Source organism: Streptomyces sp. NPDC059454 (genome assembly GCF_042749965.1).
Taxonomy (GTDB): domain Bacteria; phylum Actinomycetota; class Actinomycetes; order Streptomycetales; family Streptomycetaceae; genus Streptomyces.
The window spans coordinates 1-57671 of sequence record NZ_JBHYVC010000035.1; the positions used below are offsets into that span (position 1 = coordinate 1).

Annotated in this window: 45 protein-coding genes and 6 pseudogenes (1 of these 51 running past the window's edge); 26 read left to right on the plus strand and 25 right to left on the minus strand. The window is 70.3% G+C overall.

Going from position 1 to position 57671, the window contains the following annotated elements; genetic code table 11:
* The 5 genes and pseudogenes from ACFXAE_RS22815 to ACFXAE_RS22835 form a co-directional block, all read right to left on the minus strand.
* Positions 1-345: transposase (locus ACFXAE_RS22815; protein ID WP_384717845.1), on the minus strand; the 345-nt coding region annotated here is incomplete at its 3' end.
* Between the two features lie 49 nt (positions 346-394).
* Positions 395-643 (minus strand): annotated as a pseudogene (locus tag ACFXAE_RS22820) (transposase family protein); the annotation flags it as partial.
* A gap of 319 nt (positions 644-962) precedes the next feature.
* The gene (locus tag ACFXAE_RS22825) at positions 963-1448 is read right to left on the minus strand and encodes a hypothetical protein (protein ID WP_384717847.1); all 486 of its coding nucleotides are present in this window, start codon (positions 1446-1448) and stop codon (positions 963-965) included.
* 191 nt (positions 1449-1639) lie between these two features.
* Positions 1640-1798, minus strand: a complete 159-nt coding sequence (locus ACFXAE_RS22830) for a hypothetical protein (protein ID WP_384717849.1) — start codon at positions 1796-1798, stop codon at positions 1640-1642.
* A gap of 96 nt (positions 1799-1894) precedes the next feature.
* Positions 1895-3184: pseudogene (locus ACFXAE_RS22835) on the minus strand (IS256 family transposase).
* 83 nt (positions 3185-3267) lie between these two features.
* On the opposite strand from ACFXAE_RS22835, the gene ACFXAE_RS22840 reads away from it, so the two are divergent.
* The 3 genes from ACFXAE_RS22840 (at position 3268) to ACFXAE_RS22850 (ending at position 5008) form a co-directional block, all read left to right on the plus strand.
* Positions 3268-3549, plus strand: a complete 282-nt coding sequence (locus ACFXAE_RS22840) for a hypothetical protein (protein WP_384717851.1) — start codon at positions 3268-3270, stop codon at positions 3547-3549.
* A complete protein-coding gene (locus tag ACFXAE_RS22845) occupies positions 3498-3740 on the plus strand; it encodes a hypothetical protein (RefSeq protein ID WP_384717852.1) in 243 nt (80 codons plus the stop codon). The genes ACFXAE_RS22840 and ACFXAE_RS22845 overlap by 52 nt, the downstream gene beginning before the upstream one ends.
* A gap of 308 nt (positions 3741-4048) precedes the next feature.
* Positions 4049-5008: an SDR family oxidoreductase gene (locus ACFXAE_RS22850; protein WP_384717854.1), complete on the plus strand. Its 960-nt coding sequence runs from the start codon at positions 4049-4051 to the stop codon at positions 5006-5008.
* A 794-nt stretch (positions 5009-5802) separates the two neighbouring features.
* On the opposite strand, the gene ACFXAE_RS22855 is transcribed toward ACFXAE_RS22850, so the two are convergent.
* From ACFXAE_RS22855 to ACFXAE_RS22865, 3 genes are all read right to left on the minus strand, one after another.
* Entirely contained in the window at positions 5803-6546 is a 744-nt protein-coding gene (locus ACFXAE_RS22855; RefSeq protein WP_384717856.1) for a replication-relaxation family protein, read from the minus strand.
* Positions 6547-6607: 61 nt separating this feature from the next.
* Positions 6608-7846 (minus strand): IS256 family transposase, encoded by a 1239-nt coding sequence (locus ACFXAE_RS22860; protein ID WP_384717858.1) that lies wholly within the window; start codon positions 7844-7846, stop codon positions 6608-6610.
* A gap of 53 nt (positions 7847-7899) precedes the next feature.
* Positions 7900-8178 carry a replication-relaxation family protein gene (locus ACFXAE_RS22865; RefSeq protein WP_384717860.1) on the minus strand — a complete coding sequence of 93 codons (279 nt, stop codon included), beginning with the start codon at positions 8176-8178 and terminating at the stop codon, positions 7900-7902.
* Positions 8179-8608: 430 nt separating this feature from the next.
* On the opposite strand from ACFXAE_RS22865, the pseudogene ACFXAE_RS22870 reads away from it, so the two are divergent.
* Positions 8609-9237 (plus strand): annotated as a pseudogene (locus ACFXAE_RS22870) (IS6 family transposase).
* Positions 9238-9279: 42 nt separating this feature from the next.
* Here the strand turns inward: ACFXAE_RS22870 and ACFXAE_RS22875 are convergent.
* Genes ACFXAE_RS22875 through ACFXAE_RS22885 form a run of 3 tightly spaced genes read right to left on the minus strand, consistent with a single transcriptional unit; the run spans position 9280 to position 10846 of the window.
* Positions 9280-9603 carry a fic family toxin-antitoxin system, toxin component gene (locus ACFXAE_RS22875; protein ID WP_384717862.1) on the minus strand — a complete coding sequence of 108 codons (324 nt, stop codon included), beginning with the start codon at positions 9601-9603 and terminating at the stop codon, positions 9280-9282.
* A complete protein-coding gene (locus tag ACFXAE_RS22880) occupies positions 9600-9752 on the minus strand; it encodes a hypothetical protein (RefSeq protein ID WP_217132996.1) in 153 nt (50 codons plus the stop codon). Before ACFXAE_RS22880 ends, ACFXAE_RS22875 begins: the two co-directional genes overlap by 4 nt.
* Entirely contained in the window at positions 9749-10846 is a 1098-nt protein-coding gene (locus ACFXAE_RS22885) for a LacI family DNA-binding transcriptional regulator (protein WP_384717864.1), read from the minus strand. Before ACFXAE_RS22885 ends, ACFXAE_RS22880 begins: the two co-directional genes overlap by 4 nt.
* A 167-nt stretch (positions 10847-11013) precedes the next feature.
* On the opposite strand from ACFXAE_RS22885, the gene ACFXAE_RS22890 reads away from it, so the two are divergent.
* The 4 genes from ACFXAE_RS22890 to ACFXAE_RS22905 all read left to right on the plus strand — a co-directional run bounded on the left by ACFXAE_RS22890 (position 11014) and on the right by ACFXAE_RS22905 (position 15979).
* Positions 11014-12342, plus strand: a complete 1329-nt coding sequence (locus ACFXAE_RS22890) for an extracellular solute-binding protein (RefSeq protein ID WP_384717866.1) — start codon at positions 11014-11016, stop codon at positions 12340-12342.
* Entirely contained in the window at positions 12339-13334 is a 996-nt protein-coding gene (locus ACFXAE_RS22895) for a carbohydrate ABC transporter permease (RefSeq protein ID WP_384717868.1), read from the plus strand. Before ACFXAE_RS22890 ends, ACFXAE_RS22895 begins: the two co-directional genes overlap by 4 nt.
* A complete protein-coding gene (locus ACFXAE_RS22900) occupies positions 13331-14179 on the plus strand; it encodes a carbohydrate ABC transporter permease (RefSeq protein ID WP_217132994.1) in 849 nt (282 codons plus the stop codon). The genes ACFXAE_RS22895 and ACFXAE_RS22900 overlap by 4 nt, the downstream gene beginning before the upstream one ends.
* A gap of 108 nt (positions 14180-14287) precedes the next feature.
* Positions 14288-15979: a glycoside hydrolase family 13 protein gene (locus ACFXAE_RS22905; RefSeq protein ID WP_384717871.1), complete on the plus strand. Its 1692-nt coding sequence runs from the start codon at positions 14288-14290 to the stop codon at positions 15977-15979.
* A gap of 213 nt (positions 15980-16192) precedes the next feature.
* Here ACFXAE_RS22905 and ACFXAE_RS22910 read toward each other — a convergent pair whose 3' ends face one another.
* Positions 16193-17068 carry a carbon-nitrogen hydrolase family protein gene (locus tag ACFXAE_RS22910; RefSeq protein ID WP_384717873.1) on the minus strand — a complete coding sequence of 292 codons (876 nt, stop codon included), beginning with the start codon at positions 17066-17068 and terminating at the stop codon, positions 16193-16195.
* 221 nt (positions 17069-17289) lie between these two features.
* Here ACFXAE_RS22910 and ACFXAE_RS22915 point away from each other — a divergent pair, with 221 nt between their 5' ends.
* The gene (locus ACFXAE_RS22915; protein WP_384717875.1) at positions 17290-18201 is read left to right on the plus strand and encodes a LysR family transcriptional regulator; all 912 of its coding nucleotides are present in this window, start codon (positions 17290-17292) and stop codon (positions 18199-18201) included.
* A 114-nt stretch (positions 18202-18315) separates the two neighbouring features.
* On the plus strand, positions 18316-19677 hold the full coding sequence (gene hisD, locus ACFXAE_RS22920) for a histidinol dehydrogenase (protein WP_384717877.1): 1362 nt from the start codon (positions 18316-18318) through the stop codon (positions 19675-19677).
* Between the two features lie 214 nt (positions 19678-19891).
* On the opposite strand, the gene ACFXAE_RS22925 is transcribed toward hisD (ACFXAE_RS22920), so the two are convergent.
* Entirely contained in the window at positions 19892-20890 is a 999-nt protein-coding gene (locus ACFXAE_RS22925; protein WP_384717879.1) for a LacI family DNA-binding transcriptional regulator, read from the minus strand.
* Positions 20891-21100: 210 nt separating this feature from the next.
* Here ACFXAE_RS22925 and ACFXAE_RS22930 point away from each other — a divergent pair, with 210 nt between their 5' ends.
* The 10 genes and pseudogenes from ACFXAE_RS22930 (at position 21101) to ACFXAE_RS22975 (ending at position 31475) form a co-directional block, all read left to right on the plus strand.
* Positions 21101-22240, plus strand: a complete 1140-nt coding sequence (locus ACFXAE_RS22930; protein ID WP_384717881.1) for a cupin domain-containing protein — start codon at positions 21101-21103, stop codon at positions 22238-22240.
* A 5-nt stretch (positions 22241-22245) separates the two neighbouring features.
* Complete coding sequence (locus ACFXAE_RS22935) at positions 22246-22983, plus strand: alpha/beta fold hydrolase (RefSeq protein WP_384717883.1); 738 nt, start codon at positions 22246-22248, stop codon at positions 22981-22983.
* Positions 22984-23032: 49 nt separating this feature from the next.
* Positions 23033-24343 carry a histidinol dehydrogenase gene (hisD, locus tag ACFXAE_RS22940; protein ID WP_384717885.1) on the plus strand — a complete coding sequence of 437 codons (1311 nt, stop codon included), beginning with the start codon at positions 23033-23035 and terminating at the stop codon, positions 24341-24343.
* On the plus strand, positions 24340-25113 hold the full coding sequence (locus ACFXAE_RS22945) for an SDR family NAD(P)-dependent oxidoreductase (protein WP_384717887.1): 774 nt from the start codon (positions 24340-24342) through the stop codon (positions 25111-25113). The genes hisD (ACFXAE_RS22940) and ACFXAE_RS22945 overlap by 4 nt, the downstream gene beginning before the upstream one ends.
* A complete protein-coding gene (locus ACFXAE_RS22950; RefSeq protein WP_384717889.1) occupies positions 25110-25895 on the plus strand; it encodes an HpcH/HpaI aldolase/citrate lyase family protein in 786 nt (261 codons plus the stop codon). The genes ACFXAE_RS22945 and ACFXAE_RS22950 overlap by 4 nt, the downstream gene beginning before the upstream one ends.
* A gap of 216 nt (positions 25896-26111) precedes the next feature.
* On the plus strand, positions 26112-27458 hold the full coding sequence (locus tag ACFXAE_RS22955) for an MFS transporter (RefSeq protein ID WP_384717891.1): 1347 nt from the start codon (positions 26112-26114) through the stop codon (positions 27456-27458).
* A gap of 106 nt (positions 27459-27564) precedes the next feature.
* Complete coding sequence (locus ACFXAE_RS22960) at positions 27565-28563, plus strand: ester cyclase (protein ID WP_384717893.1); 999 nt, start codon at positions 27565-27567, stop codon at positions 28561-28563.
* A gap of 119 nt (positions 28564-28682) precedes the next feature.
* A complete protein-coding gene (locus tag ACFXAE_RS22965; RefSeq protein WP_384717895.1) occupies positions 28683-30299 on the plus strand; it encodes an IS3 family transposase in 1617 nt (538 codons plus the stop codon).
* Positions 30300-30413: 114 nt separating this feature from the next.
* Positions 30414-30849 (plus strand): annotated as a pseudogene (locus ACFXAE_RS22970) (IS5 family transposase); the annotation flags it as partial.
* 95 nt (positions 30850-30944) lie between these two features.
* On the plus strand, positions 30945-31475 hold the full coding sequence (locus ACFXAE_RS22975) for an MOSC domain-containing protein (RefSeq protein ID WP_384717897.1): 531 nt from the start codon (positions 30945-30947) through the stop codon (positions 31473-31475).
* 576 nt (positions 31476-32051) lie between these two features.
* Here the strand turns inward: ACFXAE_RS22975 and ACFXAE_RS22980 are convergent.
* The 4 genes from ACFXAE_RS22980 to ACFXAE_RS22995 all read right to left on the minus strand — a co-directional run bounded on the left by ACFXAE_RS22980 (position 32052) and on the right by ACFXAE_RS22995 (position 35762).
* The gene (locus tag ACFXAE_RS22980) at positions 32052-32387 is read right to left on the minus strand and encodes a hypothetical protein (protein ID WP_384717899.1); all 336 of its coding nucleotides are present in this window, start codon (positions 32385-32387) and stop codon (positions 32052-32054) included.
* A 53-nt stretch (positions 32388-32440) separates the two neighbouring features.
* A complete protein-coding gene (locus tag ACFXAE_RS22985; protein ID WP_384717901.1) occupies positions 32441-32806 on the minus strand; it encodes a hypothetical protein in 366 nt (121 codons plus the stop codon).
* Between the two features lie 354 nt (positions 32807-33160).
* Complete coding sequence (locus tag ACFXAE_RS22990) at positions 33161-34555, minus strand: tryptophanase (protein WP_384717903.1); 1395 nt, start codon at positions 34553-34555, stop codon at positions 33161-33163.
* Positions 34556-34634: 79 nt separating this feature from the next.
* Entirely contained in the window at positions 34635-35762 is a 1128-nt protein-coding gene (locus tag ACFXAE_RS22995; RefSeq protein WP_384717905.1) for a tryptophan dimethylallyltransferase family protein, read from the minus strand.
* A 217-nt stretch (positions 35763-35979) separates the two neighbouring features.
* On the opposite strand from ACFXAE_RS22995, the gene ACFXAE_RS23000 reads away from it, so the two are divergent.
* The gene (locus ACFXAE_RS23000; RefSeq protein ID WP_384717907.1) at positions 35980-38961 is read left to right on the plus strand and encodes a BTAD domain-containing putative transcriptional regulator; all 2982 of its coding nucleotides are present in this window, start codon (positions 35980-35982) and stop codon (positions 38959-38961) included.
* 856 nt (positions 38962-39817) lie between these two features.
* Here the strand turns inward: ACFXAE_RS23000 and ACFXAE_RS23005 are convergent.
* Positions 39818-41117: pseudogene (locus ACFXAE_RS23005) on the minus strand (IS256 family transposase).
* Positions 41118-41300: 183 nt separating this feature from the next.
* Entirely contained in the window at positions 41301-44663 is a 3363-nt protein-coding gene (locus ACFXAE_RS23010; RefSeq protein WP_384717909.1) for a S8 family serine peptidase, read from the minus strand.
* Between the two features lie 489 nt (positions 44664-45152).
* On the opposite strand from ACFXAE_RS23010, the gene ACFXAE_RS23015 reads away from it, so the two are divergent.
* The gene (locus ACFXAE_RS23015; protein ID WP_384717911.1) at positions 45153-45353 is read left to right on the plus strand and encodes a hypothetical protein; all 201 of its coding nucleotides are present in this window, start codon (positions 45153-45155) and stop codon (positions 45351-45353) included.
* Positions 45350-45592 (plus strand): integrase core domain-containing protein, encoded by a 243-nt coding sequence (locus tag ACFXAE_RS23020; protein ID WP_384717913.1) that lies wholly within the window; start codon positions 45350-45352, stop codon positions 45590-45592. The genes ACFXAE_RS23015 and ACFXAE_RS23020 overlap by 4 nt, the downstream gene beginning before the upstream one ends.
* A gap of 375 nt (positions 45593-45967) precedes the next feature.
* Here the strand turns inward: ACFXAE_RS23020 and ACFXAE_RS23025 are convergent, their stop codons facing one another.
* Positions 45968-46711 carry a FadR/GntR family transcriptional regulator gene (locus ACFXAE_RS23025; protein WP_384717915.1) on the minus strand — a complete coding sequence of 248 codons (744 nt, stop codon included), beginning with the start codon at positions 46709-46711 and terminating at the stop codon, positions 45968-45970.
* A 100-nt stretch (positions 46712-46811) separates the two neighbouring features.
* Here ACFXAE_RS23025 and ACFXAE_RS23030 point away from each other — a divergent pair, with 100 nt between their 5' ends.
* Both ACFXAE_RS23030 and ACFXAE_RS23035 read left to right on the plus strand, forming a co-directional pair.
* Positions 46812-48548 carry an IlvD/Edd family dehydratase gene (locus ACFXAE_RS23030; RefSeq protein WP_384717917.1) on the plus strand — a complete coding sequence of 579 codons (1737 nt, stop codon included), beginning with the start codon at positions 46812-46814 and terminating at the stop codon, positions 48546-48548.
* 44 nt (positions 48549-48592) lie between these two features.
* Positions 48593-49780: a fumarylacetoacetate hydrolase family protein gene (locus ACFXAE_RS23035; RefSeq protein WP_384717919.1), complete on the plus strand. Its 1188-nt coding sequence runs from the start codon at positions 48593-48595 to the stop codon at positions 49778-49780.
* A gap of 57 nt (positions 49781-49837) precedes the next feature.
* On the opposite strand, the gene ACFXAE_RS23040 is transcribed toward ACFXAE_RS23035, so the two are convergent.
* From ACFXAE_RS23040 to ACFXAE_RS23055, 4 genes are all read right to left on the minus strand, one after another.
* Complete coding sequence (locus tag ACFXAE_RS23040) at positions 49838-52216, minus strand: beta-glucosidase (RefSeq protein ID WP_384717921.1); 2379 nt, start codon at positions 52214-52216, stop codon at positions 49838-49840.
* Positions 52217-52349: 133 nt separating this feature from the next.
* Positions 52350-53246, minus strand: a complete 897-nt coding sequence (locus ACFXAE_RS23045; protein ID WP_384717923.1) for a carbohydrate ABC transporter permease — start codon at positions 53244-53246, stop codon at positions 52350-52352.
* A gap of 1 nt (position 53247) precedes the next feature.
* Positions 53248-54150, minus strand: a complete 903-nt coding sequence (locus tag ACFXAE_RS23050; protein ID WP_384717925.1) for a carbohydrate ABC transporter permease — start codon at positions 54148-54150, stop codon at positions 53248-53250.
* Positions 54147-55457 carry an extracellular solute-binding protein gene (locus ACFXAE_RS23055; RefSeq protein ID WP_384717927.1) on the minus strand — a complete coding sequence of 437 codons (1311 nt, stop codon included), beginning with the start codon at positions 55455-55457 and terminating at the stop codon, positions 54147-54149. Before ACFXAE_RS23055 ends, ACFXAE_RS23050 begins: the two co-directional genes overlap by 4 nt.
* Positions 55458-55939: 482 nt before the next feature.
* Here ACFXAE_RS23055 and ACFXAE_RS23060 point away from each other — a divergent pair, with 482 nt between their 5' ends.
* Entirely contained in the window at positions 55940-56968 is a 1029-nt protein-coding gene (locus ACFXAE_RS23060) for a LacI family DNA-binding transcriptional regulator (RefSeq protein ID WP_384717929.1), read from the plus strand.
* Positions 56969-57401: 433 nt separating this feature from the next.
* Here ACFXAE_RS23060 and ACFXAE_RS23065 read toward each other — a convergent pair.
* Positions 57402-57671, minus strand: a pseudogene (locus tag ACFXAE_RS23065) (helix-turn-helix domain-containing protein); its annotated part runs 90 nt beyond the window's last position; the annotation flags it as partial.

Consider the following 57671-nt stretch of genomic DNA (forward strand, 5'->3'; position numbering starts at 1 on the left):
GACCAGCTGCGGTTCAAACGACCCGGCCCGGTCCCGCGGCACCGCGATCTCGACCGGCCCCGACTCGGTGATCACAGTCTTCGACCGGTGCCCGTTGCGGTAGTTCTCCCGGCCGCCTTCGGCCCGCTCACCGGGCTCATGGCCCAGATGGTCGGTGAGCTCGCCCTCCAGTGCGGACTCCAGCACCCGCTTCGTCAGCTGCTGCAGCAGGCCGCCCTCCCCGGTGAGCTTCACCCCACCGGCCTGAGCCCGGGCCACCAACTCGGCAACCAGCCCGTCATCCACGGCGCCCGTCCCACTCACCACGGCCTCCCCGGCCTCGATGTCACTCGCCACGTCAGTCATCAACTGTCGCTTCCAGCTCGGGAGTTACACCGCTCACCGTACAGACCCCAAGGGCGGCCAGGAGTTCCACTGCTTCGCTGATGTACCGGTAGGCGGTGGTGGTGCCGATACCGAAACCGGCCGCGAGCTGGGCGTAGGGCTGGCCGTTGCGGAGGTGGGTGAGAGTGAGCAGGGCCTGTCGGCCCGCGCTCAGGCGCCGCCATCGGGTTCCGAGAGCGTGGCGGTGTTTCCTCAGGCGGGCGGCAAGGAAGCGGAGGGCAGAGCTGGACACGTCGACGCCGGACGGGTAGACAAGCATGCGAAGCCTCTGGTGGAGACGGTTCTCTTGGTCGAAAACCCATCTACCAGGGGCTTCACCCGCCTGTCAGGCCAACTGACCAGCTGGCGCGGGAGGTTGGAAAAGGTTCACTGATTCGACATCGCCGAAGAATATCCATGGCCAAAGGCCCTGTGTGTTCTTCCTCTGGGACGGAGGCACCGATCCATGCGTTGAAGAGGACCGGTGCCTTTGTCATGCGTCCGCCCGAGGCGAGATGACGGAGGCTGTTGCCCCGCCGTAGGACACGGTGTTGACCGGCGAGCGGCTGGAGCCGCTCGCGGTCCGCCGGTCGGACGGGTCAGATGCCCATGGAGGCCATTTCGATGGGTGAGCGGTAGTTGGCCGCGGCGGTGACCACGCAGGCGCGGTACGTCCGGTTACTCTTCACGGCCAGGAAGTAGTCGCGAAGGTTTTTCCAATAATTGACCAGATAGCCGAGTCCGGGCACGAAGCCGGCCGGGCGCGGCACGAGGGCGAACGCCTCGCTGCACTTGAGGATCTCGCCGGTGGCCACTGACAGTACGTCGGCCACCTCGGCGTTCATGTTCCATCCGGCCGCCAGCTCGGGTGTCCAGATGGCACCGGCGATGGCCCGCAGCTGCTCCTGCTCCTCGGGCGTGGGGTCGCTCATCGCGATCGACTGCGCGGTCACCGGTGCGCCAGCCGCTACACCGCCGGAGGCTGCCGCAGCCGGTCCCACCATGGCCGTCGCGACCAGGATCGCCGTCAGCGTGACGGCGATCCTGGTGCCTCTGCCTCTCCTGCGTCCGCTGCCAGCGGTCATTGTGTGTTCCTCCCGTGGATGACTACCCCCGGCGCGGGGGCCGTCCGAAGGTGGCATGGCACGGACAAGGTGGTCAACGGCGACAATCACGCCACACGCCCTCATGATCCGGCCGGGACCTGAGCGCGCATCCGGCTGGCAATGACGGCTTCTGACTGAGGGTGACCTTCTGACCGGCGGCCGCCGGGTGGTCAGTCGGCCCGTATGGGAACGACGACCGTCGGCAGCGGCCCCGCCACTTCCCGCGGGTCCACCACCAGGCCGAACTCGCTCTCCGCCGCCTCCAGCGCGGCAGCCGGATCGGAGAAGTCGTAGCCCGGCTCGTCCAGGAAGAAGCCGACCCGGTCCAAGGCCCGGTTGAGCCGGTCCGGCTCCTTCCCGGACGCCGGGTCGAACCTCCACGAGGGGGGTGTGTCCAGTCAACGGCTGATCTTTGTTGTTGAGGTTCAGTGGCTGGTGGTGGGGGTGAGGCGTCCTTCGAAGGCGATCTGGAAGGCGTTCAGTGGCGCCTTCCAGCGCATCGTCCAGCGGCGCCGGCCCTTGCCGGTCGGGTCCAGGCTCATCAGCGCCATGTAGACGCACTTCAATGCGGCGGCCTCGTTCGGGAAGTGCCCGCGGGCTCGGACCGCTTTGCGGATGCGGGCGTTCACGCTCTCGATCGCGTTCGTGCTGCAGATGACCTTGCGGATCTCGACGTCGAAGGAGAGGAAGGGCACCATCTCGGCCCAGGCGTCGGACCACAGCTTGATCACGGCCGGATACTTGCTGCCCCACTTCTCTGAAAACTCCAGGAACCGCTCGGTTGCGGCGGCCTCGCTCGGCGCGGTGTAGACAGGCTTGAGATCCTTGGCGACCTTGCCCCAGCCCTGGCGGGCGCAGTAGCGGATGCTGTTGCGAATGAGGTGAACGATGCATGTCTGGACGACAGTTCGGGGCCAAACTGTCTCGACGGCGTCGGGCAGGCCCTTCAGGCCGTCGCAGATGAGCATGAGGACATCCTCAATGCCGCGATTCTTGAGCTCGGTGAAGACCTGGAGCCAGTGCTTGGCGCCCTCGCCGCCGTCCCCGGCCCAGATGCCGAGGATGTCACGGGTGCCCTCGACGGTGACGGCCATCGCGACATAGATGGGCCGATTGGCGACTTTGCCATCGCGAATCTCCACGTTGATCGCGTCCACGAAGACGACCGGATAGACGCGATCGAGCGGTCGGGCCTGCCATTCCGCCATGCCCTCCATCACCGCGTCGGTGATCGTGGAGATGGTCTGCTTGGACACCTCCGCGCCGTACACCTCGGCCAGATGAGCCGATATCTCCCCGTGCGTGAGGCCCTACGCGGACAGCGACAGCACCATTTCGTCCACGCCGGTCAGCCGGCGCTGGCGCTTCTTCACGAGCTGCGGCTCGAAGGCGCCGGCCGTGTCGCGGGGCACCTTCACCTCGACCGGGCCGACGTCGGTCAGCACGGTCTTCGAACGGGTGCCGTTCCGGGAGTTTCCGCTGTTCCGGCCTGCCGCGTCGTGCTTGTCATAGCCGACGTGATCGGTGATCTCGCCCTCCAGGGCGGACTCCAGCACCCGCTTGGTCAACTGCTGCAGCAGCCCACCCTCGCCGGTCAGCTGCAAGCCCTCGGAACGGGCTCGGTCGACCAGCATCGAGATCAACTGCTCGTCCGACACCGCCTCCGCAGCCGACTCGACGACCGGCTCCTCCACCGTTTCGTGCTCGCTGATGATCTCACTCATTTCAGGCGTCTCCTTGATCATCGGATCCGCCGTCTATTGGACACTCCCGCATGCCACCGCGCCGCCCCACCCTCGTGAGACTGCTTGAGTGGCTCAGCGCCACCGCCTACGACGCCGACGACGAGTGCGTCGCCATCGGCGAACGCCACTTCGGCAAGGAGTTCCTCGACGAGTCCGGAGAGATGCGCGCGTTCCGAGACCTGCGCCCGGCGATCTTCTCCGCCGTCCGCCCTCTTCTCGGCCACGACAACGCGGAGGTACGCGAAGCGGCTTTCGTCGCTGCGATCCCCTCGCAGAGCACCCCGTGCTCACCGCGCACCGGGCCGAGCTGGTCGGCCATGCCCGTCGTCTGCTGACCACCAGCACCGACCGCTACAACCCAGACCGCGTCCTGGACGCGATGAAGGCATGGGGTCACGACACCAGCGACCTGGAGAACGCGGACGACATCGCAACCCGCGAGCGTTACGCCCGTCTCAAGGCGGAACGTGATTCCTGGTGGGCGGCCGACGGAACAGGCGGCTACTCCGAAGACCCACCGTTCTGACTCAGGGACACGCAGTGCCTCCATGCATCCGCTGATCACCCAGCGTGGCCACGCCACACAAGCTGAGCCAGAACCCCTTGAAGTGAACGAAGCCAAACCGCAGATCAGCAGGTCGGGTGACAGGCGAGGTTGAACGCCAAGCTCAGACGGTGTCGTACGTGCGCACGTCGGAGTCCGTCTGCAACAGCGGTGCGAGTTCACCCACGATGTCCTGGGCGAACAGTGGCCACCGCTACCGACCGGGGAGCGGTGGAATTTGCGAGGAAATGACGACACAGATTGTCGTGTTTACCGTGCACGGTGGTGGCATGAACCAGGACACCACCACCCAGCACATCACTGGCGAGGCTCCGCTGACCGGCCGGATCGCACTCGTCGCCGGGGCCACACGCGGCGCCGGACGCGCGCTCGCCGTCGAACTCGGCCGGCTCGGCGCCACGGTCTACGTCACCGGCCGCACCACCCGTACGCGCGCCAGCGAAATCGGTCGGACCACGGAGACCATCGAAGAGACCGGCGAACTGGTGACGGCGGCCGGCGGCACCGGCATCGCGGTGCCCACCGACCACCTTGACGAGGACCAGGTACGCGCCCTTGTCGGACGCATCGAGCGTGAACAGGAACGGCTGGACGTCCTCGTCAACGACCTGTGGGGCGGCGAGCACCTCCTCGTCAAGTCCGTGTTCGGTAAGAAGAGCTGGGAGACGCCCCTCGCCGACGGCCTGCGCATCCTGGAACTCGGAGTCCGGTCCCACGTGATCACCGCGGCGCTGGCCCTCCCGCTCCTGGTGCGCTCCGACGCCCCGCTCCACGTCGAAGTCACCGACGGCACGGCGGCCTCCAACCGCCGTTACCGCGAGAACCTCTTCTACGACCTCGCCAAGAACGCACCGATCCGGATCGCCTTCGGCTTGGGGGAGGAACTGGCGGAGTACGGGGGCACGGCCGTCGCCGTCACACCGGGCTTCATGCGCTCGGAACAGATGCTTGCCCACTTCGGTGTGAGCGAGGAGAACTGGCGCGATGCCGTCGCCCAGGAACCGGCCTTCGCCATCGCCGAGTCACCGCACTACCTCGCCCGCGCGGTCGCCGCGCTCGCCGCAGACCCGGACCGGGCGGCCCGCTGGAACAAGAAGTCCGCCTCCAGCGCGGACCTCGCCAAGGCCTACGGCGTACGCGACGTGGACGGCAGCCAGCCCGACGCCTGGGCGTACTTCGAGGACACCCAGTACGGCGGGAAGGACGGCTCGGCGGACGACTACCGCTGACGCACCCCGAACCGGAACCGGAAACAGACGCCGCTACCGTCGAACGCCACGGAAGACAGGAACGACGGTTGTCCGAGTCCGTGGGGACGTCGCGGGTGCGGGGCACGGGACGATCGACGTGGTGGGTACCCGTACCAACAACCTGCGGAACGTTTCCCTGAGCATCCCCAAGGGACGGCTCGTCGCCTCCACCGGGGTGAGCGGCAGCGGCAAGACCTCGCTGGCCGTGGACACTCACCCTGCACAGCGAGGCCCAGCTGCGTTACTTGGAAGGTCTTTCGCCATTTGTGCGACAGTACATTACGCAGCGCAACCGGCCAAAGGTTGACCGCATCCAAGAGGTCTCGGCGCGCCCCTCGCGATCGACCAGCGCCGTGTGAACCGCAACCCCCGCTCCACGGTGGCGACGATCACCGACATCGACGGGTGTGCTGACCTATGTGGTTGGGGTTGCGGGTGGTTCGTGGTCGGGACGGGGCTGCTCCAACGGCGGGGTGGTGACGTGTGACCTCCCCAGGTCTTGTCCGCCACCGCCCCGCCGGCACCCGGACGTCTGCCACTTTGTCCAGCTGCCCGTCCTGCTGCCCCGCCTTCAGCTCCGCATACCTGTGTGGGGCGGCGGCATGGTGCCCTACCGCCCACCGGGCTTCCTCTACCGCCCACTCGACGGCTGCGCAGTGTCTGCGCATGGCGTTGGCCTGCTGTGGTGGGGGCCGTGGTCGGGGTCTTGGTGGCCGCGGTCGGGGTCTGCGCGGTGCCTGGTCGGATCCCGACCACGGTCCTGGCCATGGTGGTTAGGGGTGTCGGGTGTGCATCCAGTCGACTCTGTGGTCGGGGTCGTGGATGGGCCGCCATACGGGTGCGGTAAGGCCGTGGTGGAGGAGGTCGGTCATCGGTGCGGCAAGGACGGGAACCTCACGCAGAAAGCCGGCCAGTGCGAGGTCGCGGGCGGCGGTTCGCAGGGCGTGGATGCGGGTCTCGACGCCTGTGGGGCCGGTGCCGTCGAGGACAAACAGGAGTCGTGGGAAGAGGGGGTAGCGCTGGCGCCAGGTCTCCTGGACTGGTTCGGGGAAGGGCTGTTGCCGCTGCCGGGCCGCGGGTGCGGGCGCGTAGCTGTGGAGTCGGGCGTAGCTGCCGAGTTTGGCGGCGAGGCGTTCGGGTCCCATGGTGGCCCGGTCGACTTCGACGAACGCCCGCAGCATCACCCCACCCCCGACATCGTTCTTGTCCTCGTTGCAGCCGTCCGTGCCGGTCGTACTGCTCGTACGGTTCGCAGAGCGGTGTTGGTAGTAGAGGAGGGCGTCGGGGATGACGGCTTCGCCGCCTCCGAGGGGGTGGTGGACTTCGGGGATCCAGTCCAGAGGCTGGCACCGGCGGGCGTCTTTCAGGAACGCCAGCGCGGTCTCGGTGACGGTGAGCCCGTGTCCGACTTTCAGCCGCACCGCGGTCCGGTCGACCGCGCCCTTCGGGGGTCGCCGGCCACGCAGCTCGGGCCACTCGGAGGCGATCTGCGCCTCGTACTGGGTGGGATGCCACACCCGGGTCCGGTCACGTCCGCTGGAGTGGTGTATCGACGGCCACTCGGTGATCTCGTTGAGGCTATGCGGTGAGTTCGGTGGGCAGGACGGTGTCGTCGGTTTCTGACCCGATCGGGTGGAGCCGGGCCTTGGCAAGGAGTTCGCGGCCCATGTAGCGGCGGGCCTCGGTCCACTCGTCGTTCTGCTCGGCCAGCACCGCCCCGACCAGCCGGATGACGGCGGTGCGGTCGGGGAAGATGCCGACCACGTCGGTGCGGCGCCGGATCTCCTTGTTCAGCCGTTCCTGCGGATTGTTCGACCAGATCTGCCGCCAGATCTCCCGCGGGAAGGCCGTGAAGGCCGGCAGGTCGTGCTGGGCGGCGTCCAAGTGGGCCGCCGCCTTGGGGAACTTGGCCTCCAAAGCGTCCAGGACGTGTGCCATCTGGGCCTTCACCGCGTCGGTGTCGGGCTGTTCGAACACGGTCCGCAGCAGCGTGGCCACCCACGGCTGAGCCGACTTCGGCACCTGGCTCAGCAAGTTCCTCGCATAGTGAGTGCGACAGCGCTGCCAGGAGGCGCCGGGCAGCACCGCGCCGATCGCGTCCACCAGGCCGGCGTGGGCGTCGGAGACGACGAGCTGGACGCCGGACAGGCCGCGGGCGATCAGCGAGCGCAGGAAGGCCGGCCAGCCGGCGCCGTCCTCGGCGGTGGCCACGTCCAGGCCGAGGATCTCGCGGTGACCGTCGGCGTTGACGCCGACCGCGATCAGCGCATGCACGTTGACGATGCGGCCGCCCTCGCGGACCTTCTGTGTCAGGGCGTCGACCCAGACGAACGAGTACGGTCCGGCGTCCAGGGGCCGGTTGCGGAAGGCGGCGACCTGCTCGTCCAGGTGCTTGGCCATCGCACTGACCTGGGACTTCGACAGCTGGGTGACGCCCAGGGACTCGGCGAGCTTTTCGACTCTGCGGGTGGAGACGCCGAGCAGGTAGGCGGTGGCGACCACCGAGATCAGGGCCTGTTCGGCCCGGCGGCGGCGTTCCAGGAGCCAGTGCGGGAAGTAGCTGCCCTGCCTCAGCTTGGGAACGGCCAGCTCGACCGTGCCGGCCCGGGTGTCCCACTCCCGCGGGCGATAGCCGTTGCGGTGGTTGACGCGTTCGTCGCTGACCTGCCCGTATTCGGCGTTGCAGAGGGCGTCGGCCTCCGCGGACATGAGGGCATCGGCGAACGTTTTGATCATCGCGCGCAGCAGGTCGGGACTCGCCGCGGCGAGGTTCTCCTCGGCGAGGGCGTGCAGGGGCAGACTGTCGGGTGCGGTCATCGTGCTGATCTCCTTCGAGCTTCGACATCTCGAAGATCAGCCGGTGGCCGTTCTCATATCCGGGCCCTCACTCCGATGCCGGGCCAAACGCCCGGATCAGGTGGGAACCCGTACACCACTTCCCAGGACGCAACCCCGGGTCGCCCGGCCTGCGGCAGAGTGATCCGGTCGACCAGCCCTTCCGCGCGCAACTTGGCCAGCCGGCGCCTTGTCTGCTCGATCCGCACGCCGGGCGAGATGATCAGGTGCATCTGTTCGGTGGTGGCCATCCGGTACTGCGCTAGCACCGCCAGCGCCAGGCGATCCGTGCCGCCCGCATCCACATCCCTCATCGCCGCCCTGCTCCCGCATCCGTGGATGCGGCACCGCCTGACCCGGTGCCGCGCTTACCGATCACGGCAGCAGCCGGCCCCGACCACACCACCGACCACGCGGGCCCGACCACGGTCACGATCCGACAACACCACTCCTGACCAGGCCGACAACCCCTCCGGCATCCCCGCCGATACCGGCCCGGGGCCTGTCCGGGGCCGGCTCGCTTATGCGCAGGTCACCACACTGGTCTGGCCGTGGTCGGGAGCCCGACCTCCCCTGTACGTACCCCATGACCACCTCACCGCCAGAAGGAGGAGGGAACGGGATGGAAGGGGTAGGCGGTGTACGACTGTAGGAGCGGGGCGGCCTGTGCTCGACCACGGGCGCTGTCACGTTGGTTGATCGGGTGGATGATCTTCTGGCTGATCGTGCTGGAGGGGGTTGTCCGTGGGGGCCGTGTCGCCGTCGTACAAGGGTCACCGGTACCCGGTCGAGGTCATCTCCCACTGTGTGTGGTTGTATTTCCGCTTCCCGCTGTCCTACCGCGAGGTCTTCGCCGCAGGCGTCCCCGGCCCGGCGACACATGGCATCTCGACGAAGTCTTCATCAAGATCAACGGCGAGCAGAAGTATCTGTGGCGGGCTGTGGACCGGGACGGCAACGTCCTCGACATCCTCGTGCAGAACCGCCGCGACAGGGCCGCGGCCAGACGGTTCCTCCGCAGGCTGATGACGAAGACCCGGGCAGTGCCAAGGGTGATCGTCACCGACAAGCTCCGCTCCTGCAGCGCCGCCCACCGCGAGGTCATGCCTTGCGTCGAGCACCGCTCGCACAAGAGACTGAACAACCGGGCCGAGAACAGCCACCAGCCGACGAGGCAACGCGAACGGGTGATGAAGGGCTTCCGCTCCGTGGGCGGGGTGCAGAGGGTCCTGTCCGCGTTCAGTGGCATCTCACCCCACTTCCGGCGTCGTCGCCACCTGATGCCCGCACCTCACTACCGAGCCGAAATGACCGTCCGCTTCACCATCTGGGAGCAGATCACCGGCCTCACGGACCGACCTGCCACGGCCTGAGCACCGGCCCGGAACCCGGCCCCACCACACCTCGACACACCGTCAGACGCCCACACACCCAACAACGTGACAACGCCCGGTGAGCTGCTCACGGGTGGGACTGACGGGGATGTTGCCGGCCTCGAGATACATGACGGCGCAGGCAACGGTCAGGTCCGAGCGTTCCAGCCAACAACAGCGGCCGAGCGTATGCACCAACGCAGCCGTACGCGCGTAAGCACCGTCGTACACCGGATGCTCGAGCGTCTCCCCGCGGTGACGGGCGACAGCAGCGATCGGCACACCGTAGTCGTCCACGCCGGGATCCCGACGGCCGGCTCTCTCGGCCACCTCGAGGATCCAGGATGCGCCGATGTGCAGGATCACGCGGCGGCACCGGGCTTCAGCTGCTCGTACGGGGCATCGAGCTGCTGCTCCAGATCGTCGAGGAAGGCCCCGTGCTCGGCGACGAGCCGCTGGGCGGCCGCCGTACCAGCGGCGCGGGCACCGGTAGTGTCCTCGATGGGGCGCGTCACACCCGGCGTTCTTGAACGCCGTCCCCGTTCCCGGCCCCTTCGCCGGCCCGGTCACCGGGCCACGGGCCCGGCGCCGGGCCCGTGCTGCCCCGCGGGACGAGTTCCACCGGCAGGACCACGTGTCGCTCCCGGTACGCCTCGGGGTCGTGGATCACGCCGTGGGCCAGCTCCGCCGCCACCTCGCCCAGTCGGCGGGCCGGCTGGGCCATCGTGGACAGGTCCCACGGCTCCGCCATCGCGTGGCCGTCGAAACCGAGGATCGACATCCGCTGTGGCACCGGGACGTTGACGCCGCGCAGCACCGTCAGCAGTCTGAAGGCGATGTCGTCCGTCTCGGCGAAGATCGCCGTGGGGGGCTCCGCGAGACTCAGCAGCCGCCCCACCGCCGCGTCCAGGCTCGGCCCCTGCCAGTCGGCGACCTGGCGGACGAGGTCGTCGTCCCGTTCGATGCCCGCCTCCGCCAGGGCCGCCCGGTATCCGTCGAGGCGGGCTCGACTGCTCCAGGCGAAACCCGAGGGGTCCGCGGGCTCCAGGTAGGCGATGCGCCGGTGGCCGAGGTTGAGGAGGTAGCGGGTGCCGCGCCGGGCGGCCTCCACGTCGTCCACGTAGACGCCGGCCCTGCCCTGTTCGTGCTGGCTGACGAAGACCAGGGGCATACCCAGATCGTCCAGGCGCGCTCGTTCCTCGGGGGAGAGCGCGAAGCTGACGACGAGCAGGGCGTCGGCGTTGCGGCGGGCCGGCAGCCGGTCGAAGAACTGGGCGCGCTGCTCTGCGGTGGTGACGCTGTAGACCAGCATGTCCAGGCCGGCCGCGTTGAGCGCGGGTGCCATGCCGGCGAGCACGGCGCCGAGGAACCAGGCGTCGAGGTTGGGTACGAGCACGGCGACCCGGCCCGTGCGCCCCGTGACCAGGCTGGACGCGCTGCGGGAGATCGCGAACGACAGCTCGCGCGCCGCCTCTTCCACGCGTGCCCGGGTCTCGGGGGATACCGTCGACAGACCGCGCAGGGTGCGCGAGACGGTCGAGGGCGAGACTCCGGCCCTCTGGGCGACATCCGCCAGTGTGGCGCCCTTCGCAACGGCTTCACCGACCATGTGCGGGACGCTAACACAACGGCCGCCTCACCAGGCCAGAGGCGATGACAGCGCTGTCATTTCAATCCCTCCATAACTCCGACCGACCGCGACCATTGACACCCCATACGGCGCTCCTTACGGTGACAGCGCTGTCATCAGGCAGTCCCAGAAGGGAGGAGTACGCCATGTCCCTGAACCGCAGAACACTGCTGGCCGGCGCCCTGAGCGCCGCCGCGGCGGGTTCGCTGGCCGGATGCGGAGGAAAGGACCTCGACGACCTGCTGGCGCAGGCCGCGACCGTTCCCCGGAGGCCGGCCAGGCTGACCTGGTGGGTCTCCGAGATCCCCTCCCGGCGGGGCTCCGTCGTCGCGGATCTGATCATCCGTGCCTTCGAGCGGCGGCATCCCCGTATCCGCGTCTCGAAGATCAACGCACTGTCCACCTCGGACGGCAACCGCAGCGCCATCGCCACCCAGCTCGCCGGCGGCTCCCCCCAGCCCGACGTGTACCTGGGCGACACGACGTGGCCCGCGCAGTTCGGTCACTCCGCGCTCGCGCTGCCGGTGGAGAAGCTGCTCCCGAGCGGCTTCTGGGACGCCTACCCGGCGGCCCTGCGCACCAGCTCCACGTACCGGGGCACGGCCTACGCGGTGCCGTTCTTCACCGACAGCACCTACCTCTTCTACCGCAAGGACCTTCTCGCCAAGCACGGGCTGCGCGTGCCCCGCAGCTGGGAGGAGCTGCTGCGCACCTCCCGCGCGGTGCAGCAGGCCGGTGACGTCCAGGCCGGGTTCCTGTGGCAGGCGGCGGTGACCGAGTCGCTGACGGCCAACGTCACCGAGTTCCTCGCCGACGCGGGCGCCACCGTCCTGGACGGGCGGGGCAGGGCCGTACTGGGCGGCGCCGAGGCGGAGCGGGCCTTCTCGCTGATGGCCGAGTTCACCGCCCGCGGGGTCACGCCCCGCACCGTGACCACGTACGAGGAGTCGGACGCGCAGGACGCCTTCGTCAACGGGCGCGGGCTGTTCCTGCGCAACTGGTCGTACGCCTGGGTCAACGCGAGCACCCCCGGGGTCTCCCGGGTCGCGGGGAAGATCGGGGCAGTGCCGCGTCCGGGCTTCGAGGGCACCGGCCGTTCCGGCGTCTCCTGCGCCGGCGGCTGGAGCAATTTCGTCAACCCCAGTTCCCAGGAGCTGGGCGCCGCCATGGAGTTCGCCCGGTTCTGCGCCGGGGACGAGGTGCAGCGCCTGCTCGCCCGGGAAGCCGGGGTCATCCCCGCGATGACCTCCGTGCTCGGCAGCCCGGAGGCGCGCGCCGCCGGCGACCCGGCCGTCCTGCGCGCCGCCGACCTGCGACTCGTCGCCCGGCCCGTGCAGACCCCGTACTACCCGCAGGTCAGCAAGGCGCTGTACACCCCGGCGAACGCGGTCGTGCGCGGCAGCCTCTCCCCCGCGGACGGTGTCCGCGCCGCACGCGAGGGGCTGCGCACGGCCCTGGAAGGAAAAGCGCTGTGAGTTCCGTACTGCACAAGAAGACGGCGGGGACGCCGTCGCAAGGCGAGGGTGGCGGTGCGCGCGCCGGGACCCCGCGGAAGTCCCCGGGCGCGCCCCCGGGCTCCACCGCCCGCCGTCGCGCCCGCGCCGGGTGGCTGTTCGCCTCCCCCGCCCTCCTGGTCATCGCCGCGGTGACGGTCTTCCCCGTCGTCTTCTCGCTGGTGCTGTCGTTCTGCGAGGTCCGGCTCGAGTACGGCGGCCTGCGGTTCGGCTCGCCCACCCTCGCTCACTACGAGGCGCTCCTGACGCACCCCGAGTGGTACCGGGCCCTGGCGTTCACGCTGGGCTTCACCATCGTCTCGGTCTCCATCGAGCTGGTCCTCGGCACGCTCACGGCGCTCGTCCTGGAGCGGCTCGGCGCCGGCCGGGGCTGGATCCTCGCCCTGCTTCTGCTGCCCTGGGCCCTGATCAACGTGATCGCCGCCCAGCTGTGGTCGTACCTGTTCAACGGCACCTACGGCGCGGTGAGCTGGCTGTGCGAGCAGATGTTCGGCACCCAGCCCGACATCCTCGGGCAGCCGGTGCCCGCCATGGCCGCGATGGTCGCCGTCGACGTGTGGAAGACGACGCCGTTCGTCGCCATCGTCGTCCTCGCCGGTCTGATGCTCATCCCGGGCGACGTCTACGAAGCCGCCGAGATCGACGGCGCGAGCGCGTGGACCACCTTCTGGAAGGTCACGCTGCCGCAACTGCGGCCCATCGTCGCCATCGCGGTCCTCTTCCGCATCCTCCAGGCGTTCGGGATCTTCGACCTGCCGTTCGTACTGACCCAGGGCGGCCCGGGCACGGCCACCCAGTCGGTGGCCATCCTCGGGTACCGGATCCTCTTCCAGAACCTCGACTTCGGAGGCGGCGCCGCCGTCGCGGTCACCACCGCCGTCATCGTCCTGGGCTGCTGCCTGCTGTTCCTGCGCGTCTTCCGCGCCCAAGTCGACGAAGGGGGCCGGGCATGAGCCGCCGCGTCCCGCGCACCGGAGTGCGCCGCTACGTCAACGCCGTCAACCTCGGCGGGCTGCTGATCGCCGTCTGCGCCACCCTGCCCCTGCTCTGGATGGCGTCCGCCTCCCTGAAGGGGCCCGGCGAGATCAGCGCGACGCCGCCCACCCTGCTGCCGAAGGACCCCACGCTCAGCAACTACGAGACCGCCTTCGAGCGCAACGGGATCGGCCACTACTTCCTCAACAGCGTGGTCGTGGCCAGTCTCTCCACGGTGCTGATCCTGTCCCTGGCGTTCTTCGCCGGATACGCCCTCGCCCGGCTGCCGCTGCGCGGGCGCGGTGCGGTCATGACGGCGCTGCTGATGCTGTCGGTCTTCCCGCCGATCGCCCTGCTCGTACCGCTGTTCCTGATGGAACGCCAGGCCGGGCTGCTCAACAGCTATCCGGGCCTGATCATCCCGTACGTGGCGCTGAACCTGCCGTTCGCGATCTGGATCATGCGCAACTACCTCAGCGGCATTCCGGGCGAGCTGGAGGAGGCCGCCGTCGTCGACGGCGCCGGCCCGCTGCGCACCGCCCTGACGGTGATCCTGCCGCTGGCCCGGCCGGGGCTGTTCACGGCCGGCGTGTTCTCCTTCACCGCGACCTGGTCGGAATTCCTGCTCGCCCTCACGTTCAACGGCTCCGACGACCGGCGCACCGTGTCCGTCGGCATCGCGCTGTTCACCAGTCAGTACCAGGTCCCCTACGGGGTGATCTTCGCCGGTGCGATGGTGGCCACCGTGCCGATCGCGCTCCTGGTGCTGATCTTCCGCCGGTCGGTCGTCTCCGGCATGACCACCGGCGCCGTGAAGGGCTGAGCGGCCCCGCACGAAGCCCCCTTCCCGGTGACGGCCGCCTCCGGCCGTTCCCGCCGCCTGTCCGCACACCCGCACCCCACCCTGGGCACGCGCCCGAGAGGTTCACAGATGCCCCACCACGACTCCCCCGCCCCCTCCCCGCACGCCGCGGACTGGTGGCGGCAGGCCGTCGTCTACCAGGTCTACCCCCGCAGTTTCGCCGACTCCGACGGCGACGGCATCGGTGACATCCCCGGCGTCACCTCCCGCCTGCCCTACCTCGCCGACCTCGGCGTCGACGCCGTCTGGCTGAGCCCGTTCTATCCCTCGCAGCTCGCCGACGGCGGCTACGACGTCGCCGACTACCGCGACGTCGACCCCCGGCTCGGCACCCTCGACGACTTCGACGAGATGGTCGCCGCGGCCGACCGGCTCGGCCTGAAGATCATGGTCGACATCGTCCCCAACCACTCCTCCGACCAGCACGTCTGGTTCCAGGAGGCGCTCGCGGCCGCGCCCGGCTCGGCCGCCCGCGAGCGCTACGTCTTCCGCGACGGCCGGGGCGAGAACGGTGAACTGCCCCCCACCGACTGGCCGTCCAGCTTCGGCGGCCCCGCCTGGACCCGGGTGCCGGACGGCCAGTGGTACCTGCACCTCTACGCCCCCCAGCAGCCCGACTTCAACTGGGACAACCCCGAGGTCCGCGAGGACTTCCACGACACCCTGCGCTTCTGGTCGGACCGGGGCGTCGCCGGTTTCCGGGTCGACGTCGCCCACGGCCTCGCCAAGGACCTGCGCGCGCCGCTGCGCGACCTCGGCGAGCAGCGGAGTTACCAGCCCGACGCCCTTCCGGCCGACGGCAGCCATCCGCTGTGGGACCGCGACGCGGTGCACGAGATCTACCGCGGCTGGCGGCAGGTCTTCGACGCCTACGACCCGCCGCGCTTCGCCGTCGCCGAGGCCTGGGTGCGTGCCTCGCGGCGCACGGCCTACGCCTCCGCCGCCGGGCTGGGGCAGGCGTTCAACTTCGATTTCCTCGGCGCACGGCTCGACGCCGCCGAGTTGCACACCCTCATCGACGGCGCGCTCGCCGACGCCCGCGCCGCGAGAGCCACCAGCACCTGGGTGCTCTCCAACCACGACGTGGTCCGTCATGTCTCGCGCTACGCCCTGCCAGGCGACTGCACCAAGCGCGACATCGAGGCGTGGCTGCTCACCGACGGCCGGGAACCGGCCCCGGACCTGGCGACGGGTGTGCGCAAGGCGCGCGCCGCGGCGCTGCTGATGCTGGCACTGCCCGGGTCCGCGTACGTCTACCAGGGCGAGGAGCTGGGTCTGCCCGAGGTCGCCGACCTGGACCGCGCGGACCTGCGGGACCCGATGTGGGTACGCGGCGGCGGACGCGTCAAGGGCCGCGACGGCTGCCGGGTGCCGCTGCCGTGGACCCGTGAGGGGGCGACCTTCGGGTTCGGCCCCGGCGGCTCGTGGCTGCCGCAGCCGGCCGAATGGGGCCGGTACGCGGCGGACGTGCAGAGCGGTGACAAGGAATCGTTCCTGGAGCTGTACCGCGAGGCCCTGCGGCTGCGCCGCACCCTGGTCGCCGACGAGGCGCTGGAGTGGGTCGGCTCGCGGGAGCAGACCCGTCGAGGGCTGCTGCACTTCGCCCGCGCCGGCGGCTGGCACACCGTCAGCAACCTGTCGGACGAGCCCGTCGCGCTGCCGCGGGGGGAGGTCCTTCTCGCCTCCGGCCCGCTGACCGGTGACGAACTGCCGCCGTGGACCTCCGTCTGGCTGCGCACCGGATCCGCGTCCGGCCGCTGAGGAGCGGTGGCCGGCCCCTCGTGTCGTGGGGCCGGCCGGTGGTGCCGTCCGGCCGGACGTCGGGAGACGTACGGCCGGACATCGGGGGAACGTACGGGGCCGGACGTCGAGGGACGGACGGCCGGACGTCGTGGAACGGACGGGGCCGGTCGTCGGGGAACGTACGGCCCGACGGCAGCGGTCGTTCAGGCAGTCACCGCGCGGCCGGCCGGCTCAGGGGCGGGCCCCGCGACGCCAGCGCTCGGGGTCGATCCGGCCCTCGTACAGGGGGAGTTCGAGTGGCGGCTGGTCGTCCGCGAACGGGTCCCACACCCGGGTGAGGCCCGCGGTTCCCCGCGTGCGCACCCGGCGGGCCTCGGCGAGGTCGAGCACGTCCGTCAGGATCTCTTCCGGGCCCGGCCCGGCTGCGGCGCGCGTGTGCCCCTCGGGGTCCACGACGAGGCTGCGCCCGACACCGTCCGGCGCCGCCGCGTTGAGGCTGGCCATGAACACCTGGTTCACGATCGCGTTGGCCTGCGCGAGCACGACTTCCTGGGCGCGGTCGACGGTGGGCGTGCGCACCAGGTTCAGTACGAGGTCGGCGCCCTGCCACGCCAGGTGGCGGGTGATTTCGGGGAACCAGGCGTCGTAGCAGATCGTCAGGCCCACGCGTCCGTGGTCCTCCATGTCGAAGACCACGAAGCCGCTGCCGGACGCGGTGGTCTCGTAGGGCCGCCACGGGAAGATCTTGCGGTACTCCGCGACCCGTTCGCCCGCGGGCGAGTAGACGGGGGCCGTGTTGTAGATCCTGCCGTCCTCGCCCTGTTCGTAGACGCTGCCGGGCACGAGCCAGATGCCCAGTTCGCGAGCGAGGGCCGCCAGTCGGGTGCCGCGGGGTCCATTGAGCGGCTGGGCCGCCTCGGTCATGACCGTCTCGGGATCCTCGCCGGGCTGGTGACCGCACAGGTGCAGTTCCGGATAGGCGAGCAGCCGGATTCCGGGATGCGCCTCGGTGACGCGGCGTACGTCCGCGGCGAACGCGTCCGGGTCGTCGGCGGCGTGATGCCGTGCGGCCGTCTGGACGAGGCCGATCGGCAGGGGGATCGTCATCGCAGGGGCAACCTTCCGCGCAGGGTGGTCTCCGGGGGCGCGGACGAGCCAATCATCGCGCCTTCCACGGGACAAGATCCCTTCCTCCAGTGGCATCCACAGGACGACCCAGTGGATCCGCACCGGCGTCCGTCCCGGCGGTCGCGCCGGAACCCCGTGGTAGAACGAGGATCACCGCGTGCGCGACGCGGACTCACCGACTCGACAGGACAGGCGAACGGATGACCCTCAACCAGCTGAGGGCCTTCGTCGAGGCGGAGCGGCTCGGGTCGTTCACCGCAGCGGCGCGGGCCATGGACATCGCCCAGGCGTCGGCCTCCGAACTGGTGCGGCGGCTCGAGTCGGAACTGGACGCCGAACTGTTCGCGCGCGGCAGCCGCACCCTGACCCTGACCTCGGCCGGCCAGGAGCTGCTGCCGTACGCCCGGCAGGCGGTGGAGGCTGCCGAGAGCGGGACGCGGGCGGTGCGCTCCCTGGGCTCGCTGGGCGGGGGGACCGCCACGTTCGGTGTGCTCCGCAACGCGGACTACTACCTCCTGTCCAACCTCGTGCAGATGTTCCACGCCCGGTATCCGTCCGTCCGGGTCCGGCTCGTGGGGCAGAACTCGGCCGAGACCGCGGCGGCCGTGGCCGCGGGACGGATCGAGGCGGGCCTGGTCGTCCTGCCGATCGACGACGAGGAGCTGGTGGTGACCCCGCTGTTGCGCGACGAGGTGTTCTTCGTCAGCGCGAGCGAGGAACGAACCCGCGCACCGATGACGATGGAGGCCTTCGCCCGGGCACCCCTGGTCCTCTACGACGCCCATTACGGGTGGCAGGACCCCACCCGGCGGCAGCTCGCGGAGCGGGCCCAGTTCGCCGGGGTCGGCATCGAGCCGCTGATCGAGCTGGAGCACGTCGAGGCCGCGCTGGGCCTGGTGGCCGCCGGGGTGGGCGACACGATCGCCAGCCGGGCGGTGATCGCCGGCCCGGCGTTCCCCGCGGGGCTGCGCACCACCCCGTTTGCCGAGCCCCTCTACGACACGATCGCCCTGGTCAGACGGCGGGGGCATCCGCTGTCGCGGGCCACGAGGGAGCTCGCCCGGCTCGCCGAGGACACCTTGCGCGAACTCCGTACCGACCTCGGCCTCTGATCGGCCGCGCGCACGGGGCCTGGACGCACGCCCAGAGGGTCAGGGAAACCCTGTGGTTCGGACAGGAACGGCCCCTCTGGTCCTGTGGCGGCGCGGCGTCTAGCGTCCTTTGCCATGCAGATCACGCATGACGAAGCACAGGCCCTCCCCCCGTTCCAGTGGCTCAAGAAGCCGTCCGTGGACGGTCCCCCCGCCCAGCGCGACCCCAAGGTGGTCGAGCGGGTCTCGCAGATGCTGAAGGAGATCGAGCGCAAGGGCATGGACGCGGTGCGCGCCTACGCCCAGGAGCTGGACGGCTGGTCCGGCGACCTGGAGATCGGGACGGCCGAGCTGAAGAAGTCGGGTGACGCCCTGCCCCCGGACGTCCGCACCGCTCTGGAGATGGGCTACGAGCGCACCCACCGGTTCGCCGCCGCGCAGCGCGAGCACCTGACGGACTTCGAGGTCGAGGTGGCTCCCGGTGTCGTCGGCGGCCAGCGCTACGTTCCCGTCTCCCGCGTCGGCGCGTATCTGCCGGCCGGTCGTTTCCCGCTGCTCGCCAGCGCCTTCATGACGGTGAACGTGGCGAAGACCGCCGGGGTACCCACGGTGCTGGCGTGCACTCCCCCGTCGGGTGAGCACGGCGCGCATCCCGCCGTGCTGTACGGCGCCCATCTGTCGCGCGCCGATCGGGTGTTCGCACTCGGTGGTGTCCAGGCGCTCGGAGCGATGGCCTTCGGTCTGCTCGGCGAGGCCCCGGTCGACATGCTGGTCGGCGCGGGCAACGCGTTCGTCACCGAGGCGAAGCGGCAGCTGTTCGGCCGGGTCGGCATCGACCTGCTGGCCGGCCCCTCCGAGGTAGCCGTCATCGCCGACGACAGCGCCGACCCGGTGTGGGTCGCGGCGGACCTGCTGGGCCAGGCCGAGCACGGCCCCAACTCGCCCGCCGCCCTGATCACCACATCCGAGCAGCAGGGGCGTGCCGTGATCGCGGAGATCGAACGCCAGCTGGAGTCCCTGACCACCCGGGACATCGCCGGCCCGGCGTGGCGCGACTTCGGTTCCGTCGTCGTGGTGGGTGACCGGGCCGACGCCGTCGCCGTGGCCGACGTGATCGCTCCCGAACACCTGGAGATCCAGACCGAGGACGACGAGTACTACCTGGAGAACCTCTCCAACTACGGCTCGCTGTTCATCGGGTCGTGGTCGACGGTCGCATACTCCGACAAGGGCATCGCCGGCACCAACCACGTGCTGCCCACGGGCAAGGCCGCCCGGTACAACGCGGGGCTCTCCGTCTCCCGGTTCCTGAAGCCGCTGACGTACCAGCGCGCCTCGCGGGAGGGGACCGCGTCCCTGGCTCCCGCCGTCGAGCGCATCTCGGCGTTCGAAGGGCTGGCGGCCCACGGCGCCACCGCGACGCTCCGCATCGACCGGGTCGGGCGGACGTCCGGCGCGTTCGACGGCATTCCGGCCGCTCTGCGCGACCAGCTCTGATCCCCGCTCGTGCCGGCGCGTCGCGTGTGCCGGCACGGCCGGTGCGCCCGGCCCACCACGCCCCTGGCCGGGCAACGCGGTCGTGGCCTCCACCGTCAGCGGCGTCGCCGGGGTGATCGCCGGCCGTCCGCCGCCGGACGTCTTCTCGTACCTCATGGCCTCCAGCGGCTCGATCGCCCCGATGACGAGCGGGTGGACCGGCGGCGGTGACGGCTCAGCGGGCGCGGGCGTGAGTGGCGCGGGGGACGAACTCGGTCGGCAGCACCAGGCGTTCACCGGCGGGGTCGACGTCCTTGGCGATCCGCCGGACCAGCAGGCGCGCCGCCTGGCGCGACAGCTCACGCAGGTCGTGCCGGACGGTGGTGAGCCTGAACACCTCCCAGGAGGCCATCGGAAGGTCGTCGAAGCCGATGACGGTGAGGTCGTCGGGGACCTTGACGCCGGCCGCGAGGGCCGCGTTCAGGACACCGATGGCGACGACGTCGTTGCCGCAGAACACCGCGGTGGGTGCCTCGTCCGCCGCGAGCAGGGCGGGCAGCGCCCGGTAGCCGGTGTCGTACTCGAACGCTCCGCGCACCACGCGGCTTTCCGGCAGCCCCACGCCCGCCTCGGCGAGGGCCAGCCGGAAGCCCAGTTCGCGCTCGCGCCCCGTGGTGGTGTTGGCCGCGCCGAAGACCCCGGCGATGCGCCGGTGCCCGAGGGCCACGAGTTCTCGGGCGACGAGCCGCCCGCCGCCCTCGTTGTCGACGACGGAGGCGAAGTCTCCGGCGCGGCCGGTGTCGCGGTTGAGGAAGACGTAGGGCATGCCTCGTCGCTCCAGCTGGGCCGGCAGCCGGGAGTCGGTGGTGGCTGTGGCGAGCACGACGCCGTCCATCGACTGGTCGAGCAGCTTCTCCTCGGCGACCGCCTCGTCGGACCGCTCGGTGATCAGCATCATCCGGTAGCCGAGGCTGCTCAGTTCGTCGTGGAGCGGGGCGATGACATGCGGGTAGAACGGGTTCGTCAGGTCGGTGACGATGACGCCGACCCGCCGTGTGGCGCGCGTCGAGAGGGTGCGTCCGGCCTCGCTCGGCACGTAGTTCAGCGCCTGGGCGGCCCGCTTGACCTTCTCGCGGGTGGCCTGGGACACGCGGGGGTCGTCGCGCAGCGCCCGGGAGACCGTGGGCTGCGAGACACCTGCCAGCCTGGCCACGTCGTGACTGGTGATGCCCATCGGCTCTCTCCTCGTTACCACCGGCGCCGCCCGGTGGCGCCCCCGAGCCAGTATACGTATGTCAATATCACGGCCCGCGCCTCGCCGGCCGGGCCTGCCGAGCCCTGCGACACGGGACTCGACCACAACTGTCTCGGCCCTCCCTCTTGACATCCTGCCCTCCGGAGCCTGTCATGGAATGCATACGTATTCACGAGTGAAGGAGCAGTCATGCCCGATGTCGTCGTGTCCCCCGCCGAGCTGGCCCGCCGCACGGTGCGCCGCAGCGATTTCGTCTCCTGCAACCAGGCCTTCATCGACTGCCGTACGCCCGGTTCGGACCGCAAGGAGAACTACGCGATGATCGGGCCGGGCGTCTCACAGTCCGCCGACCAGCACGTCAACCTGCGGCTGCCGCACGGCTACAACATCGGCGCCGCCGCCATGCCGCACGGCATCACCAACAACCTGCACCTGCACTACACGGCCGAGGTGTTCATCTGCACCGAGGGCGAGTACCTGCTGCGCTGGGGCGCCGACGGCACGGAGGGCGAACTCACGCTCAAAGCCGGTGACATCGCGTCCATCCCGACCTGGATCTTCCGCGGATTCACCAACACCGGCCCGGACGACGGCTGGCTGTTCACGGTGCTGGGCATGGACGACACCGGCGGCATCATCTGGGGCCCGTCCGTCCTGCGGGAGGCGCGGAAGCACGGCCTGTACCTCACCGCCGACAACGAGCTCGTCGACACCGTCGCCGGCGACACCGTCCCGCCGGAGTCCGAGCTCGTCAGCCCCCTGGCCCAGGAACACCTCGACCGGCTGCGCCGCTACACCCCCGACGAGATGAAGCGGCGCATCGCCGCCGCGGACGAGCTGGTCTTCTCCGACCACCCCTTCCTCGACAGCACCCTGCCCGGCGGCGGCGCCCGTCTGAGCTGCGTCATCGGCTACGGCATGACCGAGGACCCGCACCAGGAGCCCCGCGTGTTCAACCCGCACGGGCACAACGTCGCCTGGCTCCGCGCCGACCCCGGGCAGGGCGTCTCGGCGCACCGCCAGCACGAGACCCAGACCCTGATCGTGAAGGACGGTCTGTGGGAGGTCACCCTCAACCGCACCGACCCCGTCCCGGTGCGTCTCGGCCCGCGCGACATGCTCTCCGTCCCCCAGGACGCCTGGCGCACCGTGCGCAACGTCGGCGACGAGCGCGGCGACCTCCTCGTGGTCAACTCCGGTGACGGACGGGTCCGTCTGGAGTGGGACGAGGAGGTGCGCAAGAGCGCGGCGGACGCGGGCGTGGGCATCGACCACAACGGGTACGTCGCCCCGTACGCGCTGCTGCCCCGCTCCGCGCGCTCCTGGTGACCGGCATGGCGCACGAGGACACGGCCGGTCCACTTCCGCTCGTCGTCGTGCCCGGGATGCTCTGCGACGCGAGCCTGTGGGGCGACGTCGACTTCCCCGAAGGCCACGACGTCCACCACATCCCGTTGCGGCGTGCGGACATCGGGGCGCTCGCCGAGGACGTGCTCGCCGCGGTTGTGGGCCCGTTCGTGCTCGTCGGGCTCAGTCTGGGGGCCATCGTCGGCTTCGAGGCGCTGCGCCGTGCGCCCGAGCGCATCGCGGGCCTGTGCGTGATGGCGACCAACGCCGGAGCACCGCGTCCCGAGCAGTACGCGGCCTGGCGGGCGATGGACGAGCTGATCGCGGCCGGCCGGTTCGGGGACGTCGTCGAGCGGACGCTGCCGGACATGTTCCCCGACCGTTGCCCCACACCCGAGGCCGCGCGGCGCTACCGCGACATGGCGCACGCCGTGGGCGCCACCGCCGCCCGCGCCCAGCTCGCCGCGCAGGCGACCCGCGCGGACGCGTCCGGTGCGCTGCGGACGGCCCGCTGCCCCACCGTGGTCCTGGCCGGGGCGCGGGACACGCTGTGCCCGCCCGCCTTCCACCGGGCGATCGCGGACGCGGTCCCCGGAGCGGCCCTGACGCTGCTGCCCGGCGCGGGTCACCTGCTGCCGTGGCAAGAGCCCCAGGCGGTGACGGCGGCGCTGCGCGAACTGGTCGCGGCCGCCACTCGTACGACACCTGCCACCGCCGCCCCGTAACGCCTCCCCGGACCCCCCGCACCGTCAACCCCAGTGGAAGAGAGCCGTCATGCCCCGACACCTCAAGTCCCCCGTGCCCGCCGCGCAAGTGACCGCGGCCCGGGCGGACGTCGCCGAGCGCGTCCGCGTCATCCTCGACGACATCCGCGAGCGCGGCGACGACGCGGTCCGCCGGTACTCCGAGAAGTTCGACAACTGGAGCCCCGAGTCGTTCCGGCTGGCTCCCGAGGAGATCCAGCGGATCGTCTCCCAGGTGCCCGACACGGTCCTGGACGACATCCGCTTCGTGCAGCAGCAGGTCCGCACGTTCGCCCAGGCCCAGCGGGACGCGCTGGGTGACGTCGAGATCGAGACGCTGCCCGGCGTCCACCTGGGCCACCGGCACGTCCCCGTGTCCGGCGCCGGCGCGTACGTGCCCGGCGGCCGCTACCCGCTGACCGCGTCGGCCCACATGACGATCGTGACCGCGAAGGTGGCGGGTGTCCCCCGAGTCGCCGCCTGCACCCCGCCCATCCGCGGCGAGATCCCCGCCGCGACGGTCGCGGCGATGCACCTCGCGGGCGCCGACGAGATCTACCTGCTGGGCGGAGTCCAGGCCGTCGCGGCGCTGGCCGTGGGAACCGAGACCATCGGGCGCGTCCCGATGCTCGCGGGCCCGGGCAACGCGTACGTGGCGGAGGCCAAGCGGCAGCTGTTCGGCGAGGTCGGCATCGACCTGTTCGCCGGACCGACCGAGATCCTGGTGATCGCCGACGAGCACGCGGACCCGTTCGTGGTGGCCGTCGACCTGCTGTCGCAGGCGGAGCACGGCCCGGACTCCCCCGCCGTGCTGGTCACCACGTCCGAGGAGCTGGGCCGCGAGGTCGAGCGGCACATCGAGCGCCTGCTGCCCTCCATGCCCACCCGGGACTTCGCCGCACCGGCCTGGCGCGACCACGGCGAGATCGTGGTGGCCGGCACCCTCGACGAGGCCTTCGAGATCGCCGACTCCTACGCCAGCGAGCACGTGGAGGTGCTGACCGAGAACCCGCGCCAGGCCCTGGACAAGATGCGCGACTACGGTGCGCTCTTCCTCGGCGAAGGCACCTGCGTCTCCTACGGCGACAAGGTCATCGGCACCAACCACGTCCTGCCCACCCGTGGCGCCGCCCGCTACACCGGTGGCCTGTGGGTCGGCAAGTACCTCAAGACGGTGACGTACCAGGAGGTCACCGACACCGCGTCCTCCGCGCTGCTCGGCGAGGTGTGCGGCCGGGCCGCGCGCGTCGAGCTCTTCGAAGGCCACGCCCGCTCCGGTGACGTCCGCGCCGCCAAGTACGGCAGGGGCACCCTGCCGTGGAACGAGGAGGGCGTCGCATGAGCGGCCTCCCCGCACCGCTGGCCGGCCGCACCGCACTCGTCACCGGGGGAGGCAGCGGCCTCGGCCGGGCCATCACCAGGTCCCTGCTCTCCGACGGGGCCCGGGTGGTGATCACGGGCCGCGACGCGACCACGCTCGAGGAGACCGCGTCCCGGCTCGGTCCGCACGTCTCGTACCGGGTCTGCGACGTCTCCCGCCCCGACGACGTCGAGGAGCTCGCCCGGAGCCTGGCCGGTGAGGAGATATCGATCCTGGTCAACAACGCCGGGATCGCCGGCCCGGTGGCGCCGCTGACCGAGATCACCCCGCGCGACTGGGACGAGGTCTTCGACATCAACGTGCGCGGGGTGTTCCTGATGTGCCGGGCCTTCCTGCCCGCCATGACCGGGCGCGGCGCGGGCGACGTCGTCAACATCGCCTCGGTGTCGGGCAAGCGTCCGCTCCTGCGGCGCACCCCGTACTGCGCGTCGAAGATGGCGGTCATCGGTCTCACGGCCACGCTGGCCGGCGAGGTCGGGCCGCTGGGCGTCACGGTCAACTCCCTGTCCCCCGGGCCCGTCTCGGGGCCGCGCATGGAGCGCAACTTCCGCCTGGAGGCGGAGCGCACCGGCAGCACCTACGAGCAGGCCGAGCAGGCGTTCGTCGCACGCTCCGCCCTGGGGCGGATGGTCACCGAGGACGAGGTGGGCGAGGCCGTCAGCGCGATGCTGCGCATGCGCGGACTGTGCGGGGCCGACATCGACCTCTCCGCGGGAATGGTGGCCCGATGACGGCACACGGCGCACCGCACCGCGGCCTCAAACAGCGGCTGGCGGACGGCGAGCAGTTGCGGGGCGCCCTGCTGCGGCTCCCCTCGGAGACGCTGGTGGAGATGGCGGGGGTCGCGGGATTCGACTTCGTCGTCATCGACTGCGAGCACGGGCCGGCCGACACGGCGCTGCTCCAGCAGCACGTCACGGCCGCGGCGGCGCACGGGATCGACGTCCTGGTCCGCGTGGGCTCGGCCGAGCCGGCGCTCGCGCTGCGCTGCCTCGACGTGGGCGCCGCCGGGCTGATCCACCCCCACGTGGACAGCCGCGAGGATGCCCGGCGGGCGGTGGAGGCCAGCCATTACCCGCCGTGGGGAAAGCGGGGTTTCGCCACCTACAGCAGAGCGGGCCGGTTCGGCACGGTCACGGCGGCCGACCATGTGGCGGCGTCCCGCGAGACCCTGGTCGTGACCATGGTCGAGACGCGACGCGCCTGCGACAACGCCGAGGAGATCGCCGGCACCGAGGGGGTGGACGCGGTCCTCGTGGGCCCCGCCGACCTGGCCGCGGACTGCGGTTTCCCGGAGCCCGGCGTCGTCGACGGGCTGATCGCCCGGACGCACGACGCCGCGCGGGCCCACAAGCGCGCGGTCATGACGATCGTGCCGAGCCTCGACGCCGCCCGGGCCGCCGAGCGCCAGGGCTTCCAGCTGATCGTCTACAACATGGCGCACGTGCTCATGGACACCCTGCGCTCCCTGGCCGCGCCCGGGACGACGGGCGCGACCGCAGACCCCGTCTGACGGCCGGGGGCGGGCCGCCCGCACCGGCGGACCCGCCCGGCGGCGGGGGGCGTCCCGCACCCTGCGTGACGCGCGCCGAGCTCTCGGCTGCCGTCTTCCGGGGTTGTCGAATCCTCCGGCGCGAACCCTTGACGCCCTACATCCGGATCCTTAGCGTTCCCGACCAGTTCATACGTATGTACTACCCATCCCCCCTCCCGCGCGATCGGAGAACCCATGTCCGCCGCAGCGCCACCCAGCCAAGCCGTCGACTCCCCCCAGGTCGACCCGCACAAGCGGAAGGCGATACGCCGAGCCATCGGCGCGGGCAGTATCGGCAACTTCGTCGAGCAGTTCGACTACGGCCTGTACGGCTACATGGCACCCATCATGGCCCCGGCGTTCTTTCCCGAGAGCGACAGGACCGTGGCGGTGCTGGGCACGTACGCCATCATCGCCATCGCCTGCCTGTTCCGCCCGCTCGGCGGCACCCTCGTGGGCCGCTGGGGCGACCGGGTCGGCCGCAAGAGGACGCTGCTGTGGACCATCGTGGCCATGGGCGTGACCACCGGCCTGATCGGGATGCTGCCCACGTACCAGCAGATCGGCATCGGTGCGCCGATCCTGCTCCTGCTGCTCCGCGTCGTCCAGGGCGCGGTCTCGGGCGGCGAGTACGTCGGGGCCGTCGCGTTCATCGTGGAGTGGGCGGAGCCGAACCGGCGGGCCTACTACACGTCGTACGCCTCCAACAGCTGCTTCGTCGGCATCCTGGCGGGTGCCGGTACGGCGGCCCTGACCAGCTGGGTGTTCGAGGGCCAGGCCCTGGACTCGTACGGCTGGCGCCTCCCGTTCCTGCTGGCGGTCCCGCTCAGCCTGGTCGGGATGTGGCTGCGTCGTCACATCGAGGAGACCCCGGAGTTCGTGCGCGCGACCGAGGAGGGTGCGGACGTCGTCGAGGCGCCGATCCGTGAGGCGCTGCGCTCGCAGTGGCGGCCGATCCTGGTCTTCTGCGGCGTCTCGATCATGCTCGCGATCCTCTCCTACACCTGGGTCACGTTCTATCCGCAGTACCTGACCGACACGCTCGGCCTGCCGCGCTGGATGGGCCTGGCCTCGAACGCCATCTCCATCGCCGTCCTCATCCCCGCCCTGCCGCTGGCCGGCATGCTGTCGGACCGCATCGGACGCAAGCCGATGCTGGTCACCGGCGCCATCGCGTGCATCGTGCTGGTACCGATCGCCTTCCGGGTCGGCGAGCAGGGCACCTTCGGGGCGGCCGTGGCCAGCCAGCTCATCTACATCGTGCCGGAGTTCTTCCTCACGGGCATCGTCACCGTCTGCGCGGCCGAGCTCTTCTCCACCCGCACCCGGTTCAGCGCCAGTGCCATCGCGTACAACAGCTCGTTCTCCATCTTCATGGGAATCACGCCGTTCGTCGCGACGCTGCTGGTCAGTACCTTCGGCACCATCTACGCAGTCTGGGCCTACCTGGCGGTGGGCGCCCTCCTGGCCCTGGTCGTCGTGAGCGCCTTCATGACGGAGACGTACCGCAGTCACCTGGGCGCGGACAAGTTCGCCCGCTAGCGCGGCGGGAGACCCCCTCCCGGCGACCCGGCGTGCCCTCTCCCCGGCTACCCTCCCGATCAAGCACCTACATACGCATTCACATCACTACCGGAATGGAAGCACCATGCCTTTGGACCCCGTCGCCTACCTCCCCTACAAGGACCCGGACGACTTCATCCGCGAGGTGACCGACCGGATCTGGGTCGACCGCGACATCGCCCACATCGTCGACAACTACGAGCCCGACTCGATCGTGCACACCAGCCTCGGCACCGTCGTCGGCCGTGACGGTGTCATCGAGGGCAGTACGATCCGCATGGGCAGCACGCCGGGCCACATCGGCCAGGCGGAGGACGTGGTGTGGGAGGCGCGCGGCAACGACGCCTTCCTCAGCTCCCACCTGGTCTTCTCCGCCGACGAGCACCTCGTGGACGGCCGCCTCGTCGGCATCCGCAAACGCACGGTGGCCAACTGCCTGTACCGACGCGGCCGGATGGTCGAGGAGTGGGTGGTGCGCGACGATCTGGCCGACTGCCTGCAGAGCGGCCTGGACCCGGCCGAGGCGGCTCGCGAGCTGACCTTCCAGGGGTACAGCGGCTCCATGCTGGACGAGCCGCCGCAGGACGTGCTGCTGAACGGGGTCAGCGGTCCGCGTCCGGACGCATTCCGTCCCGAGTGCGAGATGGTGGTCGAGTTCATCGACGAGGTGTGGACGCAGCGTCGGCTGAACAGGGTCAACGACTTCATGGACCGCGACCTGTTCCTCCACACGATCGGCGACCGGACCGTCATCCGCCCCGAGCGCTACCAGAGCGACCTGCTCGCCATGGTCGGCCCTTTCCCCGACGCCCGGTTCGCCGTCCGTGACATCCAGACGAACCACTCCCCGCGGTACGCCGGCCTGCGCGTGGCCGTCCTGTGGACCATGCACGGCACCTACCGCGGCATCCCCGCCTTCGGCCCTCTCACCGGACGGCCGGTCACGGTGCTCGGCGTCTCGCAGTTCCTGATCCAGGAGGGCCGCATCGTGAAGGAGGTCCGTGTCTACGACGAGATCTCGCTGCGCGCGCAGATCAACGCGGGGCGCGGGGACGGCCCCGAGGTCGCGGCCAACATCTACTGAGCCGTTTTCAACCTGGCTGGCTTGGTAAGCGAGTTGGCGTGGGGGTGGCTGCGGGAAGAGGTGAAGCTCCTGGTAGATGGGTTGTCGACCAAGATCAACCTGTCCGCCCGGAGCTTCGTATGCTTGTCTACCCGTCTGGTCTCGATCTGTCCAGTTCAGCCCTGCGGTTCCTGGCCGGGAAGCTGACCGTGCTGCGGCGTGAGCGCGGAACACGGTGGCGCCGGCTGGGAACGGACCGGCAGGCTCTGCTGGTCCTGGCCCACCTGCGGTGCGGGCACACCTACGCCCAGCTCGCAGCCGGGTTCGGCATCAGCGTCAGCACCATCTGCCGGTACGTGTCCGAGGCCGTCGAACTGCTGGCCGCGCTTGCTCCCGGCCTCGCCGAGGCCGTCCGGGCCGCTTCCCGCAAAGCCTTCGTGATCCTGGACGGCACGCTGCTGCCGATCGACCGCATCGCCGCCGACCGGCCCTTCTACTCCGGCAAGCACAAGAAGCACGGCATGAACGTGCAGGTCCTCACCGACCCAGCAGGCAGGCTCCTGTGGGCCTCGCCCGCACTGCCCGGCGCTGTCCACGACATCCGCGCGGCCCGCGAGCACGGCATCACCGGCGCGGTCCGCGGCAAACGCGTGATCACCACGCTTCCCGGCGGCCAGGCCGGGCGGGCCCCGGACCTCGTCGACCGCGACTTCGTCGCCGGCGCCCCGAACCGGTGCTGGGCCGCGGACTTCACCCACGTGAAGACCTGGGCAGGCGTCGTCTACGTCGCCTTCGTCGTGGACACCTTCTCCCGCCGGATCGTCGGCTGGTCCGCGGCCACCGTGAAGGAAACGGTCTTCGTGCCGGACGCCCTGGAGATGGCGATCTGGCAACGCGACCGTGACCAACACCCCGTCCAGCCGGGCGAGTTGATTCATCACTCGGATGCCGGGTCGCAATATACGAGTTTCCGGCTCGCCGAGCACCTGGACGTCGCCGGCATCGCCGCCTCGATCGGCTCGGTCGGCGACGCCTACGACAACGCCCTGATGGAGAGCACGATCGGGCTGTTCAAGACCGAGCTGATCAAACCCCGGCGGCCGTGGAAGACGCTGTCCGACGTCGAGCTCGCCACCGCCGAATACGTCGACTGGTACAACCACCGACGACTCCACGGTGAGATAGGCCACGTCCCACCGGTCGAATACGAGAACAACCACTACCTCACAACCACCAAACTCAGGACACTCCGAGATCTCTACCGAACCCGGAACGGTTCAGACGTCCATCCCGCGGATACCAGTCCGCGAAGTCCTCGTCACGCCAGAGCCCGTTCAGACGGTCTCTCACCCACATCGCCACCGTGCCGCCCGGGTTGCTCGCCCGCGCGATCTGCGCGGTCAGAGGCGGAACTTCCTCACCGGAACGAGGACGGAGCGACTATGGACACCTCGACAACTGCACGGACTCCAGGAACACCCCGAGCATGCCCACCGGTCACCGCGACGCACCGGAAAACTCCAAGATCCCCGACAGAGTCGAGCTCAGCCCATGTTGGCGAATGTGAGCTCGGCCATGACCCAAAGGCCGAAGAGCTGGAGCCCCAGAGCGCCAACCGCCACTCCCAACGCGGCGCCGGTGGTCAGTCGGCGCCGCACAAACCTGTATGCAGAAAGCGTGACGACTGCGACAAAGAAGAACAGGATTACAGAAAGGGACATATCCACCTCTATGGAAGGATTGCAGCTTGCCGGTAAGAGCGCACCCGGATAACAGCGTCTACGAATCTCAACCGTCTAGACGAAGTCGGTCGTGAATTGGTTCACCGGGTTTTGAGCGCATCAGGATCTGCGGAAGACCCACTACGACGCCCGGTCGACCGCGCACGGCCGGGCAGCAAGCACCACGTCCTCACCGACGGCCAGGGCATCCCGCTCGCGGTGTCGCTGACCGGCGGAAACCGCGGGCGACGTCACCCAGCTCCTGCCCCTGCTGGACAAGGTCCCACCGGTCGCCGGCAGGCCGCGGCGACGGCCGGACATGCTCTTCGCGGACCGCGGCTACGACCACGACAAGTACCGGCGACTGCTACGGAAGCGCGGTATCCGTCCAGTGATCGCGGAACGCGGCCAGCCGCACGGCTCCGGCCTGGGCATCTTCCGCTGGGTCGTAGAACGCACCATCTCCTGGCTGCACGGCTTCCGTCGCCTGCGCATCCGCTGGGAGAGACGCGACGACATCCACGAAGCCTTCCTCGGCCTCGCCACCTGCCTCATCACCCACCGACACGTCCAACGCCTTTGTTAGGACCTCTTACGGCCTCACCCGTGATTGACCGTGGCTGCTGGGCCTTGGAGGTCAGAGTCGTGACTGATCATTGTCACTGAGGAGGGGGTCCGAGGATGAGCGGGACAGTGGCGGCAGTCAGCAGCAACGGCGTGTACTCATTCACCAAGCCGAACCGGGACAGCATCACGCTGGTCGCCGGGCTCGGTGTGGAGGGCGACGTACACGCGAGCGTGACGGTCAAGCATCGCTCACGCGTCGCGCAGGACCCCACCCAGCCGAACCTGCGCCAGGTCCACCTCATCCATGAAGAGCTCTTCGCCGAGGGATTCAAGGTGGTACCCGGTGACCTCGGCGAGAACATCACCACCCGTGGCATCGATCTGCTCGGCCTGCCGGTCGGCACGCTGTTGCGCATCGGCGACGACGCAGTGCTGGAGGTGACCGGCCTGCGCAATCCCTGCCGGCAGATCGACAACTTCCAGGACGGGCTCCTGAAGCAGGTTGTCGGCCGCGACGAGACCGGGAACATCGTACGCAAGGCCGGAATCATGAGCATCGTGAAAGAGGGTGGCGTGGTGCGTCCGGGCGACACGATCAAAGCGGAGCTGCCCAGCGGGCCGCACCGGCCCCTGGAGCGGGTCTGACGGCCGTGCCCGCCGTCGTCCGGCACATCGCATCCACGCTGGTGACCGACAACGTGGATCACCCGCCCCCGTAGGCCGTGCATCGCTTCTGTCCCCTGCCCGGTCACCAGGCGAGACGGATCGCCGAGCACTACGAGCACGTCATGGAGGCCGAGCAGGCGACCGCCGCCGTCATCCTGCGCACGGCACCCCACACGGGCATGGACACCGCGCGCCCAGCTGGACGCGGCCGCCCACGAGCAGATCCGGTCCGGTCAGCCGTGGCTGCCCGCCGATCTCCTGACGGAAGCACAACTCTCGGCTCGGGCTGCTTCCCGGTCACGGTCGACCACCGTGGCCGACACCACCCGTCGGCCGGCCACGGGAGGTCCCTGTCCGTCGCCCCTCCGCCAAGCGCCGGCGCGGCAGCAGGCCCAGCGGAGCTGCGGCGCCGTCCGTGACAGTCAGCGGTGACCTCCTCTTCACCGGTCCCAGCCGACGCCTTGGAGGTACGGCCGGTGCGTCGATCCGCATCGGGCGTGTGCCAGAGCCCGGACCGAAAGGGGAGATCACCGGGCGCCCCGGTCAGCACTCCCTTCAGTACTCCCTAATGAAGCAGTCGGAGACATAACCCTCGACTCCGGTGCGGTTGTTGTGGACGTACGTCCAGTGATCCTTGACGCTGCCGTCCGGGCAGGGCACCGCTTCCGCGTTGCTCTGCCCGCCCAGCCAGGTGTACCCGTCGCCGGGGTTGCCGTGGCCCCGGGCGAACGAGGTGGTGCTGTAACTGACGTGGATCTTCACGCCTGTGGCGGTGAAGTCACCCTGGGGTGGTGCGGCGGTGGCCGGTGCCGAGAACAGCGTCCCCAGGAGCGTCAGTACGGCGACGGTCGTCACGGGGGCGGTCTTCGCGGCGGTGCGCTTGGTGTTCAAGAGGTGCCTTCCTGTCCGGGCCGGTGCGGTCGTTGCTTGTCTGTGCCGTCGCTTCACAGGTGGTCCTCCAGGTAGTCACCGTGGATCCAGACGTCGGCCCGGCCGCCGACGATGTCGCCTCGGAACCACGGGGTCCCCGCCTGGCCTCCCAGGACGCGGAACTCCTGGCCCCGGTGCACCTGCCCGAGCGCACGCCCGCCGGGAGCGTCCCGGTAGTAGACGTTGTTCGCGTTGACGACGCAGGTGGTGAAGTAGTGGCACAGCCCGCCTCGGGCGCTCCGGCTGTGCTGCTCACTGGCCGACGGACCCGCGTGGGCCGGGACGGCACCGACGGCCGGCAGGGCGACGACGGTCGCGACGGCCGCCGCGGCCGTCAAACGTCGGCACATCCGGGCCGCCCGGCGAATACCTGACTTCATGAGACCTCTCCAACTCTTCCCGGCGACTCCCCGTGGAGTGCCATGCCTGATCCGCTACGAACTGTCATTGATGTGGGTGACGGAGAGCACCAACGCTGTGGCTCAGCGGCGCACGTGGGGGTGCGCGTGGAAGCTTGCGGGGAGGGCTCCAGGCTCCCGGTCGGATCCGGAGGCCCGCGTTCGGGCCGGCAGCGCGGAGCGTCGGGCTCGGGGTGCGCCGTGGTGGTCCGAACGGCGGCGGCACGTCACGCCGGGCCCCTGTCACCGGTGGCCGGCGGTGCGGCGACGGCTCGACGGACTCGGCCTCGATCCTGGTCTCACCAGTCATCAGCGCGTTCCCCGTGATCAGGAGCTTCACCCGGTCGTGGCAACGGCTCCCGGCCCGGCGGGCACGGGTTCCAGCCGGGCGCGGAAGTGGCGCAAGAGCGGGGCGTGTTCGACGATGCGGTACCCCGGGACCCGGTCCTTGTTCTTGACTACCGCTTCCAGGGTCTGTCCGACGTGGTCCAGATGGCTTCGGGTGTACGTCCGGCGGGGAAGCGCGAGGCGCAGCAGCTCGTACGGGGCGGTGGTGACCGGGTCCCCGTTGCTGTCCTCCTTGCCGAGGTAGAGGGAGCCGAGCTCCACCGAACGGATACCGCCCTCCAGGTAGAGCGCGCAGGCGAGTGCGTGCCCGGGGAAGCGATGCGGGGCGATGTGCGGGAGGAGGTGACCCGCGTCGAGGTAGAGCGCGTGCAGGCCGGGGGGTTCGACCAGATGGACGCCCGCGTTACGGCACAGCGCCGCGAGGTGGGCGGCTGCCTCGGCCCGGGAACGCAGGTAGCGGGGGTCCAAGGCCTCGGTCAGGCCCTGGGCGATCATCTCCAGGTCTCGCCCGGCGAGTCCGCCGTAGGTCGGGAAGCCCTCCGTGGCAATGAGCGTCAGCTCACACCGGCGGGCCAGTGCCTCGTCCCGCAGACCGAGGAAGCCGCCGATATGGACGATGCCGTCCTTCTTGGCGCTCATGAGACAGCCGTCGGCGAGGCGGAACGCCTCCTTGGCGACGTCCGTCGGGCTGTGGCCGCCGTACGCGGACTCGCACTGCGTGACCAGGTAGGCGTTCTCGGCGAAGCGGGCGGCGTCCAGGAAGAGCGGGACGCCGTGCTCCCGGCAGAGGGCGGCGGCGCGGACCAGATTGTCCATGGAGACGGGCTGGCCGCCCTCGCCGTTGTTGGTGAGCGTCATGATCACCAGGGCGATGCGGGAGGCGTCCGGGCCGCGCAGTTCCCCCGCCAGACCGTCCAGGTCGATGTCGCCCTTGAACGGCTCGGGACTATGCAGGTTCCGCGCCCGCGGGCAGGGCAGGTCACGGGCCTGGCAGCCGCTCAGTTCCACGTTGGCGCGCGTGGTGTCGAAGTGGGTGTTGCTCAGGGTGATCCGGCCGGGAATCAGCAGCGCGGAGAACAGGACGCGCTCCGCGGCCCGGCCCTGATGTACCGGCAGGATGTGCGGATAGGAGGTCAGTTCCGCCACGACCTCCCGGAAGCGGTGGAAGGAACGCGATCCGGCGTACGACTCGTCCCCGGCCACACCGGCCGCCCACTGTGCCGCCGACAGAGCGCCGGTACCCGAGTCCGTCAGCAGGTCGATCGTCACTTCCTCGGCGCGCAGTCCGAACAGGTTGTACCCGACGCGGTTCAGGGCCCTGACGCGCTGTTCGCGGGTAGTCGTGGGAATCGGTTCGACGGCCTTGATCCGGTATGGCTCCATGGTTCTGCTCCTCGGTGCGGCGCCTGCGGGGCCGCAGCGGATCCGCGGGCACGGTGTCGCAGGGATGTGGACGTGGTGATCACGCGCGCTTGCCGGCAGCGGTGTCCCGGGGTGGGTCATGCGGCGGGTGGACGGCGTACGCCTCGGGTGAGAAATAGACCGTCACGCGTGGTGGGCCGCCGGTGCTCCGGGCGAGGGAGACGTAGGAGATCAACCCCACGCCGTCGGACAGACGACGGGACGTCATGGCGGCGAGCGCCTTGTCCAGCAGGGCGGCGCCCCCGCCGCGGGCGCCCAGGACGGCGGCGGCGCGGTCGCGGGCGACACAGTCGTCACGGGCGTAGTCGCGGACCGGGACGTGCAGGGTGTGGCCGCTGGGACGTTCCCTGTCCCGTCGTGTGAAGGACAGGCAGGAGACCAGGGGCAGGCCGTCGAAACGACGGGCACCACCTCCGACCGTGCGGCAGAAGTCCCCCACATGTCGAGGGTTTCCGTCGGGCAGCAGTCCGGCCACGGCCTCCGCTTCCTCGACGGAGAAACCCTGATGGGCGATGTACAGCTTCACCCGTGGTTCCTGCCAGTGGCCCAGGTCCAGTGCGAAGAACACCAAGCGGCCCCGGTCCGGGCACCAGGACGCGGCCCGAGCCGTCAGCGCCGGCCAAGCCAGCCGGAACCCGAAACGGGTCAGTGCCTCTTCGACGACCTCGGCGGCGCGGTCGCCGCCGTGAGCCTCGGGGTTGAGGTAGACCTTCACGCCGGGCGGCCCTGACCGACGCAGGTCCATGGCGCACCACAGAGAGAAGGGGCCACGGGCCGCCGAGGGAAGGAAGAGATCCATGACCCGGGCGACGGGCTCTGCGGTGAAATCCCAGCAGGTCGCCATCCGGTCCAGGGCCCGCAATCCCGCCCGGCCGCTGTCGGCGACGGTTCCCGCGCCGCAGCCCGGCTCGACCAGCACCCGTACCGTCGGCGCGCCGTCGGCGGCGAACGACACGGACAGCTCGGCTGGCGAGTGATCGTCGCTTACGAAGGACGGTGAAGGCGGCCCGGCACCCAGTGGGCTCCCTGCCGCGGGGCCCAGCAGTGCGGGCAGCAGCCGAACAACGTCCTGCGCCCAGGAGCAGGTCACGTCCGTGGCATCGAGCAGTCGCCGAAGCTGACCGGCCAGGTGCTCCCGCAACGTCGACGTCGCCGGAACGACACCCATGCTCCGTTCCGGAGGAAGGGTGTAGCCCGAGGGGGCGGGTGGGTTCATGGCTGCCTCCGGGGTGCGGCACGGGAAGGAATCCACGATCTCCGCCGTGGCCGTCATCCCGGTCGCGCGCCGGTCACTCGGCGACCTCGCGCCACTACAGTAAGTATCTGTCTGGTCACGCACCGTTGTAGGCTATGGAGTGTCCGGGCGAGGGCCCGATGGGGGAACAGTGAAAAACACATACGAGTTCGGGATCCTCGGGCCGCTGCTGGTCCGGCGGTCCGGCGCACCGGCACACGTCGGCGCCGCCAAGCTGCGGATGCTGTTGGCATCTCTGCTGGTCGAGGCTGACCGGGTGGTGACCGTGGACACTCTGGTCCACCGTCTGTGGGGCGAGACGCCTCCGCTCCGCGCCCGCAACACCCTCCAGAACTACGTGCTGCGTCTGCGCCGCGCACTCGGCAGCCCCGCGGACACCGGACCCGTACGGACCCACCCCCGTGGCTACCTGATCGAGACCGATCCGGAGACGCTGGACGTTCGCCGCTTCACCTCGCTCGTCCGTCTCGGCCGGACCGCGCTGGAGCGGAACACGGCCGAGCGTGCGGCGGCACTGCTGCGTCAAGCCCTGGAGCTGTGGCGCGGAGATCCGCTGTGCGACCTGCCCGGTGACGTCTTTCCCGAGCTGCGGCTCACCCTGCAGGAACAGCACCTGGCCGCGCTCGAGCTGCGCATCGACGCGGACCTGGCAGCAGGCCGCTCCGCAGACGTCCTGCCGGAACTGCGGGCACTGGTCGAAGCCCATCCGCTGCGTGAGCACTTCTGGGCCCAGCGCATGCTAGCGCTCTACCGCTGTGAACGACAGAGCGAAGCCCTCGAGTGCTACCGGACCGTCACCGCGCTCCTCACCGACGAGCTCGGTGTCACTCCCGGCCCCGCGCTGCGGGACATGCACGCGCGGCTCCTCGCGGCCGCCCCCGATCTCGGGAGGTCGCCGGGCAGGACAGAAGCCGCCTCGTTGCCGAACGCCCCCGGCCGGCACGCTCTGCCCGTCGAGACGACCGGCTTCATCGGCCGCGAGGCGCAACTGGCCCAGCTCCGTGCCCTGCTGTCGACCGCCCGGCTGGTCACCCTCACCGGTGTGGGCGGTGTGGGCAAGACACGGCTGGCGCTGCGGTCGGCGGCACAGCTCGCCGCCTCGTACGCGGACGGCATCCATCTCGCCGACCTCGCCCCGCTCACCGCACCGGCCCTGCTCGACCGCGCCGTCGCCGAAGCCCTGGGACTGCGCGACCAGTCCGCGAGGCCGCCCGCGGAAGCCATCGAGGACCGCCTGCGCGATCGGCAGCTGCTCCTCCTTCTGGACAACTGCGAACACGTAGCCGACGCCGTCGCGGCACTGGTCCTGCGGATGCTGCGGGCCGCACCGGGACTGACCGTCCTTGCCACCAGCCGGCACCGTCTGGGGGTACCCGGCGAGCACATCCTGACCGTGCCCTGCCTGACGCTCCCGGACCCGGACGCCGCGTGCGACGCCCAGCAGCCCTCCGAGCATTCCGAATCCGTGCGTCTCCTGGCGCAGCGCGCCGCCGCGTCCGCTCCGGCGTTCGGCATCACGTCGCGCAACCGCGCCGCCGTCGCCCAGCTGTGCCGGCGCCTCGACGGCATCCCCCTCGCCATCGAACTCGCAGCCGTACGTCTCGGCGCGATGACGGCCCAGGAGATACTGGAACGCCTCGACGACCGCTTCCGCGTGCTCTGTCTCCCCGACATGCCAGGCACCGAGAGGCGCTATCAGCACACCCTGCGCGGTGTCATCGACTGGAGCCACACCCTGTGCACCCCGCAGGAACGACTGCTGTGGGCGCGCTTGTCCGTGTTCAGCGGCGGCTTCGACCTGTCCGCCGCCGAAGCCGTCTGCGCGGGGGAGGGCGTAGAGCGAGAAGAGATCCTGAACCTGCTCGCCACACTGGTGAACAAGTCCCTGGTCGCGGTCGACAGCACTGGCCCGCGCGCCCGGTACAGCATGCTGGAGACCATCCGTCAGTACGGTCTCGAGCGGCTGGGGGAACTGACCCAGCACACCGGTCTACGCATCCGGCACAGCGCCCACTACCGGGCCATGACCCTGCGCGCGGGCGCCGAGTGGTGCGGCCCCCACGAGGTCGACTGGCTGCTACGGCTGCGCGACGAACTGCCCAATCTGCGGGCCGCGCTGGACTTCTGTGCCACCCGGCGCGAGCACGTCGGAACAGCGGTCGCCGTCGCCGTCGACCTCGCCCGCACCCGCTGTTGGTTCTTCAGCAGCGTGCTCGGTGAGGGCCGCTACTGGCTGGAACGTCTGCTCGCGTCCCCTCCCGACCTGCCCCCCGACCTGACGGCCGGCGCGCTGGCGATGAAGGTGTGGATCGCGCTGTGCCAAGGGGACAATCCGGCCGCTGAGACGTTCTTGGCCGAGTGCCGCGCACAGGCCGCAGGCTCCGACGGCCCGGCGGTGGCCTCGCTCACCTTCATCGAAGGCGCCCACGCCCTGCTCGTCGACGGCACCTCGGAGTCGATCCCCCGCCTGGCCGCCGCGCGGGAACAGTTCCTGCGGGACGGAGGGCGCGGTGACGCCCACATGGCCACCATGATGTGGGCCATGGCCGAGGCCTTCCTCGGCGACCCGGTCTCGGCCTGTGCCGCCAGCAGGGAGTACACCGCCGAGGCCGAGGCCAGCGGCGCGCCATGGGCCCGCACCTGGGCCTGCTGGTGCGCAGGACTGGTCGAGCTGCGCCACGGCGATCCGGCCGGCTCCCTGGCCCCGCTGCGCGATGCCCTCGCCCGGCAGAGTTCCTTCGGCGACAACTGGGGTCCCGTCTGGGGGGTGGAGACGCTGGCCTGGGCGGTCGCCGAGACGGACCGGCACACCGACGCCGCCCGGCTGCTAGGTGCGGCGCACCGGCTGCGGCAGGACACCGGCGTCGCACTGACCGGCCTACGTCCGTTCCACGACGCCCATGTCGCCGCCGAGCGCCGGGTTCGGGCGGCCCTGAGCGCCCAGGAGTACGCACAGGCCTGGGCGTACGGCGCCTCCGAGAACAGCGTGCTCCTCGCCCTGCGCACCAGCGCGGAGCCACGTACCGACCCGCAGCCGGGGGCCGGGGCGGCGCCTCGCCCGCGTCAGCAGGACCGCTCTTCGACCAGTCTGTCCGCTCCCGTGCGGCAGTAGTGACACCAGCTCACCTCACTGACGGGCAGCTTGCCCCCACAGCTGCGGCGGCTCCTCGCGGACACGCCGGCCGGCGATCGGCCGGCGGCTGCCTGCAGGCAGCCGTCGTCAGGACCGGCAGGCTGCGTTCGAGCTTGTCGCGGACCGCTCCGCGGGCGCCGCTACTGCCGGGGCCCGCAGCCACGTTGAGGTGGCGGAACAGGTCCTTGATGTGGTCCGGGTGGAGCTTGATGCAGTTCGCGCACCTGGTGCGGGGTGGCCGGGCCGGACGGGTTACGGAACCAGCGGAACGCCCAGCGCACCGGTCCAGCCGGCGGCGGACAGGGGGATGGCTCCGCCGAACAGGATTCCGCCGAAGGCCCACGCTCGGTCGGACTCGGTCATCATGAGTCGACCCCCTGGTCGTCACCCGGCGCCGGTTGTTGTCCGTGGGGTAGGTTCTTCATGCCCGCCCCCACCCAGGAGGTACTGGACAAGTTCGCCGCGGACGCCCCGGAGAACACCCGCGCGGAGGTGGTCCGCCTGCCCGACTACGCACTGCGCTGACCCGCCGGGCAGCCTCGACGTGTCAGGCGGTCGCCGAAAACCCGACTCCGGCCCTCAACGGCACGGTGCGAAGCTCTTCCGGCGGTGCGCGACTCCCGACTCCGCAGGAGCCCCGGTACTGGCCTCTGTCGGTCGTCGAGCAGGGCCCACGCTCGCCGATTGCGCGCGGGCAGCCGTCGTACTCACCTTCACCCGCGACGTGCCCCCGCGCCCAAAGGCAGGCGTTGCTTCATCTTTGCCTCGTGCCTGTGGAGGGCTCACACCCAGCAAGGAGTCTGTCAAACGAGCGGTGTGACTGGGGTGGTTGGGGCTACTGACGGGCTGCGGGCAGACGGCCGTCGAAGGTGATGTCAAAGGCGTTCAGCGCGGTCTTCCAGCGCATGGTCCAGCGGGCCTGTCCCTTGCCCGTGGGATCGAGGGACATGATCGCCATGTAGACGCACTTCAGGGCGGCCTGCTCGTTGGGGAAGTGTCCGCGGGCCTTGACCGCCCGGCGAATACGGGCGTTCACCGACTCGATCGCGTTCGTCGTGCAGACGATCCGGCGGATCTCGGTGTCGAACCGCAGGAAGGGGGGTGAACTCTTCCCAGGCGTTCTCCCACAGTTTCACGATCGCCGGGTATTTCCTGCCCCAGGCGTCGGCGAACTCGGCGAACCGCTCCAGGGCGGCCTCTTCGGTCGGCGCCGTGCAGACGGGCTTGAGGAGGCGAGCGATCTTGTCCCAGTCCTGACGGGCGGCATACCGGAAGGAGTTCCGCAGCAGATGCACCACGCAGGTCTGCACGATGGTCTGCGGCCAGACCGCATCCACCGCCTCAGGCAGGCCCTTGAGCCCATCGCAGACCAGCATAAGGACGTCGTTCACACCGCGGTTCTTGATCTCGGTGAGGATGTGCATCCAGTGCTTGGCGCCCTCGCCGCCGTCGCCGGCCCACAGGCCCAGGATCTCCCGCCGGCCCTCGGTGGTGACGGCCAAGGCCACATAGATAGGCCGGTTGGCGACCGCGCCGTCGCGGATCTTCACGTGGATGGCGTCGATGAAAACCACCGGGTCGAGGGGCCTGCTCTGCCACTCGGCCATGCCCTCCAGGACCTTGTCGGTGATGGTGGAGATGGTCTGGCGGGAGACCTCGGCGCCGTAGACCTCGGCCAGGTGGGCCTGGACCTCGCCGGTGGTCAGGCCCTTCGCGGCCAGCGAGATGACCATCTCGTCGACACCGGTCAGGCGCTTCTGCCGCTTCTTGACGATCTTCGGCTCGAAGGAGCCGTCCCGGTCGCGGGGCACGACGATGTCCACCGGCCCGACGTCGGTCAGCACGGTCTTGGAGCGTGTGCCGTTGCGCGAGTTGCCGCCGTTCTTGCCCGCCGGATCGTGCTTGTCATAGCCGAGATGGTCGGTGATCTCGCCTTCCAGAGCGGACTCCAGCACCCGCTTGGTCAGCTGCTGCAACAGCCCGCCCTCGCCGGTCAACTGCAGGCCCTCGGCCTGGGCACGGCCCACCAGCTCGTCGATCAGCTGGTCGTCCACGGCCTTCGCCGACACAGCCGCTGCCGACTCGACAGCGTCCTGCTCGGTCACGTTCTCACTGGTCGTCGATGCATCCTCCATGATCGGGAGTTACACCGAACGATTTACAGTCCCCCTTCGCGCTGAGGGAGGCTGCCGCGCGTGGCCTTCCTCACCGGGTGACCGCTCCGGTGGTCCCAAGCCCGTCCACCGGAGCGCGACCACACCGACAGGGCCCGGGTCTTCGACCCGGGCCCTGTCGGAACGTGCCCTTCGGCCCTCGCCCTACCGGACCGTGAGGTAGGCGCGGTCGATCGTCTGGACCAGGGTGTTGCCGTCACGGTCGGTCAGCTTGGCACGCAGCGAGACGGTGCCCGGCTGCGCGGGGTGGTTCAGCGACAGGTGGGTACCGTTGACGGCTCTGGCCGTGGTCCAGGTCCTGCCGTCGTCGTAGGACACCTCGAACTCCAGCTTCTTGGCTGTCCGAGCGGTGGCCGCGCCCTCCACGGTGAAGGGCACCTGGAACCTCTCGCCGGCCTTCGCCGTACTGGTCAGTGACAGCTCGGGGGAGAAGCGGACCACGGACAGCGGCAGCCGGGCCCAACTCTCCCCGGACACGCCGGCCGACCTGAACGTCCACTGCGCCCGCACGCGGGTGCTTACCGCGAGTAGCTCGGGGTCCCGGGAGGCGTCGACACTCAGTTCGTACCGGCCGTTCCCGGCGGGGACGGTGTACTCGGCGATGTTCAGCGGATCGCCCTCGGCGGGGATCTCTTCGCCGTCGACGCGGAGCGAACTCTCCAGCTCCGTGTAACCGCTGCTGCTCTCATGCCCGTCACTGTCGCCGAACATGGGCAGATGCGCCTTGATCGTGTTCCCGCTCCGCGCGATCCCGGGACGCCCCCACCGCGGTTCACCCTCACCCGGGGGCAGGAGCGGACCGAAGACACCGACGTTGAACCGCGCGGTGTAGCTCTTCTTCGGCTGGTACGCCGTGAACCTTCCCATCTGCGCGTTCCCCGACTCCCACTGGTGTACGGAGTAGGACCACTTGACGCCGTTGCCGAGGACGTATTCAGAGGTCTGCAGCGGCAGTTGGCGCTGGGTGGGGGTGCTGAAGTCGGCCGCGAACTCGCCGATGGGTGTCAGGGGCATCACCGCGACCTGAGCGGTTGGCTCAGGGCCGGGCCTGCCGGCCGCGAAGTCGATCTCGGCCAGCTGCTCGCGCCGGACGTCGGTGGTGAAGCCGCCGAGCGAACCCGTACGGTTCCACGCGAGACGGTAGTTCACTGCGCGCCCGTCGGCCGGCTGACGTGTCCAGAAACCGCTGTACTGGGCGTATGCCGCGTCCTTCGGCGCCTCCGGGCCGATGTGACCGACCTTGAAGCTCTGGAAATCGGGGAAGTCGAAGATGGACGGCGTAAAGCCCAAGGGCTGCCCGTCGGAGCGGGTGTAGCCCGGGATGAGCTGGGCGTGGTGGTTCTCGGCTCCCGTGTCGGGGACGGTGATGCGCGTGGGCTTGGCCTCCCGGGCGTCCATGACGACCGTGGTGTCCTCGGTCAGCTGCAGGGCCGGGGCCAGGAAGAGGGAGTCGGGGGCGGCGGACTCGCCGCCGGCGTTGAGGATCCCGGTGAGCGCATAACCGCCCTTGGGCAGGCGCACCGTGATCTCGCCGTCCGTCGCGTCGGCGAACTCCTGGTAGTAGTCGCGGTCCCGGCCGTCGATCGTCGTGAAACCCTTGCCGGTCGGCTTGCCGTTGTTGTCCAGGTGCTTGATGGTCAGGTCGTACGACTCGATCTCGCGCTCCACGCCGAAGGCGGTGCGCACCCGGGTCCGGCCGTCGGCCGAGGCTGCGGTCACCGAGCCGCCGTACGAGCCGTAGGCCTCGCCGCCGACGCGCGTATCGGCGGTCACCGTGATGCTCGCCGCACCGCCCGCCGCAATGGCGAGCTGCCGCGACGACATCTCGAACATGCCCTCGGGGGCAGGCCCGCCGTCCATCCCGAGCGCCTCGATTGCCAGGTCCAGGACGACCGGCTCGGTGCCGAGATTGCGGTACGTGATCTCCCTCGTCACCGGCTCGTCATCGGTGTGAGGCCACTTCGGGCGGCCGAAGCCGATCGGCCCCTGCTCGGCGACGACGGTCTGCCCGATCGCCCGGGCCACATCGGTGCGGCCGGTGCCCTGCTGGTACGCGCTGTACGGGCCGGGCTCAGCGGAAGCGGTGAGCGCCGCCTTGATCCGCTCGCCGGTCCAGTCCGGGTGCTGCTGCGCCAGGATGGCGGCGGCGCCCGCGACATGGGGAGTGGCCATCGACGTGCCGCTCTGGGTGGCGTAACCGGGCGTCCCCGAGGGGAACACCTGCTCTATGTCGCTCGCGGTGGAGGCGGCAGCCGTGATGTCGACGCCCGGCGCGGTCAGGTCCGGCTTGACTCCTCCGTCACCGACGCGCGGGCCGCGGCTGGAGAAGTCGGCGAGCTTGTCGGCCTTGTCGACCGCGCCGACCGTCAGCGCGGACTCGGCGCTGCCGGGCGATTCGACGGTGCTCTCGCCGTCCTCGCCCGTGTTGCCCGCGGCGATGACGAACAGCGTGTCCGTCTCGGCGGAGAGACGGTTGACCGTCTCCTCCAGCGGGTCGATGCCCTGGGTGTCGGTGCCGCCCAGACTGAGGTTGACGACCTGGGCGCCCTCGGCGACCGCCCACTCCATGCCCGCGATGATGCCGGACTCCCAGCCGCCGCCGCTGTCGTCCAGGACCTTGCCGTCCAGGATGCGCGCGCCCGGCGCGACGCCCTTGTACCTGCCCTGCGACCTGGCACCCGTACCGGCCACCGTCGAGGCCACATGGGTGCCGTGGCCGACTCGGTCGACGCTGTCCTCGGCGTCGGAGAAGTTCCGTTCGGCGATCTCCTGGCCCGCCAGGTCGGGGTGCGTCTGGTCGACGCCGGTGTCCAGCACGGCGACCTTGACGCCCGTGCCGTCGAACCCGGCGCCCCAGGCCGTCGGCGCGCCCGTCTGGGCCACGCTCTTGTCCAGGCCGGCCTGGCGCTTGCCGTCCAGCCAGACTTTCACCACCTTCTTCACCGCCGGTGAGCCGGACAGCCGCGCCGTGCCCTGTCCACCGTCCCCGCCGTCGGTGAAGGTGTCCCAGAACGCGGAGTGGCCGTGCTTGTCGGCCCGTAGCGCCACGCCGTTGACGCTGGTCAGCTCCTGGCCGGCCTTGGCCCGTGCGTCGCGGAAGGCGCTCGCGGGGGGTGTCTCGTCCCCGGCGTAGGTGACGATCAGCGGCAGGTCGGACCGGCTCGCGTCGTCGTACCCGTACGCGACGAGTTGCGTCACGTCGAACAGCCGCCGATCGAGCTTTCCCTGGGCGACAGCCGGCGCCGCGTCGCCCGGTATGACGAAGCTGTGCCCGTCGACCTTCCGGACCGAGAACGACGCGCCCTCGCGCCCCTTGGCCCTCTCGATCCCGGCGACAGAGCCGTCCGCGGCGATCGACACCCTGTCGCCGGTGATCAGCGTCACCGTTTTGGCGCTCTTCGCCCCCGGAACGGACAGGGCCCTCCCCGAGCCTGCCGGAGCGTCAGGGGTCAGGGCGACGGCCTGGCTCACCCCCGGCATCCCGGTCGCGGTGACTACGGCGGCCATGGCGAGAGCCCCCAGCGGGGCGGCCGCACGTATTCGTCTGCCGGGAGATAAGGACATACTCATGCCATCTCTTTCGTCGAGGGATGAAGGAACGAAGGGCTGGAGCACACAGGCCCGCCCCGCGATGACTCCGAGGTTGAAACGTCACGCCGTCCCGCGCCGACCAGGACAGGCCGGCAGTGGGTCCGCCGCCGGAGGCAGACCGTCCGGGCCGCGGGACCGGGATGCCGAAGACCTCACGCGCTGAGCGATCACGGTCGTTGAAGCTAGGTCCGCTGTGTGACCGGACCTGGCTCGGACGATAACGGAACCGCATCGGCCGATCCGAGGATGTGCTCGGGGACCGCCACTTGGCCGACGGCAGGCGACCGCGGCCACGTCAGCCAAAGATGCGCCTGCCGCGCCGACGGACGGTCTGGGCCTTGACCCTTGATCCTGGACACACGAGACACTGGATCCTGAGGATCTGAGAACGGACATCTCGTGGTCATGAAGAACTATCCGCCGCAGTTCAAGGCGGACGCGGTCGCGCTGTATCAGTCGCGGCCCGAGGCGACGATCAGGCAGGTCGCCGCCGAACGCACCCGCGGCAGCCTCGCCGGGGCGGTCATGCACACCGACCACGGGGCCCAGACACCAGCCGGGCCTTCGCCGACGCCTGCCGACAGGCCGGCGTCCGCCAGTCGATGAGCGCGATCGGCTCCAGCGCGGACAACGCGCTCGCCGAGTCCTTCAACGCGACGTTCAAACGCGAGACGCTCCAGGGCCGAAAGCACTGGTCCAGCGAGCGCGAGGCCCGCCTCGACGCGTTCCACTGGCTCCATCGCTACAACACCCGACGCCGTCACTCCCGCCTCGGCCACCGCAGCCCGACCGCCTACGAGAACACCCTCCGAACGACACCAACTACGCTGACCCAAGCCGCATAACCCGTGTCCAGGAACCAGGGTCAAGGCCCAGGGACGACGTAGTCAACAGCCTGTACTCCGTCCACCCCGGCTGGACGGAGTACGCCGGTCGGCTGCAGGACCTGTGGCGGGGCTGTGCCCCGCGGCCGTCACCGCTGCCTCCCCCACCGGCGGTCCGCAACCCGAATCCGTACGTGGGTGAGGAGGGACAAGCCTCCGCGGTCCCCTACGGCAACAGCCCCGGCCCCCGGCGCCTGTCACACGCGGGAGGAGAGCGGTGCTGCCCGGTCGGCCCGCCCGGGCCGCCGTGTGACCCCGTGCCGGTTCACCCGGCCGTGGCGGCGCCCGTGGGCATCGGTGGTTCCCGTGACACTGCGGGGACGCAGCCGTGACGGGTCACACGGCGTCGCTCGGCATTCCGGGTGACCGGGCGATCTCCTGTTCGGCGGCTTCGATGACGGACAGTACGGCGGCCGCGGCGGCCGCGGGATCGCGGGCCTCGACGGCCCGCACGACGGCGCGGTGACCCGGCAGCGAGGCTTCCACCGCGCCCGCGGTCTGGGTGCTGATGACGAAGCTGTGTTCCAGCGCGATCTCGACGGCGCGGCCCAGTGATCCGAGGAGACGGTTGCCGCCGGCGTCGAGCAGGGCCCGGTGGAAGGCGATGTCGGCCTCGACGTAGCCGCCGCGACCGGGTGACGCCGCCGCGGCCTCCATTGCGGCCAGGGCGTCGTACAGGACGCGCACGTCGTCGGGCCCGGCCCGTTCGGCGGCGAGCCGGGCCGCCTCGGGCTCGACGATCCGCCGCAGTTCGCCCGTGTCGCGCAGCAGGGTCGCGGCGTCCTCGGCCTGTTTCCAGCGCAGTACGTCGCGGTCCAGGTGGTTCCAGTGCTCCGGGGAGAGTACGCGCGTACCGGTGCGCGGCCGTACGTGCAGCATCCCCTTGGCCACCAGCGACTTGACCGCCTCCCGCAACACCCCCCGGCTGACGCCGATCTCGGCCGCGAGTGCGTCCTCGACCGGTAGCGCGTCCCCCGGCTCCCACGCGCCGCCCACGAGGCGCCGCCCGAGCTCGTCGACCACGCGCTGGTGCATGGTCGGGAAGTCCACCACGATCTCCGCTCGCCCCCTGGACGCCATTCATCGAATCATTTAATGATTGACCCCCAGGGTAGCGGGCCCGCACCCGACAGCGCCGCATCACGCAGCGGACGACGCCGGAGCCAACGGGAGTGTCCACATGACCGACGGTAGGAGGACGGACCGCCGCAGTCAGGCATGGTTCGGAGCACAGGGCCGCAGCGGGATGCTGTACCGCTCCTGGATGCGCAACCAGGGGTTCGGGCACGAGGTGTTCGACGGGCGTCCCGTCATCGGCATCGCGACCAGTGCCTCCGAACTCGCCCCGTGCAACGCCCATCTGACCCGCGTCGCCGAGGCCGTCAAGCGGGGAGTGTGGCAGGCGGGCGGCTTCCCGCTGCAGTTCCCCACCATGGCCACCGGCGAGACCCTGATGCGCCCCACCGCCATGCTGTACCGCAACCTCATGGCCATGGAGGTCGAGGAGCTGATCCGGGCCAACCCGCTCGACGGTGTCGTGCTGCTGTCCGGCTGCGACAAGACGACCCCCGCCATGCTCATGGGCGCCGCCAGCGTCGACCTGCCCGCCGTCATGGTCACCGGCGGGCCGATGCTGAACGGCAAGTACCGGGGCCAGGACGTGGGATCCGGCACCCACGTGTGGAAGTTCGAGGAGGACCTGAAGACCGGCCGGATGACCGAGGAGGAGTGCTTCTTCGCGGAAGGCTGCATGGCCCGCTCCAACGGACACTGCATGACGATGGGGACCGCCTCGACGATGGCCTGCATGGCCGAGGCGCTCGGCATGCAGCTGCCGGGCTCGGCGGCGTGGCCCGCGGTCGACTCCCGGCGGATGGAGACCGCGCAGGCGGCGGGGCAGCGCATCGTGAGGATGGTGGAGGAGGAGCTGCGGCCCTCCCGGATCCTGACGCGGGAGGCGTTCGAGAACGCCATCCGGGTCAACGCGGCCATCGGCGGCTCCACGAATGCCGTCATCCATCTCACCGCCCTCGCCGGACGCGTCGGCATCGAGCTGAGCCTGCGGGACTTCGACGACCTGGTCCGCGCGGTGCCGACCCTGGTCAACCTGATGCCCAGCGGCAAGTATCTGATGGAGGACTTCTGTTACGCGGGCGGCCTGCCCGCCGTCATGGCCGAACTCCTCGGCGGCGGGCTGCTGCACGGCGGGCCACTCACCGTCACCGGACGCACCGTCGCCGAGAACACCGACGGCGCCGAACGCGTCGACTCCGACGTCATCACCCCTCTCGACGCCCCCTTCCAGCCGGCCGGCACCGGCATCGCCGTCCTGCGCGGCAACCTGTGCCCCGACGGCGCCGTGATCAAGCAATCCGCCGCGTCACCGCACCTGCTCACCCACCGCGGCCCCGCCCGCGTCTTCGACTCCCCCGAGGCGTACCACGAGGTCGCCGACGACCCGGACCTCGATGTCGACGAGAACACCGTCATCGTCATCCGCAATGCCGGGCCCAAGGGCTACCCCGGCATGCCCGAGGTCTCCAACGTCCCGCTGCCCGCCAGGCTGCTGAAGGCCGGCGTCACGGACATGGTGCGCGTGTGCGACGGCCGGATGAGCGGCACCGGCTACGGAACGGTGGTCCTCCACGTGGCACCCGAGGCCGCCGTCGGCGGACCGCTCGCCCTGGTGCGCGACGGGGACCCCGTCGTCCTCGACGTCCCGAACCGCACCCTGCGCCTGGACGTGGACGACGCCGAGCTCGCGCGACGCCGGCAGGAGTGGACACCGCCCGTCGAGCGGTACACCAGCGGCTACACCTGGCTCTACACCCAGCACGTCGAACAGGCCGACCGGGGCGCCGACTTCGGGTTCCTGCGCGGAAGCCGCGGACACGAGGTCCCCCGCGACTCCCACTGAGCCCGCCCCGGCGACCGCCCCTCGCAACCAGGAGAGCATCGATCGTGGAATCGGCAGCAGCGCGCCCCCGTCCGGTCCTCACCGCCGGCTCCGTCCTGCCGCAGGACGCCGACCGGGCCGCCCTCGTCGCACGCGTCCACGACCCGGAAGGGGACGGACCGTGCGTGGCCGCGGTCCGCGGCGAGCACGTCGTCGACCTGACGGCCCTCGCACCCACCGTCTCCGACCTCATGGAACGCGGCGACGCGGCGACGGTCGTCCGGGAGGCCGACGGCGGACGCGCCTGGCGCCTGGACGACCTGCTGCAGGCACCGCCCGGCCGCCGTGACGTGCCGCATCTGCTCGCCCCCGTCGACCTCCAGGTGATCAAGGCGGCGGGCGTCACCTTCGCCCGGAGCCTGCTGGAACGCGTCATCGAGGAGCGCACGGGCGGCGATCCGGCACAGGCCGCGAGGGTACGGGCCCGCGTCGGGCAAGTGGTGGGCGGCAGGCTCGACGGCATCCGTCCCGGATCACCGGAAGCGGTCAAGGCCAAGGAACTGCTCGTCGCCGAAGGACTGTGGTCGCAGTACCTGGAGGTCGGGATCGGGCCGGACCCGGAGGTGTTCACCAAGGCCCCCGTGCTGTCCGCCGTCGGCACCGGCGCCGACATCGGTGTACTCGGTGCCTCCGTGTGGAACAACCCCGAGCCCGAGGCCGTCCTCGTCGTGGACTCGCGCGGCCGGGTACGCGGCGCGACGCTCGGCAACGACGTCAACCTCCGCGACATCGAGGGACGCAGCGCCCTGCTGCTGTCCCGCGCGAAGGACAACAACGCCTCCTGCGCGATCGGACCGTTCGTCCGCGTGCTCGACGAGGACTTCGGCCTCGACGCCGTACGCGGGCTCGACATCGCGCTGCGGGTCGACGGCGCGGACGGCTACGTGCTGCGGGGCAGCAGTTCGCTGCGCGAGATCAGCCGCGACGTGCTGGACCTGGTGGCCGCCACGCACGGCGCGCACCATCAATACCCGGACGGTTTCGTGCTGTTCACGGGCACGCTGTTCGCCCCGACCGAGGACCGGCAGGCGCCCGGCGCGGGCTTCACCCACGAGTACGGCGACGTCGTACGGATCTCCAGCCCGTGCCTCGGCGCACTGGTCAACACCGTCGTCCCCAGCGAGGAGGCCGCGCCGTGGACGTTCGGTGTGGGGGCGCTGATGCGCAGCCTGGCCCGGCGCGGCCTGTTGTGAGACCTCCCGACGGTCCGGGGTGCGCGGCGCCCCTGACGTGTGCCGCGCACCCCTGGTTCAGGTGGTGAGCGGCTCCTTCACGATCGTGGCGTGCAGGCGCCGTGTGTGGTCCACGTGGCGCTCGGCCCCGGTCAGTACGACCCTGGCCGTCAGACGCGGATCCGCGCTGGAGGCGGCCAACCGCACCTCCAGCTCACCCGGTTCGACGACGCGCCGGCCGTCGCGGCCGGTGAAGGAGGCGACATCGGCCGGGACCGTGACACTCAGACGCCGGGTCTCCCCCGGCTCCAGTGCCACCCGGGTGTAGCCGACGAGGCGCTGCACCGGCTGGACGACGGAGGCGACCGGGTCGTGCAGATAGACCTGGACGACCTCTGTGCCGGAACGGTCACCCGTGTTGCGGACGGTGAAGGAAAGCGCGAACTCGCCGTCCGTCGGGGCCTGCTGGGCCCGCACTGTCAGGTCGGTCCAGTCGAACCGCGTGTAGGACAGGCCGTGGCCGAAGGCGAACGCGGGGGTCGGGTCGATGTTGGACACCTCGCTGGCGTGCGCGAGCCGCGCCCCGAGATACGTGCCCGGCTGGGAGCCCGGCCCGCGCGGCACGCCGACCGGGAGACGTCCGGAGGGATTGACCCGGCCGCTGAGCACCCCGGCGATCGCATGGGTGCCCTCCTGGCCCGGGAAGAAGGACTGCACGATCGCCGCGGACTCCTCCACGGCGCGGCCCAGGGCGTACGGCCGTCCGGCCAGCAGCACGGTGACCACGGGTGTCCCGAGGTCGAGCAGGGTGTCGAGCAGGTGCTGCTGCGCGCCGGGCAGAGCCAGCGTCTCGACATCACAGCCCTCGCCGCTGGTGCCCCGCCCGAAGAGTCCGGCGCGGTCGCCGAGCACCACCAGGGCGACGTCGGCCTGGCGCGCCGCCCGCGCGGCCTCCTCGAGGCCGGAGAGGTCACCGTCGTCGATGCCGGTGCCGCGGGCGTAGGTGATCTCGGCGTCGGTGAACTCGGTGGCGAGCGTCTCGCGCAGGGTGGGCAGCTCGATGCCGAGGGGGGTGCCGGGGTGACGGACTCCGATGTGCTGGGGGAAGGAGTAGCAGCCCAGGACGGCGACGGGTTCGTCGGCGTTGGGGCCGATCAGGGCGATGCGGCGCGGCGTGGCGAGCGGCAGGGTGCCGTCGTTGCTCAGCAGCACGACCGCTTCCTCGGCGAGTGTGCGGGCCAGGGCGCGGTTCTCCGGGCCGTCCAGGTCGATCCGGCCGCGCAGGGCCTCCGGGTCGGCCCGGTCCGCCCCGTCGAGCGCCGCCGGCACGGGGTCCCAGTCCGGGTCGAGCAGGCCGAGCGCCACCTTCTGGGTGATCACCCGGCGCACGGCGCGGTCGACCAGCTTCTCCGGGATACGGCCGTCGGCGACGGCCTCGGTCAGGGGCGCGCCGTAGGTCTTGACATTGGGCAGTTCGACGTCGATGCCCGCGCGCAGCGCCGTGCCGGCGGCGCCCGCCCAGTCGGCGGCGACGCCGTGCAGGGTCTTGAGGAAGGCGATGGCGAAGTAGTCGGCGACCACGGTGCCGTCGAAGCCCCAGGTGTCGCGCAGCAGACCGGTGAGCAGGTCCTCGTCGGCCGCAGAAGGCATGCCGTCGGTGTCGGTGTAGGCGTTCATCACGGAGCGGGCGCCGCCCTCGCGGATCGCCATCTCGAAGGGGGACAGCAGCACGTCGGCGCGCTCACGCGGCCCCATGGAGGAGGGGGCGAGGTTGCGTCCGGCGCGGGAGGCCGAGTAGCCGGCGAAGTGCTTGAGGGTGGCGACGATCCCGGCGGACTCCAGGCCCTGGACGTAGGCGGTGCCGATGGTGCCGACGAGGTAGGGGTCCTCGCCGATGGTCTCCTCGACCCGGCCCCAGCGGGCGTCGCGGACCACGTCGAGGACGGGGGCGAGGCCCTGGTGGATGCCGACGGACCGCATGTCGCGGCCGATGGCGGCGGCCATCCGGCGCACCACGTCCGGGTCGAAGGCGGCGCCCCAGGAGAGCGGGACGGGGTAGGCGGTGGCGCCCCAGGCGGCGAAGCCGGCCAGGCACTCGTCGTGCGCGAGCGCCGGGATGCCGAACCGGTTCGTGGCGGCGATCCGGGCCTGGGTCCGAGCCAGGGAAAGAGCCCCCAGGGCGGGGTCGACCGGGACCGTACCGAAGGGGCGGGTGAGCTGGCCCAGTCCGGTGGGCAGGAGCGCGTCGAGGTCGACTGCCTCCTCCATGTCGTGCTGGTGCGGCGCCACTTCGCCGCCGTTGGCGGACGCGCCGACCCACACGCCGTACAGCTGGGCGGTCTTCTCCTCGAGGGTCATCGCGTCGATCAACGCCTCGACTCTCGCGGTGACGGAGGCGGTGGGGTCGTTCCAGAGGGAGATTGCGGAGGTGTTCTCTACAGCCACGTCGGCGTTCACTTTCCTCCCACGCCCGTCGGGCCCTGGACCAGGGCTGGACGGGCGAACCGGTAAACGAGTGGGACTTGGGGCGAGGCGGACCGCGTGGCGCCTCCGGCGTCTGCGTGTGTGTCTGCGTCGGTGTGGGCGTGGGTCAACGGCTGAATCCCGCGGTCAGACCGCTCAGCAGCTGGCGGCGGCCGAAGGCGTACAGCACCAGGACGGGCAGTGTGGTCAGGACGACGGCGGCGAGCACGGCGGGGACATTGACCCCGTACTGCCCCTGGAAGGTCCACAGGGCGAGCGGCAGGGTCCGGCGGTCCGGGCTCTGGGTGAGGACCAGAGGCAGCAGGAATCCGTTCCAGATGGTCAGTGCGTTGAAGATGCTCACGGTGAGGATGGCCGGCCGGGTGAGCGGTGCCGCCAGCCGCCACAGCGTCGTCCACTCGGTGGCGCCGTCGACCCGCATCGAGTCGAACAGCTCCTTGGGCACGTCGCGGATGAAGTTGGCGAGCACCAGCACCGACAGCGGGATGGCGAATGCGATCGACGGCAGGATCAGCGCCGGCAGACTGTCGTACAGGTGCAGTTTGATGATGATCAGGTAGACCGGGATCACCGTGGCCTGCAGCGGGATGGCCAGGCCCATCAGGAACAGTCCGTTCATGGCCCGCAGGACCCGCATGCGCCAGCCGCGGACGATCGCGTAGGCCGCCATGAAGGAGAACACGACCGCCGGCACCACGGCGCCGACGGTCACCACGACACTGTTCACGAAGTAGCGCAGGAAGTCGGACTCGACGACCAGCCGGTAGTTCTCCAGTGTCGGCTCGCTCGACGGCACCAGCGGGTTGCTCGCGTAGTAGCGGCTCCGCTCCTTGAGGCTGGTGATGAGGGTCCAGTACAGGGGCACGGCGACGACGGCCAGCCAGAGCCATCCGGCCAGCCCTCCGGCCCAGTTGCGCCGGCGGGCCGCCGGGCGGGAGGGGCGTTGCCCCTCACGGTGGGTGGCCTTCTGCGGTCGTTGTGTCTTGGTCAGCGTAGTGGCCACGTCAGGCCCCCTCGAGTTGGCTCGCGCCGGCGTCCCGGCCTCCGAGACGGCGCAGCAGCAGGGCGAGGGCGAGACCCACGAGGACCAGGATGACCGCGATGGCGCTGGCCGGTCCCATCAGGCTGGCCTGGAAACCCCGCTTGTACATGTCCAGTGCGAGAACCCGGGTGGCGTCGCCGGGGCCGCCCTCGGTCAGGACGAAGATGAGGTCGAAGAAGGTCAGCGACCCGACGACCATCAGCGTGGACGAGGTGATGATGGTGTACTTCAGCTGCGGCAGCGTGATGCTGAAGAACTGCCGGATCCGTCCGGCTCCGTCCAACTGTGCCGCCTCGTAGAGGGATTTCGGAATCTGCTGTACGCCGCCCTGGTAGATCAGGGAGTGGAACGGGATGAACTGCCAGGAGACGACGAAGACGACGACTCCGAACGCGAGCCCCGGCCGGCCCAGCCAGTCCTGGCTGAGCGCTTGGATCTTCAGCCCGGCACCGAGCCCGAAGTTGGGGTCCAGCAGAGCCTCGTAGGCGATCGCGATCGCCGCGGAGCTGAGCATCAGCGGGACGAAGTACACCACGCCCAGCACCGCGCGGTAGCGCTGGCGGCCGGCCAGGAACGTGCCGAGCAGAATGCTCAGCGGTGTCTGCACGACCCAGGACACGGCCATCACCAGGAACGTCACCCAGAGGGCGTGCGGCAGTCCGGGGTCGGTGAGCACCGCACGCCAACTGGTCAGTCCGGAAAGGCGGATGGCGCCGATGCCGTCCCAGGTGGTGAAGCTCAGCGCGAAGACGCCGATGAGCGGTACCACGGCGAACCCGACGAAGACCACCAGCGCCGGCGCCGCCAGCCACGGCAGAATGCTGCGCGGCTCGCGATGCCGCGGCCGGCTGGTGAGCGCACTCATACGCCGGTGACCGCGTTCAGGTTGCTTGCGAACTGCTTGGGTGAGACCGAGAGTTGGAACAACTTGACGATGTTGTCCAGCAGCGTCTCGGCGGCCGTCGGGCTGAGCGCCTGGTCCCAGGACTGGACGAACACCTCGGCCTTGCTGGCGATGTCGTAGGTGAACTGGAGGAAGTCGGCGTTCTCGGAGGCGGCCAGCAGTTTCTCCGTGCCGAGCCGGATCGGTACCGACCCGTTGCCGATCCACTTCTTCACCTCCTCGTCCTGAAGGACACCGGTGGCGAAGTATTCCTTCGCGATCTTCTTCTGCTCGGCCCCGGCCTTGGAGGAGATGGACAAGTACTGGGCGGGGTTGCCAACCGTGTTGCTCTGATCGCCCTTGCCGCCTTCGACGGGCGGGAAGGTCATGTAGCCGAGCGAGCCGCTGGAGACGAAGTCCCCGCCGTCGGTCTGCTGGATGCCGTACGACCAGGCGCCGTGCAGCATCATGGCGGCTCGGCCGGTGTACAGCAGCGCCTGGTCGGCGTTGGAGTCCGCGGTGATCGAGGAGAAGCCCTTGACGAAACCGTCGGCCTCGACCAGGTCCTGCAGTGCGGTCAGCGCCTTGATCGCGTCCGGGTGGGACCATGCGTTCTTCTCGCCCTCGATGGCGGCCTGGAAGACCTCGGGACCGCCTATGCGGTCGAACAGGAACTCCAGCCACATCATGTTGGTCCACCGGGACTGGCCGCCGAGTGCGAACGGCGCTATGCCCTTGGCGTTGAACCTGGGCACCAGCGCCATGATGTCGTCCCAGGACTCCGGTGGTTTCACACCGACCTGGTCGAAGACCTTCCTGTTGTAGTAGAGGATGATCGGCTGCACGGTCTCGCACGGCATCGCGTAGATCTTGCCGTCGACGGTCGCCGCTCCGAACGAGGACGGGAACAGCCCCTTCTTGACGTCTGGATGCTCGTCGAACCACGAGGTGAGGTCCTCGACCTGGTCCGCTTCCGCGTAGGTGCGCAGCGTCCCGCCGCCCCAGCCCCAGATGATGGTGGGCGCCTGCCCGGCGCCGATGGCGGTCTTGATCTTCGTCTTGTACGCGTCGTTCTGGTAGGTCGTGTCGTCGATCTGCTCGTCGGGGTGGGCCTTGTTGAACGCATCCACGGCGCCGGCCCTGACGCCTTCCTGCGGCTGTCCGTTCAGGTACCAGTACGTGGCACCACCGCTCTTGCCGGGTCCTGACGAGCCGCCGCACGCCGTCAGCGCCGCGGAGGCCGGCACGGCGGCCGCCAGGCCGAGGAGGGTACGTCGAGAGAGCGCCATGATTTTCTCCGCACTCGAGAGCCGTCAGCTTCTCGTGAGTCATGGTGAAAGGTTTTCGAAAATTCCTTCTTCGAGCTCTGTTGCTGCAAGCTAGGTTTCGAGCTGACGCCGTGTCAAGATGCGTGCAGCCGCGCTACCGTACGGAAGACTCCCGCTCAATATCAGCGCCTGAGCGGCTCCCGAGGGACCCTGTCGGAGCTCGAAAACGTTTCGAAATGGTCGGTAGAAAACGAGGGTGACGCAGTGGCTGCGGGCTGACACACTGTCGGTGCAGGTCACACCGGGCCATCGGGGTCCGGTGCCGCCCTCTCCGGACGAGTCGATGCCCTCCTGGCCGAGACGACACCGGCGCGCGCCGCCGCGCAGTGGGAAACGGACGCGGCAGTGGGGCCGGTTCACAGGTACGGTTGACCGGTTCCGTCCGCGTGGCCGGGCCGACCGGCGGGTAACCACACCGGTGGACCTACAGCTGAGAGGAACCGATGCGACCGAACGCCAGGCGCACCACGTTGGCGGACATCGCCCAAGCGGCTGGGGTCTCCGTCGCGACCGTGTCCAAGGTGGTCAACGGTCGCGGTGACGTGGCGCCGCACACCCGCATCCGTGTACAGGAGCTGCTGCATCAACACGACTACCTCGCGCCCGTGTTCCGCCACGCCGAGGTCGTCGAGAACCCGACCATCGAGGTGCAGTTCAAGGGCGGCCTCAAGTCGTACGTGGCGGAGACCCTGGAAGGCATCATCGACTCCGCCGCCGAATCGGGAGCCTCGGTGGTGGTCAGCAAGGCGTCCAGCGCCCCGCACTGGGCCCGGGACCTGGTCTCGGCCGGGCGCCGCGCCGTCATCGCGGTCACCAGCGTGTACACCACGGCCCACCTGAACGAACTGGCCCGGTCCGGGCTGCCGCTGGTCGTGCTGGACCCACTGCACCTGCCGGACAGCCGGGTCAACAGCGTCGGGGCGACCAACTTCGCCGGTGGTCTGGCCGCGACCCGGCACCTGCTCTCCCTGGGCCACCGCCGCGTCGCCTATCTCGGCGGACCGACCATGGCCGTCTGCAACCAGGCACGCATGCACGGCTACCGCGCCGCCATGGAGGCCGAAGGAGCGCGGGTACCGGACGCCTATGTCCGGCCCGGAGAATTCACGTACGAGACCGGTTTGCTCGGCGCCACGGTGCTGCTGGACCTGGAAGAACCTCCGACGGCAGTTTTCGCGGGGAACGACGAGATCGCCCTCGGCGTCATCGAGGCCGCTCGCGCCCGGGGCCTGCGCGTTCCCGAAGACCTGAGCGTGGTCGGCTTCGACGACACGAGCCTCGCCCAGATGGCCTCACCGCCCCTGACCACCGTGCGCCAGCCGCTCCGGGAGATGGGCGCTGCCGCCCTGCGCACCGCCCTCCGACTGGCCAACGGCGAGAAGGTCGAGTCCCACCACATCGAACTCGCCACCGAACTCGTGGTACGCGCCTCGACGGCACGGCCTCGCGAGGAAACGTCGGCGCACAGGTGAACACGGATGAAGGGGCATCGGGGGTACGGCAACCGCATGCCGTTGCCGGGCCGGAACCGCTCCGCTGTGGAGTCCTCCGCCAGGACGCTGAAGCCGTCCCCGTCCAGTGCTGCTCCGCAGAAGTTCGTTGAAGGGCCAGACAGCCTTGAGGGGGGTTCCTTCGTAGGTCCAGCGGTATGGTTCGGTGGTTTCGTCGTGCGCTATCGCGTATGCCTCCAGCTTGTCGATCAGGTCATCGCGGCTGGCGAAGTCGCCGTACCGCAGAATCCGGCGGGTCAGGGCGGAGAAGAACAGTTCGACATGGTCGAGCCAGGAAGCGTGCGGCGGGGTCCAGCGGACGTGCCAGCGTGGGCGGCCGGCCAGGTCTTGGTGTGCCGGGCGGGTTCGCCGGGACGCGCCGGTTGTCCGGGGTGGCGGCGCGAGCGGGCGGCGATCACGGTCTTCTCGTCGATGGACAGGACCACCGCGCCCTCGGGCGACGCGAGGTGGAGGACGCACACAGCGGCGGCGCGCTGCCGGAAGTCGGGGTGTCCCGGCGAGTGAGCCGGCCGCTGACCTTGTGCGGCTTCAGATCCAGATCTGCCGGAATCCGGCCGGCCCGGGAGGCGGAGACCGGCGCGAAGCAGGTGTCGGCCATCCGTTGGGCGATGGCACGATGCGACCAGGTCGCCTCCGGATGCGGTGGCGTGCTGGTAGCGGTCGC

Bases quoted from the DNA above. Each gene is read 5' to 3' on its own strand.
- ACFXAE_RS23010 (WP_384717909.1), bottom strand. From the start codon at position 44,663: ATGGCCGCCGTAGTCACCGCGACCGGGATGCCGGGGGTGAGCCAGGCC.
- ACFXAE_RS23055 (WP_384717927.1), bottom strand. From the start codon at position 55,457: ATGGCGCTCTCTCGACGTACCCTCCTCGGCCTGGCGGCCGCCGTGCCG.
- ACFXAE_RS23030 (WP_384717917.1), top strand. From the start codon at position 46,812: ATGACCGACGGTAGGAGGACGGACCGCCGCAGTCAGGCATGGTTCGGA.
- ACFXAE_RS22915 (WP_384717875.1), top strand. From the start codon at position 17,290: ATGACCCTCAACCAGCTGAGGGCCTTCGTCGAGGCGGAGCGGCTCGGG.
- ACFXAE_RS22925 (WP_384717879.1), bottom strand. From the start codon at position 20,890: ATGGGCATCACCAGTCACGACGTGGCCAGGCTGGCAGGTGTCTCGCAG.
- ACFXAE_RS22950 (WP_384717889.1), top strand. From the start codon at position 25,110: ATGACGGCACACGGCGCACCGCACCGCGGCCTCAAACAGCGGCTGGCG.
- ACFXAE_RS22860 (WP_384717858.1), bottom strand. From the start codon at position 7,846: ATGACCGCACCCGACAGTCTGCCCCTGCACGCCCTCGCCGAGGAGAAC.
- ACFXAE_RS22995 (WP_384717905.1), bottom strand. From the start codon at position 35,762: ATGGGTGTCGTTCCGGCGACGTCGACGTTGCGGGAGCACCTGGCCGGT.
- ACFXAE_RS22965 (WP_384717895.1), top strand. From the start codon at position 28,683: ATGCTTGTCTACCCGTCTGGTCTCGATCTGTCCAGTTCAGCCCTGCGG.
- ACFXAE_RS22960 (WP_384717893.1), top strand. From the start codon at position 27,565: ATGCCTTTGGACCCCGTCGCCTACCTCCCCTACAAGGACCCGGACGAC.
- ACFXAE_RS22935 (WP_384717883.1), top strand. From the start codon at position 22,246: ATGGCGCACGAGGACACGGCCGGTCCACTTCCGCTCGTCGTCGTGCCC.
- ACFXAE_RS23060 (WP_384717929.1), top strand. From the start codon at position 55,940: ATGCGACCGAACGCCAGGCGCACCACGTTGGCGGACATCGCCCAAGCG.
- ACFXAE_RS22990 (WP_384717903.1), bottom strand. From the start codon at position 34,555: ATGGAGCCATACCGGATCAAGGCCGTCGAACCGATTCCCACGACTACC.
- ACFXAE_RS23050 (WP_384717925.1), bottom strand. From the start codon at position 54,150: ATGAGTGCGCTCACCAGCCGGCCGCGGCATCGCGAGCCGCGCAGCATT.
- hisD (WP_384717885.1), top strand. From the start codon at position 23,033: ATGCCCCGACACCTCAAGTCCCCCGTGCCCGCCGCGCAAGTGACCGCG.
- ACFXAE_RS23025 (WP_384717915.1), bottom strand. From the start codon at position 46,711: ATGGCGTCCAGGGGGCGAGCGGAGATCGTGGTGGACTTCCCGACCATG.
- ACFXAE_RS22930 (WP_384717881.1), top strand. From the start codon at position 21,101: ATGCCCGATGTCGTCGTGTCCCCCGCCGAGCTGGCCCGCCGCACGGTG.
- ACFXAE_RS22885 (WP_384717864.1), bottom strand. From the start codon at position 10,846: ATGGTCGGTGAAGCCGTTGCGAAGGGCGCCACACTGGCGGATGTCGCC.
- hisD (WP_384717877.1), top strand. From the start codon at position 18,316: ATGCAGATCACGCATGACGAAGCACAGGCCCTCCCCCCGTTCCAGTGG.
- ACFXAE_RS22945 (WP_384717887.1), top strand. From the start codon at position 24,340: ATGAGCGGCCTCCCCGCACCGCTGGCCGGCCGCACCGCACTCGTCACC.
- ACFXAE_RS22890 (WP_384717866.1), top strand. From the start codon at position 11,014: ATGTCCCTGAACCGCAGAACACTGCTGGCCGGCGCCCTGAGCGCCGCC.
- ACFXAE_RS23015 (WP_384717911.1), top strand. From the start codon at position 45,153: ATGAAGAACTATCCGCCGCAGTTCAAGGCGGACGCGGTCGCGCTGTAT.
- ACFXAE_RS22825 (WP_384717847.1), bottom strand. From the start codon at position 1,448: ATGACCGCTGGCAGCGGACGCAGGAGAGGCAGAGGCACCAGGATCGCC.
- ACFXAE_RS22865 (WP_384717860.1), bottom strand. From the start codon at position 8,178: ATGAGGGATGTGGATGCGGGCGGCACGGATCGCCTGGCGCTGGCGGTG.
- ACFXAE_RS22955 (WP_384717891.1), top strand. From the start codon at position 26,112: ATGTCCGCCGCAGCGCCACCCAGCCAAGCCGTCGACTCCCCCCAGGTC.
- ACFXAE_RS22850 (WP_384717854.1), top strand. From the start codon at position 4,049: ATGAACCAGGACACCACCACCCAGCACATCACTGGCGAGGCTCCGCTG.
- ACFXAE_RS22910 (WP_384717873.1), bottom strand. From the start codon at position 17,068: ATGACGATCCCCCTGCCGATCGGCCTCGTCCAGACGGCCGCACGGCAT.
- ACFXAE_RS22900 (WP_217132994.1), top strand. From the start codon at position 13,331: ATGAGCCGCCGCGTCCCGCGCACCGGAGTGCGCCGCTACGTCAACGCC.
- ACFXAE_RS23020 (WP_384717913.1), top strand. From the start codon at position 45,350: ATGAGCGCGATCGGCTCCAGCGCGGACAACGCGCTCGCCGAGTCCTTC.
- ACFXAE_RS22985 (WP_384717901.1), bottom strand. From the start codon at position 32,806: ATGAAGTCAGGTATTCGCCGGGCGGCCCGGATGTGCCGACGTTTGACG.
- ACFXAE_RS22975 (WP_384717897.1), top strand. From the start codon at position 30,945: ATGAGCGGGACAGTGGCGGCAGTCAGCAGCAACGGCGTGTACTCATTC.
- ACFXAE_RS22905 (WP_384717871.1), top strand. From the start codon at position 14,288: ATGCCCCACCACGACTCCCCCGCCCCCTCCCCGCACGCCGCGGACTGG.